The organism is Prauserella flavalba, from assembly GCF_003202235.1.
GTDB classification, from domain to species: domain Bacteria; phylum Actinomycetota; class Actinomycetes; order Mycobacteriales; family Pseudonocardiaceae; genus Prauserella_A; species Prauserella_A flavalba.
In genome coordinates this window covers 338809-381286 of the sequence record NZ_MASU01000007.1, presented here as the reverse complement: position 1 = coordinate 381286, position 42478 = coordinate 338809, and the positions used below count along the sequence as shown (strand labels likewise).

General features: G+C 70.4%; 44 protein-coding genes and 1 pseudogene (1 of these 45 cut by a window edge). 22 read left to right on the top strand and 23 right to left on the bottom strand.

Going from position 1 to position 42478, the window contains the following annotated elements:
* The first annotated feature begins 44 nt into the window (after positions 1–44).
* Positions 45–1178 carry an IS701 family transposase gene (locus BA062_RS20335; protein ID WP_110337431.1) on the top strand — a complete coding sequence of 378 codons (1134 nt, stop codon included), beginning with the start codon at positions 45–47 and terminating at the stop codon, positions 1176–1178.
* Positions 1179–1353: 175 nt separating this feature from the next.
* Here the strand turns inward: BA062_RS20335 and BA062_RS20330 are convergent, their stop codons facing one another.
* The 8 genes from BA062_RS20330 to BA062_RS20300 form a co-directional block, all read right to left on the bottom strand.
* Complete coding sequence (locus BA062_RS20330) at positions 1354–1743, bottom strand: VOC family protein (RefSeq protein WP_110339022.1); 390 nt, start codon at positions 1741–1743, stop codon at positions 1354–1356.
* Positions 1744–1808: 65 nt separating this feature from the next.
* Positions 1809–2180: a VOC family protein gene (locus tag BA062_RS20325; RefSeq protein ID WP_110339020.1), complete on the bottom strand. Its 372-nt coding sequence runs from the start codon at positions 2178–2180 to the stop codon at positions 1809–1811.
* Between the two features lie 75 nt (positions 2181–2255).
* A complete protein-coding gene (locus BA062_RS41190; RefSeq protein ID WP_342768935.1) occupies positions 2256–3275 on the bottom strand; it encodes a DNA/RNA helicase domain-containing protein in 1020 nt (339 codons plus the stop codon).
* A complete protein-coding gene (locus tag BA062_RS41185; protein WP_342768934.1) occupies positions 3272–4144 on the bottom strand; it encodes a hypothetical protein in 873 nt (290 codons plus the stop codon). The genes BA062_RS41190 and BA062_RS41185 overlap by 4 nt, the downstream gene beginning before the upstream one ends.
* A 159-nt stretch (positions 4145–4303) precedes the next feature.
* Complete coding sequence (locus tag BA062_RS20315) at positions 4304–4930, bottom strand: dihydrofolate reductase family protein (RefSeq protein WP_110339018.1); 627 nt, start codon at positions 4928–4930, stop codon at positions 4304–4306.
* Complete coding sequence (locus BA062_RS20310; protein ID WP_110339016.1) at positions 4927–5397, bottom strand: SRPBCC domain-containing protein; 471 nt, start codon at positions 5395–5397, stop codon at positions 4927–4929. Before BA062_RS20310 ends, BA062_RS20315 begins: the two co-directional genes overlap by 4 nt.
* The gene (locus BA062_RS20305) at positions 5394–5732 is read right to left on the bottom strand and encodes an ArsR/SmtB family transcription factor (RefSeq protein ID WP_110339014.1); all 339 of its coding nucleotides are present in this window, start codon (positions 5730–5732) and stop codon (positions 5394–5396) included. The genes BA062_RS20310 and BA062_RS20305 overlap by 4 nt, the downstream gene beginning before the upstream one ends.
* Positions 5733–5784: 52 nt before the next feature.
* Positions 5785–6423 (bottom strand): TetR/AcrR family transcriptional regulator, encoded by a 639-nt coding sequence (locus BA062_RS20300; protein WP_110339012.1) that lies wholly within the window; start codon positions 6421–6423, stop codon positions 5785–5787.
* 124 nt (positions 6424–6547) lie between these two features.
* Here BA062_RS20300 and BA062_RS20295 point away from each other — a divergent pair, with 124 nt between their 5' ends.
* Genes BA062_RS20295 through BA062_RS20270 form a run of 6 tightly spaced genes read left to right on the top strand, consistent with a single transcriptional unit; the run spans position 6548 to position 12804 of the window.
* On the top strand, positions 6548–7348 hold the full coding sequence (locus BA062_RS20295; RefSeq protein WP_110339110.1) for an enoyl-CoA hydratase-related protein: 801 nt from the start codon (positions 6548–6550) through the stop codon (positions 7346–7348).
* Positions 7349–7350: 2 nt separating this feature from the next.
* On the top strand, positions 7351–8496 hold the full coding sequence (locus BA062_RS20290) for an acyl-CoA dehydrogenase family protein (RefSeq protein ID WP_110339010.1): 1146 nt from the start codon (positions 7351–7353) through the stop codon (positions 8494–8496).
* Positions 8497–8506: 10 nt separating this feature from the next.
* A complete protein-coding gene (locus tag BA062_RS20285) occupies positions 8507–9253 on the top strand; it encodes an SDR family NAD(P)-dependent oxidoreductase (RefSeq protein WP_110339008.1) in 747 nt (248 codons plus the stop codon).
* Between the two features lie 12 nt (positions 9254–9265).
* Complete coding sequence (locus tag BA062_RS20280; protein ID WP_110339006.1) at positions 9266–10879, top strand: AMP-binding protein; 1614 nt, start codon at positions 9266–9268, stop codon at positions 10877–10879.
* Positions 10876–11643 carry an enoyl-CoA hydratase/isomerase family protein gene (locus BA062_RS20275; protein WP_110339004.1) on the top strand — a complete coding sequence of 256 codons (768 nt, stop codon included), beginning with the start codon at positions 10876–10878 and terminating at the stop codon, positions 11641–11643. The genes BA062_RS20280 and BA062_RS20275 overlap by 4 nt, the downstream gene beginning before the upstream one ends.
* A gap of 9 nt (positions 11644–11652) precedes the next feature.
* Complete coding sequence (locus BA062_RS20270; RefSeq protein ID WP_110339002.1) at positions 11653–12804, top strand: acyl-CoA dehydrogenase family protein; 1152 nt, start codon at positions 11653–11655, stop codon at positions 12802–12804.
* A gap of 75 nt (positions 12805–12879) precedes the next feature.
* Here BA062_RS20270 and BA062_RS20265 read toward each other — a convergent pair whose 3' ends face one another.
* On the bottom strand, positions 12880–13293 hold the full coding sequence (locus BA062_RS20265) for a MarR family winged helix-turn-helix transcriptional regulator (RefSeq protein ID WP_110339000.1): 414 nt from the start codon (positions 13291–13293) through the stop codon (positions 12880–12882).
* A 51-nt stretch (positions 13294–13344) separates the two neighbouring features.
* Here BA062_RS20265 and BA062_RS20260 point away from each other — a divergent pair, with 51 nt between their 5' ends.
* Positions 13345–13755 (top strand): SRPBCC family protein, encoded by a 411-nt coding sequence (locus BA062_RS20260; protein ID WP_110338998.1) that lies wholly within the window; start codon positions 13345–13347, stop codon positions 13753–13755.
* Positions 13756–13897: 142 nt separating this feature from the next.
* On the opposite strand, the gene BA062_RS20255 is transcribed toward BA062_RS20260, so the two are convergent.
* The 3 genes from BA062_RS20255 to BA062_RS20245 are packed head-to-tail and all read right to left on the bottom strand — an operon-like array spanning position 13898 to position 16974.
* Complete coding sequence (locus BA062_RS20255) at positions 13898–14944, bottom strand: FecCD family ABC transporter permease (RefSeq protein WP_110338996.1); 1047 nt, start codon at positions 14942–14944, stop codon at positions 13898–13900.
* Positions 14945–15988 carry a FecCD family ABC transporter permease gene (locus BA062_RS20250; RefSeq protein WP_110338994.1) on the bottom strand — a complete coding sequence of 348 codons (1044 nt, stop codon included), beginning with the start codon at positions 15986–15988 and terminating at the stop codon, positions 14945–14947. It lies immediately after the preceding gene.
* A complete protein-coding gene (locus BA062_RS20245) occupies positions 15985–16974 on the bottom strand; it encodes an ABC transporter substrate-binding protein (RefSeq protein ID WP_110338992.1) in 990 nt (329 codons plus the stop codon). Before BA062_RS20245 ends, BA062_RS20250 begins: the two co-directional genes overlap by 4 nt.
* A gap of 188 nt (positions 16975–17162) precedes the next feature.
* On the opposite strand from BA062_RS20245, the pseudogene BA062_RS41345 reads away from it, so the two are divergent.
* Positions 17163–17252 (top strand): annotated as a pseudogene (locus BA062_RS41345) (hypothetical protein); the annotation flags it as partial.
* Between the two features lie 17 nt (positions 17253–17269).
* On the opposite strand, the gene BA062_RS20235 reads toward BA062_RS41345, so the two are convergent.
* Both BA062_RS20235 and BA062_RS20230 read right to left on the bottom strand, forming a co-directional pair.
* Positions 17270–17623: a DoxX family protein gene (locus BA062_RS20235; protein ID WP_110338988.1), complete on the bottom strand. Its 354-nt coding sequence runs from the start codon at positions 17621–17623 to the stop codon at positions 17270–17272.
* Positions 17624–17630: 7 nt separating this feature from the next.
* Positions 17631–17933, bottom strand: coding sequence for a hypothetical protein (locus BA062_RS20230; RefSeq protein WP_110338986.1), 303 nt, complete (start codon positions 17931–17933; stop codon positions 17631–17633).
* 79 nt (positions 17934–18012) lie between these two features.
* Here BA062_RS20230 and BA062_RS20225 point away from each other — a divergent pair, with 79 nt between their 5' ends.
* Entirely contained in the window at positions 18013–18888 is an 876-nt protein-coding gene (locus BA062_RS20225; RefSeq protein WP_110339108.1) for a sigma-70 family RNA polymerase sigma factor, read from the top strand.
* A 30-nt stretch (positions 18889–18918) separates the two neighbouring features.
* Here the strand turns inward: BA062_RS20225 and BA062_RS20220 are convergent, their stop codons facing one another.
* Positions 18919–19746, bottom strand: coding sequence for a mycofactocin-coupled SDR family oxidoreductase (locus BA062_RS20220; protein ID WP_110338984.1), 828 nt, complete (start codon positions 19744–19746; stop codon positions 18919–18921).
* A gap of 106 nt (positions 19747–19852) precedes the next feature.
* Between BA062_RS20220 and BA062_RS20215 the strand changes: the two genes are divergently transcribed.
* Both BA062_RS20215 and BA062_RS20210 read left to right on the top strand, forming a co-directional pair.
* On the top strand, positions 19853–20461 hold the full coding sequence (locus BA062_RS20215) for an acyl-CoA-like ligand-binding transcription factor (RefSeq protein WP_210406933.1): 609 nt from the start codon (positions 19853–19855) through the stop codon (positions 20459–20461).
* 103 nt (positions 20462–20564) lie between these two features.
* Positions 20565–21212, top strand: a complete 648-nt coding sequence (locus BA062_RS20210) for a hypothetical protein (protein WP_110338980.1) — start codon at positions 20565–20567, stop codon at positions 21210–21212.
* A 93-nt stretch (positions 21213–21305) separates the two neighbouring features.
* On the opposite strand, the gene BA062_RS20205 is transcribed toward BA062_RS20210, so the two are convergent.
* The 5 genes from BA062_RS20205 to BA062_RS20185 form a co-directional block, all read right to left on the bottom strand.
* Positions 21306–23438 carry a PQQ-dependent sugar dehydrogenase gene (locus BA062_RS20205; protein WP_110338978.1) on the bottom strand — a complete coding sequence of 711 codons (2133 nt, stop codon included), beginning with the start codon at positions 23436–23438 and terminating at the stop codon, positions 21306–21308.
* Between the two features lie 418 nt (positions 23439–23856).
* Positions 23857–25059, bottom strand: a complete 1203-nt coding sequence (locus tag BA062_RS20200; protein WP_168214033.1) for a cytochrome P450 — start codon at positions 25057–25059, stop codon at positions 23857–23859.
* 28 nt (positions 25060–25087) lie between these two features.
* The gene (locus tag BA062_RS20195) at positions 25088–25285 is read right to left on the bottom strand and encodes a ferredoxin (protein ID WP_110339106.1); all 198 of its coding nucleotides are present in this window, start codon (positions 25283–25285) and stop codon (positions 25088–25090) included.
* 35 nt (positions 25286–25320) lie between these two features.
* Positions 25321–25968 (bottom strand): TetR/AcrR family transcriptional regulator, encoded by a 648-nt coding sequence (locus BA062_RS20190; RefSeq protein ID WP_110338974.1) that lies wholly within the window; start codon positions 25966–25968, stop codon positions 25321–25323.
* A gap of 2 nt (positions 25969–25970) precedes the next feature.
* Positions 25971–27191: a cytochrome P450 gene (locus tag BA062_RS20185; protein ID WP_245959914.1), complete on the bottom strand. Its 1221-nt coding sequence runs from the start codon at positions 27189–27191 to the stop codon at positions 25971–25973.
* A gap of 124 nt (positions 27192–27315) precedes the next feature.
* Here BA062_RS20185 and BA062_RS20180 point away from each other — a divergent pair, with 124 nt between their 5' ends.
* From BA062_RS20180 to BA062_RS20165, 4 genes are all read left to right on the top strand, one after another.
* The gene (locus BA062_RS20180; RefSeq protein ID WP_110338970.1) at positions 27316–28746 is read left to right on the top strand and encodes an MFS transporter; all 1431 of its coding nucleotides are present in this window, start codon (positions 27316–27318) and stop codon (positions 28744–28746) included.
* Positions 28747–28964: 218 nt separating this feature from the next.
* Entirely contained in the window at positions 28965–30593 is a 1629-nt protein-coding gene (locus BA062_RS20175; protein ID WP_110338968.1) for a flavin-containing monooxygenase, read from the top strand.
* Complete coding sequence (locus BA062_RS20170) at positions 30590–31030, top strand: nuclear transport factor 2 family protein (protein WP_110338966.1); 441 nt, start codon at positions 30590–30592, stop codon at positions 31028–31030. Before BA062_RS20175 ends, BA062_RS20170 begins: the two co-directional genes overlap by 4 nt.
* Positions 31027–32700, top strand: coding sequence for an FAD-dependent oxidoreductase (locus BA062_RS20165; protein ID WP_110338964.1), 1674 nt, complete (start codon positions 31027–31029; stop codon positions 32698–32700). The genes BA062_RS20170 and BA062_RS20165 overlap by 4 nt, the downstream gene beginning before the upstream one ends.
* A 47-nt stretch (positions 32701–32747) precedes the next feature.
* Here the strand turns inward: BA062_RS20165 and BA062_RS20160 are convergent, their stop codons facing one another.
* Positions 32748–33311 (bottom strand): nuclear transport factor 2 family protein, encoded by a 564-nt coding sequence (locus tag BA062_RS20160; RefSeq protein ID WP_110338962.1) that lies wholly within the window; start codon positions 33309–33311, stop codon positions 32748–32750.
* Between the two features lie 85 nt (positions 33312–33396).
* Between BA062_RS20160 and BA062_RS20155 the strand changes: the two genes are divergently transcribed.
* The 5 genes from BA062_RS20155 (at position 33397) to BA062_RS20135 (ending at position 39502) form a co-directional block, all read left to right on the top strand.
* Entirely contained in the window at positions 33397–34962 is a 1566-nt protein-coding gene (locus BA062_RS20155) for an AMP-binding protein (RefSeq protein WP_110338960.1), read from the top strand.
* A complete protein-coding gene (locus tag BA062_RS20150) occupies positions 34952–35716 on the top strand; it encodes an enoyl-CoA hydratase/isomerase family protein (RefSeq protein WP_110338958.1) in 765 nt (254 codons plus the stop codon). The genes BA062_RS20155 and BA062_RS20150 overlap by 11 nt, the downstream gene beginning before the upstream one ends.
* Positions 35717–35791: 75 nt before the next feature.
* Complete coding sequence (locus tag BA062_RS20145; RefSeq protein ID WP_245959913.1) at positions 35792–36727, top strand: AraC-like ligand-binding domain-containing protein; 936 nt, start codon at positions 35792–35794, stop codon at positions 36725–36727.
* A 165-nt stretch (positions 36728–36892) separates the two neighbouring features.
* Positions 36893–38347, top strand: a complete 1455-nt coding sequence (gene styD / locus BA062_RS20140; protein WP_110338954.1) for a phenylacetaldehyde dehydrogenase StyD — start codon at positions 36893–36895, stop codon at positions 38345–38347.
* Positions 38348–38377: 30 nt separating this feature from the next.
* Positions 38378–39502 (top strand): NDMA-dependent alcohol dehydrogenase, encoded by a 1125-nt coding sequence (locus tag BA062_RS20135; protein WP_110338952.1) that lies wholly within the window; start codon positions 38378–38380, stop codon positions 39500–39502.
* A 127-nt stretch (positions 39503–39629) separates the two neighbouring features.
* Here the strand turns inward: BA062_RS20135 and BA062_RS20130 are convergent, their stop codons facing one another.
* Positions 39630–40247, bottom strand: coding sequence for a TetR/AcrR family transcriptional regulator (locus BA062_RS20130; protein WP_110338950.1), 618 nt, complete (start codon positions 40245–40247; stop codon positions 39630–39632).
* 22 nt (positions 40248–40269) lie between these two features.
* Entirely contained in the window at positions 40270–41616 is a 1347-nt protein-coding gene (paaK, locus tag BA062_RS20125) for a phenylacetate--CoA ligase PaaK (protein ID WP_110338948.1), read from the bottom strand.
* Positions 41617–41751: 135 nt separating this feature from the next.
* Here paaK and BA062_RS20120 point away from each other — a divergent pair, with 135 nt between their 5' ends.
* A protein-coding gene (locus BA062_RS20120; protein ID WP_110338946.1) for a thiolase family protein crosses the window boundary here: on the top strand, positions 41752–42478 show its 5' portion. Its footprint extends 494 nt past the window's final position; the window shows 727 of its 1221 coding nt (coding positions 1–727); it begins with the start codon at positions 41752–41754; its stop codon lies beyond the right edge, outside the window.

The following is a 42478-nucleotide window of genomic DNA, read 5'->3' as shown; positions in this document are numbered from 1 at the left end:
TAGTACTGCAACGGCAGTTGGCGGTGTTGTGGTAGATCATCCCGGTGGTGGTCGATGTGGTGATGGATCAGCTGGACCGGGTGCACGAGCGGATCGCGGGCCGGTTCGGACGGTCTGAACCGCGGAATCGGGCTAGGGAGTACGTATCGGGCCTGGTCGCAGGGTTGGAGCGGAAGAACGGCTGGACGCTGGCCGAGCAGGCCGGGGAGGTGTCCCCGGATGGGATGCAGCGGCTGCTGCGCTGGGCGGACTGGGACATCGACGGGGTCCGGGACGACGTTCGCGACTATGTCATCGAGCACCTCGGCGAGCCCGGTGGCGTGCTGATCGTGGACGACACCGGGTTCCTGAAGAAGGGCACGCGCTCGGCCGGGGTGCAGCGGCAGTACTCGGGAACAGCCGGTCGGATCGAGAACTGCCAGATCGGCACGTTTCTTGCCTATGCCTCGTCTCGTGGGCATGCGCTGATCGACCGGGAGCTGTATCTGCCCGAGCCGTGGATCGCCGACCAGGACCGGTGCCGGCGGGCAGCGATCCCGGAGGGCACCGAGTTCGAGACCAAGCCGCGTCAAGCCATGGCGATGCTGGCGCGGGCGTTCGCCGCGAAGGTGCCGTTCGCGTGGATCACTGCTGATGAGGCGTATGGGCAGGTCAAGTACCTGCGGTTGTGGCTGGAAGCCCACGATGCCGCGCACGTGCTGGCCACCAAGGTCAACGACACCCTGGTCACCACCGGCGGTGGCGAGGCCCGAGCCGATGAGCTGATCGCGGAGTTGCCCGCTCGGGCGTGGCGGCGGTTGTCGGTCGGGGCCGGGGCACACGGGCCACGAGAGTATGACTGGGCGCGGGTGCCGATCCGGATCGGCTGGCAGGCCGGGCGCGGGCACTGGCTGCTCGCCCGCCGCTCGCTCTCGGACCCGACCGAGATCGCCTACTACGTCTGCTACGGACCCCGCCGCTCCACCCTGCTGGATCTGGCCTGGATCGCCGGAGCTCGCTGGCGGATCGAGGAGTGCTTCCAGCAAGCCAAGAACGAAGCTGGACTCGATCAATATCAGGTCCGGTCCTGGCGAGCGTGGTATGCCCACATCACCCTGTCGATGCTCGCCCACGCCTGGCTCGCCGTCTCCCGATCCCTCGCCACAAAAGGGGAGCTGACGTCGCTGAGCCGGGCATGATCGGGTTCACGCTACCGGAGATCCGGCGCCTGCTCACCAAGTTGGTCTTGCGTGTCACCGACACCGCTCACCACGTCTGGGCCTGGTCCCGCTGGCGCCGCCGACGACAACACCAAGCCCGGCTCAGCCACTACAAACGCCGCGGCCACCCACTCACCTAACTGCCGTTGCAGTACTAGCGCTGGGGGAGGCTCTCCCACAGGCCCACGACGTTGCCCTCGGTGTCGGTGAAGTACGCGTAGAAACCCATCTGCGGGATTTCGGTGCGACCGACCAGCTTCGAGCCACCGAGCTGCTCGACCTTCTCCAGTGCCGTGTCGATGCTCGCCACGTCGACCGTGATCACCGGGCTCTTCGGCGCGGCGTCGGCGCGGTTGAACATGCCGCCGTTGATGAACCCGGGCTCGGTGGGCATGCCCTGCTCCGAGGTCGGTCCTGTGGTCACGCCCGTGTAGCCCATGTCGGGCATCTCCGTGAGGCTCCAGCCGAACACCTCGCGGTAGAAGCCGCGGGCCCGCTCGCCGTCGTCGTAGGGGATCTCGAAGTGAACGATCCTGCCGCTCATCGTCGCCTCCTGCCTTTGTCCGAGGCACCGACGTTAGGGCCGGCCTTCGGCGGCGACCAGAGCACTTAGTCCCCATCGACCCCCGGAGCCGGAGCGCCGGCGGGCAGGCCGCCGAAGCCGATCTCGTTGCCGTCCGGATCACGGTAGATCACCTTGCGAACGCCGTTGCCGTACGTCTCGGTCGTGGTGGCCTCGATTCCCCTGCCCGCGATGCCCTCGACCCGCGCATCGAGATCGTCGACGAAGACGGTCTGCACGGCGCTGCCCGCGCGCTCCGGAAGCACGTCGATGTAGAAGTACCGGTGCTCGGCGAGCTCCCACACCGCCTCGGTGTCGTCCGGCAGGAAAGCGGGTTCGGAGCCGAGCAGCCGCTCGTACCAGGCGAGCGCACGCCGGTAGTCGCTCACCGGGATACCGGCGAAAAGGTCGACTGTCATGCGCTCACGTTAGCCTGCCTCGGAGCACTGTCGTGCGCGTCAGCTCCGGCGGGCCGTGGACCCGATCCGTCGGTGCTAACGCGTCATGGACTCGAGGAACTCTTGCGTTTCCGGGTCGGTGGAGTACACGCACACGCCCTGCATCCCGCGGGTGAGCAACACCTTGTAGGTGTTGCGGATCAGCGCGGCGAACTGCCGGTCGTCGGCGCGCTTCACCTGTGGGTCGCGCGATTCGGACTTGACGGCGACCCAGCGGTCGGTACGCCACACGAAGTCGGGTCCGAAGATCACTCCCGCCCAGTCGTATTCGAAGCCCTGTGCGGTGTACACGCACCCGACCTGCCCGAAGCCGCGCTCGTCGGAGGCCCAGTAGTGCGATTCTGGCGCGTCCGGAACGCGTTGTTGCGGCTTGGCGTTCCATGGACGCGCCCAGTCACCGATGTGGACATCGGGGACCAGCGTCCTGCCGTGCTCGGTTCGTACCGGGTCACTCCACGGCCAGCAGTACCCGGCTGCCAGCCGGGCCGTGCCACCGTGCTCGGCGCGCTGGTGCAGCAGCCACGACTCCAGCTCCCTCGGGCCGGCGGCACTGCTGACCCGGAAGTCGTCGTCAAGGCCGGCCGAGATCTCGCCCCACGACACCGGCGGCTGTTCGGCGATGCCGAGGAGCCGTGCGACCCATTCGTCGTAGGCGGCCGAGCCGCCACACCGGAACTGTCCGGCGAGGTGCACCACCTCCACCTCGCAGCCCATGCCACGGGCGGCCGCGGTGATCTCTTCCTCGGAGCCCAGCTCACCGGGGCGCACCGTCTGGTTTTCGTCGAGCAGGAACACCGGCGTCCACGCGACCTCGATCAGTTCGTCGACCTGTGGTCGTGCGCGCTCCCTGCGTTCGCGTTTCGTGTACCGGTTCACGCTCTGCTCGCGGATCCGGTGTGCCTCGTCGCAGACGAGCACGTCGAGTTCGCGTGGCTCGGCGTCGAGGTAGTTGTGGAAGAACTTGAACAGCGCCTGCACCCTGCTGTTCCGGCTGCCCGCGATCTTGCGCAGTGTGCGCGTGAACGAGCCCGACCCCGTCGCGTGGTGGACCTTCAGCCCGCGCCGGGCGAGATCTCCGAGCAGGCTGAGCGCGATGACGCTCTTGCCGGAGCCGGGCCGCCGATCACGATCACGACGGTGCGGGTGTTGGCCCGGCGGGCCTCGTCCACGGCGTTGAGCACCGTGCGGTACGCGACCTGTTGTTCGTCGAGCAGCACGAACTGCTCGCGTTCACGGATCTCTCTCGCCGCAAGGTCCAGCAGTGGCTTGGCCGGTGCGTGCCGGAAGTTCAGGAACGCCTCGGCCGCCTCGCGGGCGGCATCGCGCTCGCCGTCGGGGTCGAGCACCGCGCGCAGGTGCTCGACCAGCGCGGCTCTGTCGTCGAGCGTGAAGAGCCTGCCGAACGGGGTGGGCTCGTATCGCAGCAACGTCGTGATGCCGGAGTTGCGCGCGTTGTGCAGGTACGCCACCCCGTGCACGCTGTGCGGCCGATCGGCCAGGGCCGGCGTCTCGTCCACCAGGTACTCGCAGTAGCGCCGCACCTGTTCGACCGGGTGCAACACGGGCTGACCGTAGCCGGCCAGGTACACCAGGTCCGCCGTTTCCAGTTCCGCCCGCGACCATTGCTTCAGCTCGACGAGCACGTAGGTCGCCTCGCCGGTACTGGGATGGGTGCCGCACAGTACCGCGTCGACCCGCTTCGGGCTGTGTGGGAGCTTGTGCTCGAGCAGGACCTCCACCTGCCCGAGGTCGGCGTCGGCGAGATCGTTGAGGAGGACCGGAAGGCTCCGCGCCCACGAGGTCAGTTCACCGTGCCCCACCCGGTGCTCCAACTGGAACCTGGCCTGTTCGTGCAGACGCTGGTGCAGTTGTCCGGCCTGAGCTTCCACGAGCAGGTCGGAGACCTTCCCCCGGATGAGCGCCACTTAAGTCTTCCCCCAACAGGCACGCAGGTATCCACGTGCGGATTGGGGGCAGCGACGAAGTGTTGCTTCGGTGCCCGTCGGACCGCGAAGACCAGATTAGTGGATCACACCGGCACGCTCGGGCCGCGGTGGCCGCGTGTCGAGGGAAGAGTGAACCGCCTACCGCAGCTCCGCGACCCCCGCGTAGTCGGCCGTGCGGACCTCGCTCGTGGTCTCGTACTCGAGCAGCAGCAGACCCTCCTGCGTGGCTTCGTGCCGGGTGAGGCGGAAACCCGTCGCCGTCGCGGGATGCGTGAACAGGCGCCGTCCCGTTCCGAGCACGACCGGTGCCACGGCGAGGCGCAGGGTGTCGACCAGGCCCGCGGAGAGCAGCGCATGGCCGAGCCGGGCGCTGCCGTGGATCTGCAGCTCGCCGCCCGGAGCCTCCTTCAGTTCGCGTACGGTCCGCGTGGCGTCGCCACGGAGTACCGTGGTCGGCCGCCAGTCGCCCGCCGTGAGCGTGTTCGTGACGACGTACTTCGGCAGCGAGTTCATTCGCTTCGTGAACGGGTCCGCGGGATCGGTGATGCGGGGCCAGTCGCGTGCGAACGCCTCGTACGTTTGGCGCCCCAGCAGCAGGCCGTCGGCGAGGTCGAGGCAGGCGGACGTGCGCTCGACGAACGTCTTGTCCAGGAAGGGAACGAGCCAGCCGCCGCTGCCGAACCCGTCGCTCGGGTCCTCGGCGGCGGCGCCCGGGCCCTGGCTCACGCCGTCCAGGGTGACGAACTCCGTCAGGGCGATTTTCACGGGACACGCTCCACGAACCGGGCGAGCTGGCCCGCGACGGTGCCCCAGCCGTCGGCGAAGCCGAGTTCGGCATGGCGCTCCCTGGCGGCCGGGTCGCCGTGCCGCACGACGATCCGGTAGTCCGTGCCGTCGGCGTGGTCGCCCAGCGTGATCTCGGCGGTCATCGCGACGGGCGCGGGGTCCGCGGGCCGCCACGCACTGTCCACGGCATTGGTGAACACGATGCGCTCGAACTCGTCCACCTGCAGGAAGCACGCGTCGAGGTGGGGGTCGAACGTGTCGCCGTCGTCGCTGATCCGCGTGACGAACGCGCCGCCGGGGCGGACCTCCAGCCGGTCCACCCGGCACAGGGTCGGGGCGGGCACCCACCATTGCGCCAGGCTGCCGGGGTCGGTCCACGCGTCCCAGACGACCTTGCGGGGTGCGCGGATGATCCGTTCGATGGTGAGGTCGAGCTCGGGGTTCATGATGTCTGCTCCTTGGAATCGGTGACGAACTGTTCCAGCCGGTCGGTGCGCTCCGCCCAGAGGCGCCGCTGCCGCGCCAGCCAGTCCTCGACGACCGTGAACCGCTCCCGGTTGAGCGTGCAGGTGCGCACGCGACCCGACTTCTCCGTGTGGATCAGCTCGTTCGTCTCCAGCACCCGCACGTGCTTCATGAACGAGGGGAGCGTCATCGTCGCCTCGCGCGCCAGCTCGCCCACACTCGCCGGACCGCGTCCGAGCCGGTGGATCACGGCGCGCCTGGTCGGGTCGGCGAGTGCGAGGAAGAGGCCGTCGAGGTCGGCCAAACACTGTGCCATGAGGCTAAGTATCCGGACCCGCGATACTTAGCGCAAGGGCTAAGTGTCGGGATCAGTCGGGGTGGACGCCGACCAGCATCATGAGCGTGTCGGTGAGCTCGTCGATCGCGGCCCGCTGCGCGCGACCGGACAACTCGGCGCACCACGCCGGCGCCTGGCTCATCGAGGCGTGCAGGCACTGCAGCACCGTGTCCACGCCCGTGACGGTGAACTCGCCCGCCGCGATGCCCTCCTCGATCAGGTCGCGGAAGAGCTGGTTGTGCCGCGTCCGCAGTTCCTTGATGCGCTCCCGCTGTGCCGCGGGCCAGTTGCGCGGGACCAGGAACACGCGCAGGGCCGCCGGGTAGTCGCGCACGGCGATCGTCACGTGCTCGTGGATGAGCGCGCGCAACCGCTGCGCGGGCGAGCCGTCCGCCCGCTCGAGCAGCTTCTCCAGCCGGTCGGTCCACTCGTCGCCGAGGGTCTGGATGGCCGCGGTGCCGAGCTCCTCCTTGCTGGAGAAGTAGTAGTACAGCGAGCCCTTGGTGACGTCGAGCCGCTCGGCCACGTCCTCCAGGTTCACCGCGTCGTACCCGCGCTCGCCGAACAGCTCGGCCGCGACGGTGACGATCTCCTGGATCCGCTTGCCGCGTTTGCGCTGCACCCTGGCCGACACGGGCCGCGCTTCGTCGACCGCCTGCTGCGCGCCCATCCCGCTCCTCTCGCCTGTCTGCCGCCACAGCCTACTAGTTTGACTGCGAAGTCAACTCTTGACTAAAAAGTCAAAATTCGTCATCGTGGTCAACCAACCGGCGAATGCGAGGAGGCGACGAGTGGTGACCGGGACGTACGAAGACATCACCTACGAGGTCGAGGGCCCGGCGGCGATCATCACGATCAACCGGCCGGAGCGGTACAACGCCTTCCGGGGCAGGACGGTCGAGGAGCTGATCAAGGCGTTCCGCGCCGCGTGGGCCGACCGGCAGGTGCAGGCCGTGATCCTCACCGGAGCGGGCGAGAAGGCGTTCTGCACCGGCGGCGACGTCAAGCAGCGCGCCGAGACCGGCGACTACGGGCCCACCGAGAGCGGCATGTTCGAGATCGGCTACCTGCACAAGCTCATCCGTGACATCCCGAAGCCCGTGATCGCCGCCGTGAACGGGGTCGCCGTCGGCGGGGGACACGTGCTGCACGTGCTGTGCGACGTCTCCATCGCCAGCGAGACCGCGCGCTTCGGCCAGGCGGGACCGAAGGTCGGCTCGTTCGACGCCGGGTTCGGCACCGCCTACCTCGCTCGCGTGGTCGGCGAGAAAAAGGCCCGCGAGATCTGGTTCTGGTGCCGCATCTACGACGCCGCCGAGGCCGAGCGCATGGGCCTGGTCAACGCAGTCGTGCCCCCGGGTGAGCTGCTGAAGACCGCGAAGGCGTGGGCGGAGGAGGTCGCCGAGAAGAGCCCGACGGCGATCCGGTTCTGCAAGCAGTCGTTCAACGCCGACACCGACCACCAGGCGGGACTGTCGAACCTCGCCATGTCGGCACTCGACCTGTTCACCGCGTCGCCCGAGGGGCTCGAGGGCGCGAACGCCTTCGCCGAGAAGCGCACGCCCGACTTCAACCGCCACGTGAACTGGCACTGATCATGGACTTCACGTTCTCCGAGGACGAAGACGCCTACCGGCAGGAGCTGCGCCGCTTCGCCACCAGGGTGCTCGCGCCGCACTACCAGTCCGACGACAAGGCGGCGAAGCTGCGCCCCGGACTGGTCGCCGACCTGGCGGGCATGGGTCTGACCGGCCTGCGCATCCCCGAGCGGCATGGCGGCCAGGAGGCCAGCGCGGTGATCGCGGGACTGGCCGCCGAGGAGGTCGCGCGCGGCGACTTCAACGCGACCTACCTGATCATCGTCAGCGCGCTGGTGAGCGACATCCTCACCCGTAACGCCACCGAGGAGCAGCAGGCCGCGTGGCTGCCGAGGATCGCATCCGGCGAGGTCGTGCCCGCGTTCTGCATCACCGAGCCGGAGCACGGCACCGACGCCGCGAAGCTGGAGACGAGGGCCGAGCGTGACGGGGAAGGCTGGCGGATCACGGGGGAGAAGACCTCGATCACCCTGGGCATGGCCGCCGACAAGGCGCTCGTGCTCGCCCGCACCGGCGGCCCCGGAGCTCACGGAGTCAGCGCGTTCTACGTCGACCTCGACGAGCGCTACGTCTCCCGTTCCGCGTTCGACGATCTGGGCAGCCGTGCGATCGGCCGTGCCTCGCTGCACTTCGACGGCCTCCCGGTCGGCCCCGAGCAGCTCGTCGGCGACGAAGGCGGCGGGTTCGTCTCCGTCATGCAGGGCTTCGACTACTCCCGCGCGATCATCGGACTGGCCTGTCTCGGCGCCGCCGCGGTCTCGCTCGACGAGGCGCTGCAGTGGGCACGCGACCGCGACGCGTTCGGCGTCCCGATCGGCACGTTCCAGGGCGTGTCGTTCCCGCTCGCCGAGTACGCCACGTACCTCAAGGGCGCCCGGCACGTCTGCTACGAGGCCTTGTGGCGCAAGGACAACGACCTCGAGCACAGCAGCGAGGCCGCCATGGCGAAGTTCTGGGCGCCCAAGCTCGCCGCCGAGGCCATCCACCAGTGCCTGCTGACGTTCGGACACCTCGGCTACTCCAGCGAAAGCCCGGTCGGGCAGCGGCTTCGCGACGTCATCGGCCTCGAGATCGGCGACGGCACGGCCCAGGTCTCCAAGCTCGTCGTCGCCCGCAACCTGCTGGGCCGTACCTACGCACCCTGAAAGGCACATCATGGGCAAGCTCCAGGACAAGATCAGCATCGTGACGGGCGCGGGCCAGGGCATCGGCCGTGGCATCGCGGAGAAGCTCGCCGCCGAGGGGGCGACGGTGATCGTCACCGACATCAACGAGACCACGGCGAAGGAGACCGCGGACGCGATCGGTGGCGGTGCCGTCGGCATCCGCACCGACGTCACGTCGCGGGAGTCCGTCGGCGCGACGGTCGAGCAGGTGACGAGCCGGTTCGGCCGCATCGACGTGCTGGTCAACAATGCCGGCTGGGACAAGGCGGGCCCGTTCGTGGAGTCCGATCCGGACGACTGGGACCGGGTGGTGCGGATCAACCTCTACGGCGTGCTGAACACCTGCCGTGCGGTGCTGCCGATCCTGGCCGCGCAGGGCCACGGCTCGGTGGTCAACATCGCCTCAGACGCCGGCCGTGTCGGCTCCTCCGGCGAGGCCGTGTACTCCGCGGCCAAGGGCGGCGTCATCGCGTTCACCAAGTCGATCGCCAGGGAGCTGGCGCGCAGCCAGGTCAACGCGAACGCGGTCTGCCCCGGCCCGGCCGACACCGCGCTGTTCGCCTCGATCGGCGGCGACAACCCCAAGCTGCGGGAGGCGCTGACCAAGGCGATCCCGTTCCGTCGGCTCGCGCAGCCGAGCGACCTCGCGGGCGTGGTCGCCTTCCTGGCCTCCGACGAGGCGAACTACGTCACCGGGCAGACCGTCAGCGTCAGCGGCGGCCTCACCATGAGCTGAGCCGGAGCCAGCATGTCCTTCGACACGATCCTCGACGACGAGCAGATCGACCGCTACACCCGTGCCGGGTTCTGGGTGGACCGCACGATCACCGACCACCTGGACGAGGTGGCGGAGGCGAGCCCGGACAAGACCGCCTTCGTCGACTCCCGCCGCTCCATCGCCTACGGAGAGCTGAAACGCGAGGTCGACCGGTGCGCGCTGGGCCTGCTTGAGCTCGGTGTCCGGCCAGGCGACGTGGTCTCCTTCCAGCTCCCCAACTGGATCGAGTGGATCGTCGTGCACTTTGCGGCCTCCCGAGTCGGCGCGATCAGCAACCCGCTCATCCCGATCTACCGCGAGCGCGAGGTCGGCTTCATGGTCGGCCTCGCCAGGTCCAAGGTGCTCGTGGTGCCGGAGACCTTCCGCGGTTTCGACTACCCGGCGATGGTCGGTAAGCTCCGTCCACAGTGGCCGGAACTGGAGCACGTGCTCGTGGTGGGCTCGTCGTGGGACGACTTCGCCGCGACCCCGTGGGAGCAGCGCCGCGACCCCGCCGAGCTGGCGACGCTGCGGCCCGACCCGAACGACGTCACGCTGCTGATCTTCACCTCGGGCACGACGGGCGAGCCCAAGGGCGTGATGCACACCCACAACACGGCGATCGCGGCCAACAACCCGCTGCCGCGGCGGCTCGGCATCACGCGGGACAGCGTGATCCACATGGCCTCGACGCTCGCGCACCTCACCGGATTCCTCTACGGTGCGCGGCTGCCCGTGCAGAACGGCGCGACGTGCGTGCTGCAGGACGTCTGGGACGCAAGCCGGTTCGTCGAGCTGGTCGCCGAGCACGGCATCACCTACACCTCGGCGGCCACGCCGTTCCTGCACGACCTGCTCTCCGCGCCGAACCTCGCCGAGCACGATTTGTCGTCGCTGCAAAGGTTCTGCTGCATGGGCGCGCCGATCCCGAGGGCGCTCGTGCGCGAGGCCCGCAGGAAGCTGCCAGGGCTCGTGGTGCTCGGCGGCTGGGGGCAGAGCGAGGACGCACTCGTCACGCTCGGCATCCCCGGTGACCCCGACGAGAAGATCGTCGACACCGACGGCTACCCGTGGCCGGGAATGCGGGTGCGGGTGGTGGACGGCGAGGGCGCGGAGCTGCCGCCGGGCACCGAGGGCAGGCTCCAGGTGACCGGGCCGTTCCTGTTCGTCGGCTACGCCGAGCGCCTGGAGCAGACCCGCGCCGCCTTCGACGGCGAGTGGTTCGACACCGGCGACCTCGCCGTGCTCGACGCCGACGGCTACCTGCGCATCGCGGGCCGCACCAAGGACGTGATCATCCGGGGTGGCGAGAACCTCCCGGTGGTCTACGTCGAGAACGCGTTGTACGAGCACCCGGACGTCGAGGCGGTCGCCGTGGTGGGCGTGCCCGACCCCCGGCTGCAGGAACGCGCGTGCGCGTGCGTCGTGCTCAAGCCGGGCGCGGGGGAGCTGGACCTGGAGAAGCTGCGGGCCTTCCTGGCCGAGAAGGGGGTCGCCAAGCAGTACTGGCCCGAGCTGCTGCACGTGCTGCCCGAGCTGCCGCGCACCGCCAGCGGCAAGATCCAGAAGTTCCAGCTGCGCGCCCGGTTCGGAGGTCAGGCATGACCAGTACGGTGCTCGTGGAGATCGCCGACGGCGTCGCGGTGCTGACGCTCAACCGGCCCGACGTGCGCAACGCCCTCAACGCGCGGGTGCTGGCCGAGCTGCGTTCCGCGCTGGAGTCGCTGCGCGCCGACGACGGCGTGGGCGCGGTCGTGTTCACCGGCGCGGGCGGCCGCGCGTTCGCCGCGGGCGCCGACATCGCGCAGCTGCGGGACTACACCGTCCACACCGGACTCGCCGCGGACATGCAACGGCTCTACGACGAGATCGAGGCCTTCGAGAAGCCCACGATCGCCGCGATCAACGGCTACGCACTCGGCGGAGGCTGTGAGCTGGCGATGGCCTGCGACATTCGCGTCGCCTGTCCCGCGGCGAAACTGGGGCTGCCCGAGACGATGCTGTCCGTGCTGCCCGGCGCGGGCGGCACGCAGCGGCTCGCGCGGCTGGCCGGGGTCGGCCGCGCGATCGAGCTGATCCTCACCGGCCGGCTCGTCTCCGCGGAGGAGGCGCGGGAGATCGGCCTGGTCACCGCCGTCGCCGACGACCCCGTCGGCGCGGCGCACGACACCGCGAGGCGGATCCTGGCCAGGGGACCGCTCGCGGTGCGGCTCGCGAAGCTGGTCGTGCGCACCGGCATCGACACCGACCAGCGCACCGGCCTCGTCGTGGAGCGGCTGGCCCAGGCGCTGCTCTACACCAGCGACGACAAACGCGAAGGTGCCGAGGCGTTCCTCGCCAAGCGCCCGGCCACGTTCACCGGCAACTGAGGAGCCGTCATGGACCTGACCCTGACCGACGAACAGCAGAAGTTCCGGGAGTACGCGCGGGAATTCCTCGACGCCGAGGTCGTGGCCCACCGCATCGAGTGGGACCGCGCCGAGTCCGTCGACACCGCGATCATCCCCAAGCTCGGTGAGATGGGCTTCTTCGGGCTGACGATCCCCGAGGAGTACGGCGGTCTCGGCGGCGACTACGTCACCTACTGCATCGGCATGGAGGAGCTCGGCCGCGCCGACTCGGCGGTGCGCGGCATCGTGTCCGTGTCGATGGGCCTGGTGGGCAAGGTGATCCTCTCGCACGGCACCGAGGAGCAGAAGCGGCAGTGGCTGCCGCGCATCGCGACGGGGGAGGTGCTCGCGTGCTTCGGGCTCACCGAGCCGGACACGGGCTCCGACGCGGGCAACCTCAAGACCCGCGCGGTGCGGCGGGGTGACGACTACGTCCTCAATGGACAGAAGATGTTCATCACCAACGCCACCTGGGCCGACGTCTGCCTGGTGTTCGCGCGCACGGGCGGTGCGGGTCCCAAAGGTGTGTCGGCGTTCCTCGTGCCGACGGACACTCCGGGCTTCGAGGCCCGCGAGATCAAGGGCAAGCTGGGCCTGCGGGGCCAGGCCACCGGCGAGGTGTACCTGAGCGACGTGCGCGTGCCCGCCTCGGCCCGGCTGGGCGAGGAGGGGCAGGGCTTCTCGATCGCCATGCACTCGCTCGACAAGGGCCGCGTGTCGGTCGGCGCGGGGTGTGCAGGCATCATCATGGGCTGCCTGGAGACCGCCGTGGACTACGCGACGGAGCGGCGGCAGTTCGGCCGGCCGCTCGCGTCGTTCCAGCTGATCCAGGACATGATCGCCGACATGTCGGTGGACCTCGACGCGGCGCGGCTGCTCGTGTGGCGCGCCGCGGACCTGATCGAGCGCGGCGAGGCGTTCGGCGTCACGGCGTCGAAGGCGAAGTACTTCGCCAGTGAGGCCGCCGTGCGCGCCGCGAACAGCGCGATCCAAATCTTCGGCGGCTACGGCTACGTCGACGAGTACCCGGTGCAGAAGTACCTGCGTGATGCCCGCGTGATGACCCTTTACGAGGGCACCAGCCAGATCCAGAAACTCCTCATCGGGCGAGCCGAAACAGGCGTGAGCGCCTTCCTCTGAGCCCGGTTCCGACGGCCCCCAAGGCCACCTTTGTTGCGTTCAACGCAACAAAGGTGGCCTTGGGGGCAGGTCGCGTTACTCCGGGTGGGCGAGCTTGGTCAGGAGCGTGCGGAGGGTGCGTTGCTCGTCGCGGGGGAGGCCGGCCAGCAGCTCGTTCTCCATCTTCCGGATGTCGGCCTTCGCGGCGGCGTGCCGGGCTTCGCCCGCCGGGGTCAGCCTGACGGTCTGTGCGCGGCGGTCGGCCGGGTCCCGCTCGCGGACGATCAGGCCGTCGTGCTCCAGCTCGTCGAGCAGTGCGATCAGGCGGGTCTTGTCGTAGCCGATCGCCTTGGCTAGCACGAGCTGGGAGGTCGCGGGCCGTTCGGCGAGGCTCGTCAGAACGGTGTAGGCCCACATGGAGAGCCCGTGCGCGCGCAGCAGTGGCTGCTCCGCGTCCATCAGCCGCCGCATGAGGCGCGCGAGCAGCGCACCGAGATCCTCGTCTTCCACAACGGGGATCGTAGAGTGACAAAACGATACGCATGTGCGTACGATACGCACATGCCTACTATTTCTTCCCGCGCCGAGACCGCGACCGTCTCGATCAATGCCCCGACGACGACCGTTCTCGATCTCGTCTCCGACCCAGGACAGCTGCCACGCTGGGCTCCCGGCGTCGCGAAGACCGTCCGCCCCGACGGCGACGACTGGGTGCTCGTCAACGGGGACACCGAGTTCCGGATCACCGTCCGCGTGTCGCGGGAGCACGGCACCGTGGACCTGCTTTCCGCGCAGGACCCCCGGCAAGGCGTCTTCACCCGCGTGCTGCCCAACGGGGAGGGCTCCGAGTACCAGTTCACGATGCTCTTCCCCGCCGGCGCACCGGACACGGCGGTCGCCGAGCAGATGTCGGTCGTCCGCGAGGAGCTGCGGACCGTGCGCGCGCTCTGTGAGGAGGGGGCGGGCGGATAACCGGACCGGCACGGCCGCCGGTCGCCGGGGCAGGTTCCGCGATCACCTCGTCGATCCCGTCTCCAGCGTGACGGCGATGCCGGGGCGGACGATGCCGGTCCGTGGCACGGCGATCGCGCCCTGAGACCGTCGGCTGACCCGGCTAGCCGCCCCGGCCGACGCGGTTGGTGACCGCGAGCAGCCACAGCAGGTACGGCGCACCGACGATCGCGGTGATCACGCCAACCGGGAACTGCACGGACGCGAACGCGTGCTGGGCGACGAGGTCGGAGACCGTCATCACCAGCGCGCCCACCAGCGCGGACGGCACGAGCGCGATGCCGGGTCCGCCCGCGAGCCTGCGCGCGATCGGGCCGGACACGAACGCCACGAACGCGACCGGGCCCACGGCTGCGGTGGCCGCGGCCGCGAGGGCGACCGCCGCGACGATCAGGCCCATCCTGGCCCGTTCGAGCGGGACACCCAGCGCCTGCGCGGTGTCGTCGCCGAGCTCCAGCGGCAGCAGCCAGCGCCCGGCGAGCAGCGCGAGCGGCACGATCAGCGCGAGGCTCAGCCCGAGGATCTGCACGGTCGACCACGTCTTGGCGTTGAGGCTGCCCGTGAGCCACACCAGCGCCTCGCGGGCGTCGTACACGTCGGCCCTCGTCAGGCAGTAGGACACGATGCTCGTCAGCATGGCGCCCATCGCCACGCCCACCAGCACCAGCCGGTAGCCGGTGACGCCCTTGCGCCACGTGAGCACGTAGATCGCCGCGGCCGTCGCGAGCGCGCCCGCGAACGCGGCCAGCGACACCGGGAAACCACGCAGGCCGATCAGCAGCAGGGCCACCACCGCGGCCGCGCTCGCGCCGCCGGTGATGCCGATGATGTCGGGACTCGCCAGCGGGTTGCGGACGAGGGACTGGAAGATCGCGCCGGAAAGGCCGAGCGCCGCGCCTGCCAGCACCGCGACCAGCGCCCTCGGCAACCGCAGCTCCGTCACGATGTAGGACATGCCGTCCGCGTCGTCGCCGAACAGGGCGCGCACCACATCGGGCAGCGGGATGGTGACCTCGCCGAGCGACACCGACACGCAGAGGGCGAGAAACCCCGCCGCGGTGAGGACGAGCGACACGACGGTGCTGCGCGAACGCTTGCGCCCGCGGGTGCGGGCGACCGTCGGCGGCCGGGTGTCGAGGGACGTGGGCATCTAGAGCTCCGACAGCTTGCGGTAGCGGACGAGCAGGATCAGAAACGGTGAGCCGAGCAGGGACAGCACGATGCCCACCTGCAGCTCGCCGGGCTGGGCGATGACCCGGCCGAGCACGTCGGCCGCGAGCACGAGCACGGGCCCGAGCAGCAGCGAATAGGGCAGTATCCAGCGATAGTCGGGGCCGGTCACCAGCCGTGCGAGATGCGCCACGAACAGGCCCACGAACCAGATCGGGCCCGCGATCGCCGTGGCCGAACCACAGAGCACCACCGCCACCACGGCCGTCACCGCACGCGCCAGGCCCACCCGCTGGCCAAGCCCGCTCGCGACGTCGTCGCCGAGGGAGAGCGCGTTGAGCGCCCGGCCGAGGAACAGCGCGGCGACCACGCCTGCGACGACGAACGGCGCGAGCGGGGCGACCAGGTCCCAGTCCCGGCCGGCGAGGGAGCCGACGGTCCAGAACCGGTGCTGGTCGAACGTGACCGAGTCGGTGAGCAGGACCGCGGTGGTCAGTGCCACCAGCGCGGCGCTGACCGCGGCACCGGCGAGTGCGACCTTCACGGGGGTCGCACCGCCGCGGCCGAGCGAGCCGACCACGTACACGACGACCGCCACGAACAGCGCGCCCGCGAACGCGAACCACACGTAGCCGAGCGCGGTGGTGACGCCGAACAGCGCGATCGCGCACACCACCGCGAACGCGGCGCCGGCGTTGATCCCGAGCAGCCCGGGGTCCGCGAGCGGATTGCGCGTGATGCCCTGCATGAGGACGCCCGCGAGACCGAGTGCCGCTCCCACGAGCAGGCCAGCGAGTGTCCGCACGGCCCGGTCCGCGATCACCTGGTGCTCGGCGATCCCCGGGTCGTAGGCGCGAAGGGCGTCGAGCGCGACGGAGAGCTCGATGGGCCGCGCGCCGATCACGACGCCCAGCACCGAGACCAGCAGCACCAGCACGGCGAGCCCCGCGAGGCCGGCCGTGAGCCGGTACGTGGCGGGTGCCCTCCGGCGTTGCCCGGAGGGCACCCCCGTCCGTTCCGTCACGTGCCCGACTGGCCCGCGGCGTCGCGCAGGTGCGGACGCAGCTGGTCGAGTGCGTACGGGATCGACAGTGGCGTGGGCGTGTTCAGCCCCACCACGGTCGGGTAGTCGAGCACCGCGACCGTGCCCGGCAGCTGGTCGAAGCCGGGGATGTCGGCGAGGTCGCTCTCGTCGCCCCCGTTCACCAGGAACGCCAGCAGGTCGGAGCGCAGCAGATCGGCTCGCTCGGTGCTCACGTTGAGCCGGCTTTGTCCCGTGCGTGTGCCCTCGTCGCGCACCGGCGGGTACAGCTTCATGCCCAGTTGCTGGAAGAAGACGCTCGAGCCGTCTTTTTCGTTGGAGACAATGTACATCGAGTCGCCCACGATGTACTGCGCGAGCGCGAACGTCTTGCCCTCGAGCCCGGGGAACTCCTTCGCCGTGGCCGACACCGTGTCGTTGACCGAGGTGACGAGTCGTTCGGCTTCGCCGGGCTTGTCGAGGATCTTGCCGGCGGTGCGCACCAGGTCCTGCCACGGCGTCACCTCGTCGGCCTTCGGCGGGCCCGCGATCGTCGGCACGCGGTCCGACAGCAGCCGGTAGGTCTCCTCGTCGCTGATCGAGAACGAGCCGACGACCAGGTCCGGGTCCAGCGCCAGGATCTGCTCCACGGGCACGCCGTCCGTGAGGGAGAGCGCCTTGCCGTTGGCGGGCGGCTTCTGCCACGGCACGCCCGACTTCGGCATCAGGTCGTCGACCGTGTAGCCGACGGGCTCGACGCCCATCGCCAGCATGGTGTCGGTCCACTGCAGGTCGATGGTGACGATCCGCTCGGGTACCGTGTCGATCGTGGTCGACCCGAACCGGTGCTCGACCGTCACCGGATTGGCGAGGGCGCGGCCGTTCTCCTCGGTGCCGCCCTCGCCGGAACCGCAGCCCGCGATGGTCGCGGCCGCGAGTGCCCCGGCCAGCACGGCTACGGAGCGTGACAGACGTCCTGAGAATTTCATTAGGGCAGGGTAACCTAAGTCGCTCGGTTGACCGAGAGATCTTGTCCTGTCCGTAACCCAGAGCCAGGCCCCCCGGCCGCGAGTCGTGCACTCAGGACCGCGAGTCGTGCGTTCAGGACCGCGAGTCGTGCACTCAGGACCGCGAGTCGTGCGCTCAGGACCGCGAGTCGTGCGCTCAGGACGCCGAGTTGTGCGTTCGCCGCGACGGGAACGCCCAACTCGCGATCGGGAACGCACAACTCGCGAGCGGGAGCGCACGACTCGCGAGCGGGAGCGCACGACTCGCGCGGGTGGGTCAGGCCGAGAGGCCGAGCGCCAGCGAGGCCGCGGCGACCAGCAGGAAGGCGAGAGGGAAGCCGAGCGAGGCCGAACGGTCACCCGCTCGCAGATGGGTGAGCACCGCCCCGACGTAGAAGAGCACGAGCCCCGCCGCGGCCAGCAGACCGATCACCTGGACGCCGAGGAGTCCCAGCAGGAGCCCGACCGCCCCGGCGCCCTTCAGCAGCGCGAGACCCGGGAGCCACGACTCGGGCACGCCGACGGCGGCCGAGTTCTGGAGCACGAACCGCGCGCGGGTGAGGTCGGCCACGACGATGAAGGCGTTGGCGGCGATGGCGAGCACTGTCACGGCGAGGTAGGCGACGAGCATGGCGACCTCAGCCGAACAGCTCGTAGGAGCCGAGGACCGTGACGGGTTGCGGTCCCGAGGGCTCCAGCGCCCACTCCGGGATCCGCTGCTGGTACGCGCGGCACTCCGGGATGCCCGGCAACGGGTTGTCCACGCCCTCGTCCAGCTCCAGCAGGTTGACGAACGTGACGCCGTCGGCCAGCTTGCACGCGGCGAAGCGGGTGCCGTGCGGCCGCGCTCGCCGCAGCGCGGCGAGCATCGTCTCCGTCGCCTGCTCGACGGCGGGTGCGTCCGCCTCGCGGGTGGTGAACCGGACCAGCTGAACCGGCATGGTGTCCTCCTGGGTGTCCCGTCGCGGGGTTGGATCTCGTCATCCCCTATGACGAGAGGTGCACGAGGAAGGGGACACGATGCCCGACTGGGACGCGCTCGCCGAGGTGTTCGCGGGCCGGCGGGACCACCTGTGGGCGGTGGCCTACCGGATCCTGGGCTCGGCCACCGACGCGGAGGACGCCGTTCAGGAGACCTGGCTGCGGCTCCAGCGCGGGGACACCCGCGAGGTCGGCAACCTGCCGGGCTGGCTCACCACCGTGGTCACGCGGATCTGCCTCGACCTGCTGCGCTCGCCCCGCAGGCGCCGGGAGACGCCCGCCGACCCGGAACTGCCCGACCGGCCGGGTGACGCCGCCGATCCCGCACGGGAGGCAGTGCAGGCCGACTCGGTCAGCAGGGCTCTGTTCACGGTGCTGGAAACGTTGAGCCCCGCGGAGCGCGTGGCGTTCGTGCTGCATGACGTGTTCGCGGTCCCGTTCGCCGAGATCGCCCCGATCCTCGAGCGGACCCCGCAGGCCACGAAGAGGCTCGCGAGCCGGGCCCGTCAGCGGGTGCGCGCGGGCGCCGGGCAGGAGCCGGTGGCCGACCTCGCCGGGCACCGGCTCCTCGTCGACGCCTTCCTCGCCGCGATCCGGGCCGGTGATACCGAGGCGCTGCTCGCCGTGCTGGCGCCCGACGTCGTCCGGCGCGTCGACCCGGCGTTGCTGCCCGACGGTGTGCCCGCCGAGGTCAGGGGAGCCACCACCGTGGCGGCGGAGGCACGCACGATGTCCGCACCGGCGCGGACCGCACGGCCCGCGCTGGTGGACGGTGCGCCGGGCGCGGTCGTGGTCCGCGACGGGCACGTGCGGCTCGCGCTCACGTTCCGGATCGTGGACGGCCTGGTCGCCGAGTTCGCCGTGATCGCCGACCCCGCACGGCTTTCCCGGCTGACCATCACCGAAGTGGGCTGACCAGAGTGTCCGTTGTGGATTGTCCGGTCGTTACAGTGCGCCGCCCGCGTCGATGACCTGCGTGGTGCCGGTGATGTACTTGCCGGTGTCGGTGACGAGGTGGAGGACGGTGTTGGTGATGTCCTCGGGTTCGAGTGCGGCGACGGGCAGGCGGTTGAGGCCGAGGGCCGCCTGCTCGAAGTCGGCGCGGGTGGGGTTGTTGATGTCGGGCCGGAAGAGCCGGTAGGTGGCGTCGTTGAGGATCATGTCGGTGGCGACCGTCGTCGGGTGGATGGTGTTGACGCGGATGCTGTGCGGGGCGAGCTCCTTGGCCATCACCTTCATCAGCATCACGAGTCCGGCCTTGGCTGCGGAGTAGTGCGCGGTGTTCTCGTTGGCGTGGATCGCGGCGAGGGAGCTGGTGATGACCACGGAGCCGCCGCGGCCGCCCTCGATGATGTGCGGGACGGAAGCCTTGAGCGACTTCCACACGCCGGTGAGGTTGATGTCGATCATGTCCTGCCAGGTCTCGTCGCTCATCTCGAGCGTCGGGGCGGGACTGGAGATTCCGGCGTTGGCGAGGACGATGTCGAGCCTGCCGAACCGCTCGACGCCCGCGGCGACCGCCTTGGCCAGCGCCGCGGAGTCCCGGACGTCGGCGTCGCGGGCGACGATGCTCCGCCCGGTGGCCTCGACCAGTCGCACGGTCTCGCTCAGCTCCCCCGCGGAGGCCAGCGGATAGGGGACTGTGTCGACCTTGGCGGTGGTGTCGATGGCGATGATGTCGGCGCCTTCCCTGGCGAGACCGAGCGCGTGGCTTCGGCCCTGGCCCCGTGCCGCTCCGGTGACGAACGCGACCTTGCCGTCCAGTTTGCCCATGGCTGCTCCGTGTCCACTCTGACGACGGTTGACCAGGTGAGGTTATGGCACACTGTGCCAGAAGTCGAGACCGATTCGGGTACGGCCGATGTGGGATCATGCCGGGGTGTCCGGTTCCGGTGAGCGCGGTGCGGTGGCCGACCGCGGTGGCCGTCCCGCGCTGACGAGCGCCCGCGAACTGGCCGAGGTGGCCCAGGAACTGTTCCTGGAGCGCGGTTTCGAGAACGTGTCGGTGGACGACATCGCCGCGGCCGCCGGGGTCAGCCGTCGCACGTTCTTCCGGTACTTCTCGACCAAAGCCGACGTGCTGTGGGTGGAGTCGCCCGCCGAGCTGGCGCGTTTCCGGGAGCTGCTCGCGGCCGCCCCGCCGGAGGAGCCCTACGCCGACGTGCTCTGCCGTGCGGCGCCGAGGGCGCTGAGTCATCCGCCGGAGCGCAGGACCTGGGCGCTGCACCGCGCCGAGCTACTGCTCACGGTGCCCGCGGTGCTGGAGAAGGCCACTGTGCGGCACACGGAATGGCGGCGCATCGCCACCGAGTTCGTGGCGGCGCGCAGGGGGAGCGGGCCGGATGACCTCGTTGCCATCGCGGTGGGTCATGCGGTGCTGGCCGCGACCGTGGCCGCGCACGAGTACTGGCTGGCCCACCCGGACCAGGAGCTGCCGGACATCATGGCGCGCTTCCTGCATCTGCTCGTCCCCGCCGGAACCGGCTAGCGCGGGCCACTGCTCTGTTCCGGTGACGTCCGGCCGAATGGCTGCGCCCGGTCTGGCGTGACCGGATCATCATGGCCGGAAGCGGACATGGGGGACGAAGCGTATGGGAAAGCCGGATCAGCCGCGCGGGCCCGACGGCAAATGGCGGAAACGATCGGGGGTCGCGGTCGCGGCGGCGCTGGCGGCCACCGTGGCCTATGGACAGGTCGGCGTGACCGGAGGCGGCACGGCGTCGGTCGAGTCGTCGATCAGCCAGGCGTTGCGCACCAAGCTCGACAAGGGCAAGCGGAATGCAGCGAAGGGCCGGCCCGGCGCGGCGTGGAAGGACCTGAGTCTCAAGCGGACCGGACAGCGACTGTTCCGTGGAGCCCGCTGTGCGGTCAACTCCTACGGTGACGTCCAACGGTTTCTGTTCCGGACACCGTGCCGCTCGCTCGACCGGATGCTGTACGCCCTCGACGACGAACAGTGGAACCGGATCGTCGTGTCGGTCGCGTGGGTCGACATGCGTAACGCCGTGTCCGCGCGCGAACTACGCGCGCTGGCCGACGTACACGGCACGGGGAACATCGCTCCGTTGCCCGGATCGTTCGTCGGCGTGGGCGACATCCGCTGGACCGGTCGGAACTACGACTCGAGACGCTCGAACCGGCTCGTGGTCATCGCTGAGGTCGAGCCGGTGAGCGGTGCACCGTCACCCGGCTATCTCGACGGCATCGCCGATGTCGCCGCCGAGTTCCCGCGGCCGTGAACGGGCACCCTTCCCGCGGCCCGGACGCGCCCAAGGGCACTGTGGTCGCGTTCAACGCAACCACAGTGCCCTTGGGGGCAGAAGAGGTGGTGCCTAGTGGGTCGGCGTCAGTGCGACTTCGGCCGTACCGGTCAGCGGGGGCACGCCCTCGGCGCCGGGATCGGTGTAGGTCGCGTTGAACACGCCGGCCAGTTCGTCGTTCTCGGGGTCGTGACCGTCCGGCACCGTCGTCAGGAAGGACCCGGTGCAGCCGGTCGCCGACGAGATCGGGTGACCGTGGCCGTCGTGGCCGAGGATGTAGGTCACCTGCACCCGCGAGCAGTCCACCGGCTGGTCGTCGGTGACGGCGACCTCGTACTGGACGACGTCACCGAACTCGAAGGGCTGGCCCTCCACGGGGCTGACGAAGGTGACCACGGGCTCCTCGTTGCCGACCACGATGTCGACCTCGGCCGACGCGGAACGGCCCCGGTGCTTGCCGCCGACGTCGGTCACCTTCAGCGTCGCGGTGTAGCCACCGTTCTCCGTGTAGGTGTGCGTGGGGTTGAGCTGCCGGGAGTCCACCACACCGTCGGAGTCGAAGTCCCACTCGTAGCGCAGCCGGTCGCCGTCCGCGTCCTGGGTTCCCGCGCTGGAGAAGTTCACCGTGAGCGGCGTCTGTCCATTGTCGACGTCAGCCGCCACCATCGGCACCGGGGTGTGGTTGCCGCCGGTGCCGATGTAGTCGATCCTGGCGAGCTGCGCTTCCGGGTTCTCCGCGAAGTAGCCCTTGCCGTAGTCGAGTACGTACAGCGCTCCGTCGGGCCCGAACTCCATGTCGATCGGCCCGGACACGGGGATCGACGGCACGACGTCCTCAATGGACTTCAGCTCGCCGGAACGGTCGAGGCGGAATCCCTTGATGTAGTCGCGGGTCCACTCGTAGAACAGTGGCATGCCGTCGTAGTACTTGGGCCACGCGACCGGGGTGCGCCCCTGCTGGTCGCGCGGGTCGTAGTCGTACGCGGGCCCGGCCATCGGGCCGATGCCGCCGGTCGCGCCGAGCTCCGGGAACTCCTCGGACTCGGAGTAGGTGTACCAGACATCGGGCTGCTCCACCGGCGGCAGCTCGGTGAGGCCGGTGTTGTGCGGTGAGTTGTTCACGGGCGCCGCGCAGTCGAACGGCTCACCGGACTGCTCCGTGGCGAAGTCGTAGTCGACGTACGGCATGTCGGGCGCGACGCAGTAGGGCCAGCCGTAGTTGCCGGCCTCCCTCGTCATGAGCCACCGGCCGTGCCCGGCAGGTCCGCGCGCGGGGTCGGCCTCGGCGGCGTCCGGCGAGTAGTCGGCGACGTAGAGGTCGCCGCGGTCGTTGACCTCGATCCGGAACGGGTTGCGCAGGCCCATCAGGTAGATCTCGGGCCGGGTCTGGGGAGTTCCGGGTTCGAAGAGGTTGCCGTCAGGGATCGTGTATGAGCCGTCGCGCTGCACGCGGATCCGCAGCACCTTGCCGCGCAGGTCGTTGGTGTTCGCCGACGTGCGCTGGGCGTCGAAGGCGGGGTTGCGGTCGGCTCGCTCGTCGATCGGCGTGTACCCGTCGGACTCGAACGGGTTGGTGTCGTCGCCCGTCGACAGGTAGAGGTTTCCCTTGCCGTCGAACACGATGTCGCCACCGACGTGGCAGCAGATGCCCCGGTCTTCGTCGACCTCGAGGATCTGCTGCTCGGTGGACAGGTCCAGCTCGTTGCCCACCAGCTGGAAGCGCGACAACCGCTGCACGCCCTCGAACGGCTCGAAGTCCGCCGGTGTCCCGGTGAACGGCGCGTCGCCCTCGTTCACGTCCGGTGTGGACGGATCGTCGACCGGGGTGTCCATCGGCGGCGCGTAGTACAGGTACACCCACCGGTTGCTCTTGCCGTTGAAGCCGGGGTCGACGGCGACGCTCTGGAGTCCCTCCTCGTCGTGGGTGTAGACGTCCAGCTCCGCCGCGAGCGTGTTGAGGCGCGTGTCGGGGTCGTGCAGCCACAGCTCACCGGCGCGGGTGGTGTGCAGCACCCGCCCGTCCGGCAGCACCGCGAGGTCGACCGGCTCGCCGGGGGAGTCGTTGAGGGTCACCTTCTGGAAGGCCGAATCGGGCGGCGGCGCGGGTTGTCTCCCTGACGCCGTCGAGGCCGCCGAGATCGCCGGCGCGACGGCGAGAGCCGTGCCCGCCGCGGCGGCCAGTGCCACCATGCGCGATATTCGCATGGGTACCTACCTCTCGTCACAGAACTCGGTGGGGATGGGGAAGTGGCGCATGCCGGAGAAGGCGTGACGCGGGAAAACCATCGAGCTCACGTGCGAGAGGGACGAGCGACGGTGCCGGTGACGCTGTCGGATCCGCCCCGATCCTGCTCACGCGGTGACCCCTACCTTCTTCGGCTCGGTAGTGCTCAGGGCGGGGCCTACGCGAGCGCCCCACACCGGGTGTCTTCGCCGTTTCGAACAGTAAGGGGACTTTTGGTTGTCGTCAACATAAACATGTTCAGACCATGCTGAAGATCGTTTGTGCTGTTCTAATGAGAGGCGCGTTTCAGCTCAGGCAGCCGCAGTGAAGGCCACCTTCACTGCGTTGAACGCAGGGAAGGTGGCCTTCACTGCAGTTGGGACCCGCGGGGAGGTCAGGTCACCACGTCACGGGCAGTTCGTAGACGCCGTACACGGAACCGTCGTGCTTGAACGGGATCCGGGCCAGGTCGCTCGCCAGCCTCAGGGTCGGGATGCGCCGGTAGAGCGTGCCGTAGACGATCTCCAGCTCGAGCCGGGCGAGCGACTGCCCGAGGCACTGGTGCACCCCGAAGCCGAAAGCGACGTGCTTGCGCGCATCGCGGCCCAGGTCGAGCCGGTCGGGATCGGGGAACACGTCGGGATCCCGGTTGGCGATGTCGTTGGCGAGGATGATGCCCTCGCCAGCCTTGATCGTCCGCCCGGCGATCTCGATGTCCTCGGTCGCCACCCGGCGGCGGCCGTTGTGCGTGATGTTGAGGTAGCGCAACAGCTCCTCGACCGCGGACTCGACGAGCCGGGGGTCGTCGGCGTCCCGCAACCGGGCCAGCTGATCGGGATGCTCCAGCAGTGCCAGTGTGCCGAGCGCGATCATGTTCGCGGTGGTCTCGTGCCCCGCGATGAGCAGCAGGACGCCCATCTGCGCGGCCTCGGAACGGGTCAGCTCGCCCGCCTCGACCCGGCCGGCGAGGCCGGACAGCAGGTCGTCGCGCGGCTTCGCGAGCTTCGCGCCCATCAGCTCGTCGAGGTAGGCCGCGAGCTTGCCCAGCGCCGCGGTGCGCTCCTCGGGCTCGGCGTCCCTCCTGATCATGATCTTGCTGTTGTCCTGGAAGAAGTCGTGGTCGGAGTACGGGACCCCGAGTAGCTCACAGATCACCAGCGAGGGCACCGGCAGGGCGAACGCCTCCACGAGATCCACCGGCTTCGGTCCGGCGAGCAGCTCGTCGATCAGGTCGTCGACGATCTTCTGCACGGCGGGGCGCATCGCCCTGACCCGGCGCACCGCGAACGGCGCGGTGACCATGCGGCGCAGGCGCGCGTGCTCCGGATCGTCCATGAGGATGAAGCTGATCTTCGAGCCCTCGCCGGTGGTCGGCGCGGGACTCGGGTACCCGGGCCGGCTGACGTCCGCGCTCACGCGGGGATCGGCCAGCAGGGCCCGCTGCTCCGCGTAGCGGGTCACCAGCCACGGGGTGCTGCCGTCCCACAGGCGCACCCGCACGAGCGGGCCCTCCCGCTGCTTCGCCCTCGCGGCGGGCGGGGGATCGAACGGGCAGCCCGAGGTCCTGGCCATCGGGAACTCGGGGACGTCCGTGGTGTGCATGGTGGTGGTCACCAGGAAGCCTCCCGGGTCAGGCGCCGTGCAGCGCGATGGCACCGGCGGGGCAGCTGTCGGCGGCCTCGCGGACGCCGCGGTGCACCTGCTCCGGCGGCTCCGCGTCGAGCAGCACCACGACCCCGTCGTCCTCGCGCTGGTCGAACACCTCCGGTGCGGTCAGCACACAGGAACCCGCGCCGCAGCACCTGTCCTGGTCGACCTGGACCTTCATGTCGTGCGTTCCCTCTTCGGTCGTGCGGGTTTCGGTCATTGCGGCGTGACAGGGGCGTGCCACAGGCCGACGATCGCGTCGATCAGGCCGGTTGCGGCGGCGTGCCACGTGTTCCTGGGGGTGGGGGAGCCCTCGGCGAGAGCGCGCTCGCGCTCGGCGACCGTGTGCACCATGAGCTGGCGAACCATGTCGCCGCGTTCCATGCGCACCTCCACCGGCATCTCGGGGATGCACCGGTTGAGCCCGTCGATGGCCCGGACCAGTGTGGGGGAGGTGAGCGACTCCTCGGACGTGATGTCGCGCAGGGAGGGCTCGGTCATGATCTGCGCGGCGAACCGCCCGTACCACGTGGGCGAGCCCAGCTCGGCGAGATGCTCGATGGGCGGGCGCACGAGGCAGGCCACCCAGTCCCTCGTCTCGGTGGAGTCGCCGAGTCCGGACACCATCCGCTCGCGTAGCCGCTCGGTCTGCTCGTGGTGCTTGCGCACGATCGCCCTGACGAGATCGGTCTTGGTGCCGAAGTGGTAGTTGACCGCCGCGTTGTTGCCCTGCCCGGCGGCCTCGCTGATCTGGCGGTTGGACACCGCGAAGACCCCGCGCTCGGCGTACAGCCGCTCGGCCACCGTGAGGATCGCCTCCCTGGTGGCGCTGACGCGGTCGGCGCGCGCGGTTCCGTTCGGCATCGTCACCACCGCACCGGGACTTCGCGCAGGCCGCCGACCACGAGGCCCTCCACGCGGCGCAGGTCCTCGGCGGGCACGGCGAGCTCCAGTGTCGGCAGCTTGCGCAGCAGGACCTCCAGCACCACCTGCAGTTCGGTGCGCGCGAGCGCCTGGCCGAGGCACGAGTGCGCCCCGCTGCCGAAGGCGAGGTGCGGATTGGGTGTGCGGCCGAGATCCAGCTCGTCCGCGCGGTCGAACGCCGTCTCGTCGCGGTTCGCGGCGGCCATGCTGCACAGCACGGTGGTGCCGCGCGGCAGTACGGTGTCGCCGACCTCGACGTCCCCGTCGAGGTAGCGCACCATGCCGAGCCCGGGGTTGGCGTCGAAGCGCAGCGCCTCCTCGACGGCCGTGCGTACCGCCGACGGGTCGGCGAGCAACCGCTCCCAGTGCCGCCGGTCGGCCAGCAGCATGGCGATCATCTTCCCGATCATGTTCGCCGTCGTCTCGTGCCCTGCGATCAGCAGGCCGAGGCCGGTGGCGACGAGCATCGTGTCGGACAGGCGCTCACCGGTGCTGTCGGTGGCGGTGATGAGCTCGCTGAGCAGGTCGTCGCCCGGCTGGTCGCGTTTGGCGGCGATATGGCCCGCCAGGTAGGCGAAGAACTCCTCCTGCGCGGCGTTGACCTCGTCCTCGGTGTAGCGGGTCAGGTTCAGCAGGGAGTCGGACCAGTGGGCGAACCGGTCGCGGTCGCTGTCGGGTACGCCGAGCAGGTCGCAGATGACCCACACCGGGAGCGGGAACCCGACGCTCGCCTTGAGGTCGGCGGGCGAGCCCGACTTGACCATGTCGTCGACGAGCCGCTCGGCCATCGCCGCGATGCCGGGCCGCAGCGCCGCCATCCGCTTGGCGGTGAACCACCTGTTGACCATGCGGCGCCACCGCTGGTGGGCCTCGCCACTCTGGGGGAGCGTCGTCGCCATCTCGCTGTTGAACAGCCCGCCCGATTCGGTGTCGGAGATGCGCGCCGCGTCGGGGGCGTCGAGGAGCCTGCCGAACCTGGGGTCCGCGAGCACCTGCTTCACGTCGTCGTAGCGCGTGAGCAGGGATGCCTCGTCGCCGCTCGGCAACGTCACCCGCGCGACGGGGCACTGCCGCCGCAGTTTCTCCCATTCCCCGGGCGGCTCCAGCGCCGCAGGACCGGTGAAGGGATAGCTCGGCGCCTTCTCGGTTCCGGCATGGCCCACGGTGGATTCTCCTCGAAGTAGCCGTCGAGTACGTGGCCAGTCAACCGCCCCCCGCTCGCCTTCGTCAAGCGTCTGATTTAAACTTGCAACGCACAAGCATCTTTTCCGAAGACGGAGACTTCCCATGACGCATGCCCCTGCCGTGGCGCGCCCGAACGTCGTCGTGGCGGTGCTGGCGCTCTCGGGGATCGTGGTCTCGCTGACGCAGACCATGGTGATCCCGCTGGTGCCGAAGCTCCCCGACCTGCTGGGGGCGTCGGCCTCCGACACGGCGTGGGCCATCACCGCCACGCTGCTCGCCGCCGCCGTCGCGACCCCCACCGTGGGACGGCTCGGCGACATGTACGGCAAGCGCCGCATGCTGCTGTTCAGCCTCGGGATGCTGGCGGCCGGCTCCGCCGTCGTCGCGCTGTCGGACAGCCTCGCGCCCGCAGTGGTCGGACGAGCCTTGCAGGGCCTCTCCGCCGGAGTGATCCCGCTGGGCATCAGCATCATGCGGGACGAGCTGCCGGCCGAGCGGGTCGGCTCGGCGATCGCGTTGATGAGCGGGTCGCTGGGCGTCGGTGGTGCGCTGGGCCTGCCCGCCGCGGCGTTCCTCGCCGAGCACGCGGACTGGCACCTGCTGTTCTGGAGCTCCGCGGGCCTCGGCATCCTCGGCGCGGCGCTCGTGCTCTCGTTCGTGCCGGAGTCGTCGGTGCGCTCCGGTGGCCGCTTCGACGTGCCCGGCGCGGCCGGGCTGTCCGTGGCCTTGCTGTGCCTGCTGCTGGCGATCTCCAAGGGTGCCGACTGGGGCTGGGGGAGCGGTCTCACCACCGGGCTCTTCGGCGCGGCGGTGGTCGTGCTGCTGCTGTGGGGATGGTGGGAGCTGCGCACGGCCGAGCCGCTGGTCGACCTGCGTACCACGGCCCGCCGTCAGGTGCTGCTCACCAACCTGGCCTCGGTGGCGTTCGGCTTCTCGATGTTCGCGATGTCGCTCGTGCTGCCGCAGCTGCTGCAACTGCCGGAGGCGACCGGGTACGGCCTTGGGCAGTCGATGGTCGCGGTCGGCCTCGTGATGGCACCCAACGGGCTCGTGATGATGGCGATGGCACCGGTGTCGGCGCGGATCTCGCGCAACCTCGGCCCCAAGGTGACGCTCATGACCGGCGCGGCCGTGGTCGCGATCGGTTACGGGCTGAGCATCGTGCTGATGTCGGAGATCTGGGAGCTGGTGTTCGTCTCCAGTGTCATCGGTGCCGGGATCGGGCTCGCGTACGGCGCCATGCCCGCGCTGGTGATGGCGGCCGTGCCGGTGTCGGAGACGGCCGCGGCCAACAGCCTCAACACCCTGATGCGCTCCATCGGCACGTCGGTCTCCAGCGCCGTCGCCGGGGTGGTGCTCGCGCACCTGACGGTGTCGCTCGGTCCCGTCTCGGTTCCCGCGGAGAACGGCTTCCGCGTGGTGATGGCGATCGGCGCGGCCGCCGCCGTGGTCGCGTTCGTCATCGCGGTCTTCCTGCCCGGCCGCACACCGGCCAGGGAGGAGGAGACGGAGCCGGTCGCGGCGGCCCACTAGCCCCGGCCCAGCCGCAGTGAAGGCCACCTTGCCTGCGTTCAACGCAGTGAAGGTGGCCTTCACTGCGTTCGGTGGGGGTTCCGCTGATCGGGCGACTCCGGGCTAATTACTTACTATCAATATAAGAGACAGTCTTGACTTGACTTCGGCGTCGGGTCACAGTGGCTGTGCGCCGGCCATGCGGACGATCCTCCCGACGACAGTGAGGAACGATTGCCATGTCATCGAGCAGCACCGTGCCCACCGAACTCGACGCCGTCGTGGTCGGTGCCGGATTCTCCGGGCTGTATATGCTCTACCGCCTTCGCGAGCTGGGCATGTCGGCCAGAGTCTTCGAAGCGGGCGACGACGTCGGCGGAACCTGGTACTGGAACCGGTATCCGGGCGCACGCTGTGATGTGGAGAGCATGCACTACTCCTTCTCGTTCGACCCTGAGCTCGAACAGGAATGGGAGTGGACCGAGAAGTACCCGAGCCAGCCCGAGATCCTCGCCTACATCCGGCACGTCGCCGAGCGCCACGACCTGCGCCGCGACGTCGTGCTCTCCACCCGTGTGACGGCGGCGCACTTCGACGAGGGCTCGCGGCGCTGGACCGTGCGCACCGACCGGGGACACGTGGTGTCGGCGCGCTACTGCGTCCTCGCCGTCGGCTGCCTGTCCGTCCCCAAGGCGCCCGAGGTTCCCGGGCTCGAGAACTTCCGAGGCTCCTGGTACCACACGTCGCAGTGGCCGGAGGACGACGTCGACTTCAGCGGGCAGCGCGTGGCGGTGATCGGCACCGGATCGTCGGGGATCCAGGCGATCCCGATCCTCGCCGAGCGCGCGGCCGAGCTCACGGTCTTCCAGCGCACGGCCAACTTCTGCCTGCCGACGTTCAACGGTCCCATCGACCGGGAGATGGTCTCCGAGATCAAGGCGACCTACCCGGAGGTGCGGGAGGCGGGCCGCAACTCCGGGTTCGGCATCGCGATCGAGGCGCCAACGCGGTCGGCGCTGGAGGTGAGCGAGGACGAACGGCTGCGGACCTATGAGGAACGCTGGAACCGCGGCAACCTCACCGGGGTCCTGCAGGCCTACACCGACCTGCTCACCGACCAGGCCGCCAACGACACCGCCGCGGACTTCGTGCGGGACCGGATCCGCGAGACCGTGACCGATCCGGCGACGGCGGAGAAGCTCCTGCCAAGGGGGCACGCGTTCGGCACCAAGCGGCCGTGTCTCGGTACCGGCTACTACGAGACGTTCAACCGCGACGACGTGCACCTGGTCGACCTGCGCGAGACCCCGCTCGTGGAGATCACGGAACGCGGGCTGCGCACGAGCGAGCGCGAGTACGAGTTCGACAGCATCGTGCTCGCCACCGGGTTCGACGCCATGACTGGCGCGTTCCTGGCAATCGACATCAGGGGCCGCGACGGGCTGACCCTGCGGGAGAAGTGGAGCCAGGGGCCGGTCGGTTACCTGGGGCTCGGCGTCGCCGGCTTCCCGAACCTGTTCACCATCACCGGGCCCGGCAGCCCGTCCGTGCTCAGCAACATGATCGTGTCGATCGAGCAGCATGTCGACTGGATCGCCGGTCTGCTGTCCCATCTGGATGCCAACGGGTTGTCCACAGTGGAGGCCAGCGAGGCGGCGGAGAAGGAATGGGGCGAGCACGTCCGCGAGTGCGGTGAGGCCACGCTCTACCCGAAGACGGACTCCTGGTACATGGGCGCCAACGTACCCGGGAAACCGCGCGTGTTCATGGCCTACATCGGCGGCGTCGGCGTCTACCGGGAGAAGTGCCGAGAGGTGGCCGGCAACGGCTACGAGGGTTTCGTGCTGCAGGGGAGCGTGGCCGGATGAGCGTCGCCGAGGGCAAGGCCCTCATCACGTCCTATCTGGATGCCGTGGGCACGCTCGACGTCGCGGCCGTCGCACCGCTGTTCCACGAGGACGGCGTGCTGGACATCCCCTACGCGCCGAGCGGTATCCCTCGCACACTGGCGGGCAGGGCGGCGATCGACGAGTTCTACCGCGCGCTGCCGGAACTGGTGACCCCCATGAACTTCGCCGGCTACCGCATCAGCGCGCTGGAGGAGGACGGCGAGTTCGTCGCCGAGTACACATCGGACTCATCGATGAAGCAGACGGGCGTGCCGTATCGCAACACCTACGTGGCGCGGGTGACGGTCCGCGACGGCAAGATCGCGCGGTTCGCGGAGTTCTTCGATCCCATCCCGCTCGTCGAGGCGCTGGGTGGGCGGGTCATCGCGGCCGGCAACGGAAAGGAATCCGCATGACGGAACCGGTCATCGTCGTGGGCGCCGGGCTCTCCGGCCTGGCGACCGCGCTGGGCGCGGCCCTGCGCGGGCGCAGGGTGGTGGTGTTGGAGGCGGCGGAGCTGGTCGGGGGCGCCGCGGCCTACTCGGGCGGCCAGGTGTGGTGCGGTGCCAACCACGTGGCGCGCAGGGACGGCATCGAGGACTCGCTCGAGCTCACCGAGACGTACGTACGGGCGATCGCCCACCGGGACCCGGAGCTGCTCGATGAGCGGGCCATGCGGCGGTGGATCACCACAGCGCCGGAGGCGATGCGGTACTGGGAGGACATCGGCGCGATCCGCTGGAAGGTGATCCCCGGGCTCGCCGACTACCACAACGAGGCTGACGGTGCGCTGCCGATGGGTCGCTACCTCACCAACGAGGTGATCGACGGCGGTGTGCTCGGCCCGTGGCGGCGGCTGCTGCGCGTGAGCCCGTACTTCCCGGTGGGCACCACCTACGACGACCTGCTCACCAGGGGCCGCCGAGCGGCCTATGTGGACAATCCAGGGGAGGAGGAGCCCGCGACCGAGCACGCCGGGGTGCCCGCGTTCGGCATCGCCGACGGCCGCGACCGGTCGGGACAGCCGCGGGGCGACGACCCGCTGACGTTCGGCACCGGGGTGGTGGCGAGCTTCCTGGCGCGGGCGCTGCGCGAGGAGAACATCGAGATCCGCACGTCCCATCCGGTGACCGGCCTGCTCTCCGAGGGCGGCCGCGTGGTGGGCGTGCGGGCCGACGGTCCGGGCGGGCCGGTGGAGCTGCGCGGCCCGGTGGTGCTCGCGACGAGCACCTACGACTGGGACCCCGATCTCGTGCGGGAACTGGTGGGCCTCGAACCGGAGGACTTCGGCAGCGTCGCGCCGGAGAGCCTGCGCGGCGACGGGATCAGGCTCGCCAGGGATGTCGGCGCGGCCGTCGCGAAGATCCCGGCGACGAGTGTGCCGATGCTGCCCGGCTGGCGGTCGCAGGTCGGCACCGGCTACGGCTACGGGCCGGAGTACGCGATGCCGCACAGCATGATCGTCGACAGCACGGGCAGGCGGTTCTGCAACGACTCCTACTGGGTGGACATCGTCGCCAAGACGCTGAACCCCGCCGACCGGCACCTGCCGTTCTTCCTCGTGTGGGACGACCAGCACCGGCAGAAGTACGGGCTCGCCGGTACCCCGCCCGGCGGTGACTATCCGGAAGGCTGGGTCACCTCGGCGCCCACGGTGCGCGCGCTCGGCGAGGCGCTCGGCATCGACGCCGAGCGGTTCGAGGTCACGGTGGCGCGGTTCAACGAGCACGCCGCCCGGGGAGAGGATCCGGACTTCGGGCGCGGCACGGTCACCTACGTCAACCGCTTCGCGGGCGACCCTGAGCAGAAGCCGTGCCCGGTGCTCGGCGAGCTGGTGAAGCCGCCGTTCCACGGGCTGCGGCTGAAGTTCGTGGGCACCGGCATCGGTTCCAGCGGTGTGCACATCGACGGAGACGGGCACGTGCTCGACGAGCGCGGCGCGCCGATCGGCGGGCTGTACGCGGTCGGCTCGTGTGCGGCGCTGACCACGGTCGGCACCGGGTACAACAGCGGGTTCGCGCTCGGCAGGGGCGTCACGCTGGCCTACCTGGTCGCTCACGAGCTGGGCGGCCTACCCGTTCCCTAGCCTCATGGCCTGAGGGGTCCGGTGCGTCCACACCGGACCCTTCAGCGTCAGCGAAGGTAGTCGTGCAGCCAGTCGGCACCGCCGCCGTTCAGCACCTCGGGCCAGTCGGCGGGCCGCCGGTCGCCGTAGGCCCGCACCCGCAGCGCGTCACCGAGGGCGTCGGCGTATTCGCGCACGTCGACGTAGTACATGTAGGACATCAGCCGGTCGGCGAACCGCCAGCCCTCCGGTGTCCTGCGATAGCGGTCGCGGTAGCGCAGCGCGACGACCATCGGCTTGCCGTCGCGCACCACCTCGGCGTGCGAGGCCAGCAAGCCGTGCGCGGAGCCGGGGTCGCCGTCGTCGAAGCGGATCACGTGGCCGTGCGTGAAGTGGTTGGTGGCGCCGAGCGCGGCGAACCGGCCCTGGTACACGCGCACGATCTCGTCGATCCCGCTGGCGGCGAACACCCCGTCGGCCGAGCGCAACGTCGCGTCCTCGCAGAAGATCCGGCGGATCCCGGGGATGTCGCGCTCGTCCATGACGTAGCCGTAGAGCACGGCGAGGTCGGTGATCTCCGTGCGGTCCTCGATCCTGGTGAGCCGTTGTTCGAGGGTGAGTGCGGTGGTCACGAGGTTCCTCCTTGGACACGATTGACGCCCACAAATCCATTGCTATGGTAATCATTAATAGCGTCGGATAAAGGGGTCCGGGAACGTGACGACAGCGCAGGCGCTCGGCGACTGGCTGGGGCAGGCCGCCGCGCGGGCCCCGGAACACGCGACGGCACTGGTGGACGGGCGGCGGATCGGTTACCGCGAGCTGGACGCCGCCACCGACCGGGCCGCCGCCGGGTTCGCCGCGCTGGGACTGAGGCCGGGCGAGCGCGTGTGCGTGGTGATGCGCAGCGGCACCGAGACGCTGCGGGTGTGGTTCGGCCTGGCGAAGGCGGGGCTCGTCGAGGTGCCCATCACCCCGGCCGCCGGGGCCTACCTGATGCGCTACTACCTCGAACACGCGGGCGCGTCGGCGGTGGTGTGCGACGCGGAGTTCGAACCGCTCGTGCGTGACTGCGCCGAGGGCATCGCGTCGCTGCGGCACCTGATCGTCCACGGCGAGGGCGCCCAGGCGTCACCGGGGGGCCTCGCGCTGCACCGGCTCGCCGACGTCCTCGCCCATCCGGCCGGTGCGCTGCCGCCCGTGGACCCCGCGAGCGCGGCGGTGATCCTCTACACCTCCGGCACCACGGGTCCGCCGAAGGGCGTACTGCTGAGCCATCGCGCCAACGTCAACCTCGCGCGGCACACCGTGAACCTGATGGGCTACACCGCCGCCGACCGGCTCTACAGCGTCTTCCCGCTCTTCCACAGCAACGCGCGGTTCTGCAGCGTCATGGCCTCGATCGAGGCCGGGGCCGACCTCGTGCTGGACCGGCGGTTCTCGGCGAGCCGGTTCTGGGACACCTGCCGCGAGCACGGCATCACGGCGTTCAACTACCAGGGAGCGATGCTCAGCATCCTCCACAAGCGACCACCCCGCGCCGACGACGCCGAGAACCCCGTGCGGGCCGCGTTCGGGGCGCCGTGCCCGCCGGAGATCTTCGAAGCGTTCGAACGGCGCTTCGGGCTCACGCTCACCGAGATCTACGGCAGCACCGAGGTCTCGATCGTCACCGACATGCCGCCGCAGCGGCGCCGGATCTCCACGGCGGGCACCGCGTCGGCCAACTACCAGGTCGCCGTGGTCGACGAGCACGACGAACCCGTGCCCGCGGGCGTGCCAGGCGAGATCGTGGCGCGGCCGGTCAAGCCGGGCTGGATGTTCGACGGCTACCACGCGATGCCCGAGGAGACCGTGCGCAGCTGGCGCAACCTGTGGTTCCACACCGGGGACCGCGGCTACCTCGACGACGACGGCTACCTCGTGTTCCTCGACCGGCTCAAGGACACCATCCGCAGGCGCGGGGAGAACGTCTCGTCGTGGGAGGTGGAGCGCGTGGTGGCCACCCATCCGGCCGTGGCGCAGGTCGCCGCGTACGGGGTGCCGTCCGAACTGTCCGAAGAGGACGTGATGGTCGCGGTGGTGCCTTCGGCGGACGGGTTCGACCCGGCCACGCTCATCACCCACTGCTCCGGCGCGCTGACCGGCTTCGCGCTGCCCCGCTACGTGCGCGTGGTCGCGGAGCTGCCGATGACGCCGAGCCAGCGCGTGGAGAAGTACAAGCTGCGCGCGGAAGGCGTCACGCCGGACACGTGGGACCGGGAGGCCGCCGATGACGCCTGAGCTGAGCCGCTTCACCGCCGAGAAGCCGGAACCCGGCGTACTGCTGCTGACGATGTGCCGCCCGGAGAAGCTCAACGCGATGGACCGCACGTGGTTCGCCGAACTGCGTGCGGTGATGGACGGCCTCGGCGACGCGGACGACGCCAGGGCCGTGGTGCTCACGGGATCGGGCCGGGCCTTCTCCGCGGGCGGCGACATCGACATGTTCGCCGATCTCGACGGCGACGTCCGGCGGACCCGGCCGCACCTGCGCGACGTGTACGCCGCGTTCCATGCCGTCGAGCGGTGCGCCGTTCCGGTGGTCGCGGCGGTGAACGGGCTCGCCTACGGCGGCGGCACCGAGCTGGCGCTCGCGTGCGACATCGTGCTTGCCGGACGGTCCGCCAGGTTCGCGTTCAAGGAGCCGACCGTGGGGCTCATGCCCGGCTACGGCATCGTCCGTGGTCCCGACGTGATCGGCAGGCACTGGACCCGCTACCTCGCGCTCACCGGACGGGATCTCGGCGCGGAGCGTGCCGCACGGGCGGGGCTGGTGCAGGAGGTGCACCCCGACGAGTCGCTGGTGGACGCCGCCGTCGGGCTGGCCGCCGAGATCGCAGCGCACCCGGCACTCGCCGTGCAGGTCGGCAAGGCGTTCGTCAACCGGGATACGGGTGGCGGGTTCAGCGAGTCCGTGGACTCCACGGCCCTGCTGTTCGACACGGTCGAGCACCGCGAGGCCGTCCGCGCGTTCCGCGCCGCCCGGGGCAGGTGACGCGGCCCACCACGTCGTCGTACCATGACACTTCCCGACCACACGGTCAGTAATTGGGCCGGGAAGGAGGCCGACGTGGGCGCGCTCCCCGACGCACCGACGAGCCTGACGGACTGGCGGGAGGCGCTCGCGCGCGCGTTCGTGCCGCTGGACGTCTCGCCACTGGGCGAGGCCACGGCCTTCCGAGGGCGGCTGCACGCCGGGCCGATGGCCGACCTGCAGGTCTCCGTCGTGTCCTCGTCAGGGCAGGTCGTCCGGCGCACGCCGGGCCTGGTGCGCCGCAGCGCCGCCGACCTCTACAAGGTGGGGCTGCAGCTGCGCGGCCGCGGCACCGTGGAGCAGGACGGCAGGTCCGCCCGGCTCGAACCCGGTGACCTGGCCGTCTACGACACCACCCGGCCCTACGAGCTCGTGTTCCAACACGATTTCGAGATGCTCGTCCTCGTGGTGCCCCGGCACCGGCTCGCCGTTCGCGCGCCCGCGCTGGCCGACGCGACCGCGGTGACCATCCCGGGCGCGAGCGGCACGGGCGCGCTGACGTCGTCGCTGCTGCGCGGCCTCGACCCGAGGACCCTTCGTCCCGGCCCCGAGGCCGCGCACCTGAGCGACGCGGCCGTCGACCTGCTCGCGGCCTGCCTCACCGGCTGCGCTGGCGTCCGCCCCGAACCCGCGGCCGACACCGTCGTCACGGCGGCGCAGCGCTACATCGACGAGCACCTCCGCGAGCCCGGCCTGCGGCCTGCCGACGTCGCCGCGGCGGTGCACGTGTCGCTGCGGCACCTCCAGAAGCTGTTCGAACGGCGCGGCACCACGATCACCGGCTGGATCCGCGAGCGCAGGCTCGACCGCTGCTGGCACGACCTCGCCGACCCCCGGCTCGCGCACCGCCCGGTCGCCGCCGTCGCCGCGTCCTGGGGGCTGGTCGACGCCCCGCAGTTCAGCCGTGTGTTCCGCGCCCGCTACGGCCGCACACCACGGGAGCACCGGGCCGAGCTGACCGCCGCGAGCTGACGGATGCAGTGAAGGCCACCTTCACTGCGTTGGGCGCTGACGGGTTCGCCGCATCCGCACAAGAGCCGTGCGCGTACGCACAAGACGTGTGGTCACCGCCGCGCGCATGCTCGGCACCGGCGTCCCGTCCGGGCCGCGGTCAGCGCAGATCGGCAAGGAGAACCCGTGACCAGCACCGACACCCTTCCCCAGCGGTTGTTCGTGGCAGGCGAGTGGCGAGACGGGGGCGGCGGCACGTTCGCCGACCTCAACCCGGCCACCGAGGAGAAGCTCGCCGACGTCGCCGCCGCCTCGGCCGAGGACGTCGACGCCGCGGTCGCCGCCGCCCGCGCCCAGCTCTCCGGCGAGTGGGCCGCGCTGCCCGGTTCGCAGCGGGGCAGGATCCTGCACCGCGTCGCCGAGCTCATCGAGCGCGACGCCGGCACGCTGGCCCGGCTGGAGGCCATGGACGTCGGCAAGCCGCTCGCGCAGCCGTCGATGCTGGACATCCCCAACGCGGCGCGCACGTTCCGCCACTTCGCGGGGTGGGCCGACAAGATCACCGGGCAGGTCGTGCCCACCGACGGCTACCTGGGCAGGCCGACCCACTCCTACACCCGCCGCGAGCCGGTGGGCGTCATCGGCGCGATCATCCCGTGGAACACGCCGCTGATGATCGCCGCGTGGAAGCTCGCGCCCGCGCTGGCGGCGGGCAACACCGTGGTCGTCAAGCCGCCAGAGGACGCGCCGCTGTCGATCCTGCACCTGGCGACACTGCTGCAGGAGGCGGGTCTTCCCGACGGCGTGGTGAGCGTGCTGCCCGGCCTCGGACCCGTCGCGGGTCAGGCGCTGGTGGACCACCCGGGCGTCGACAAGATCAGCTTCACGGGCAGCCCCGAGGTGGGCCGCGCGATCGCGATGGCCGCGGCGTCGTCGTTCAAGCGGATCACGCTGGAGCTGGGCGGCAAGTCGCCGCAGATCATCCTGCCCGACGCCGACCTCGACGCCGCCGTCGCCGGCACCGCGATGGGCCTGTTCTTCAACCAGGGCGAGGTCTGCGCGGCGGGCACGCGTGTGCTGGTGCACCGGTCTCGTTACGCCGACGTGGTGGAGGCGCTGGCGGCCGCCGCCGCGCAGCAGGTGCTCGGCGACCCGCTCGACCCGGCGACCACGATGGGCGCGCTGGTCAACCGCAAGCAGCAGGAGCGCGTACTCGGCTACATCGAGAAGGGCCGCTCGGAGGGCGCCAGGATCGTCGCGGGCGGCGGCCGCCCCGAGGGCGCCGGCTTCTTCGTGCAGCCCACGATCTTCGCCGACGTGGACAACGACATGACGATCGCGCGCGAGGAGATCTTCGGCCCGGTCGGCTCCGTGATCCCCTTCGACGAGCCCGAGGAGGCCATCCGGATCGCCAACGACACCAGCTACGGCCTCGCCGCGACCCTGTGGACCAGGGACGTCGCCGCCGCGCACACGCTCGCCGCCCAGGTGCGCGCCGGTGCGGTCGGCGTCAACGGCTGGGCGCCGATCGACGCCGCCCTGCCCTGGGGCGGCATGAAGACCAGCGGCATCGGCCGCGAGCTCGGCTGGAGCGGCATCCTCGCCAACACCGAGGAAAAGGTCGTCACGGTCGTCCTCTGAGGACCCATTCAGCTCAAGGAGGAGCGAAACATGCCCATCACCACCCGTGTCTCACTGGTGCGCGGAGCGCCCGGCACCTACGAGACCGCCACCGTGGAGCTCGACGACCCGCGCCAGGGCGAGGTCACCGTCAAGCTCGCCGCGTCGGGGCTGTGCCACTCGGACGACCACGTCGCCACCGGTGACGTGCCCGTCGCCGTCTACCCGTACGCCGGCGGCCACGAGGGCGCCGGCGTGATCACGGCCGTCGGCCCGGACACCCCCGGCTACGAGGTCGGCGACCACGTGGTCTTCTCGTTCCTGCCGGCGTGCGGCAAGTGCGAGTTCTGCGCACAGGGGCTGTCCAACCTGTGCGACCTCGGCGCGTCGCTGCTGACCGGTGCCCGCGCGGACGACCCCACCAGTTTCCGGATGACCGAGAACGGCAACCCCGTGGGCCAGCAGTGCGGTATCTCGACCTTCGCGGAGTACACCACCGCGTCGGTCGACTCCGTGGTCAAGATCGGCAAGGACATCCCGCTCAAGGCGGCGGCGCTCGTCGGCTGCGGGGTGCCGACCGGGTGGGGTTCCGCGGTCAACTCGGCGAACATCCGGCCGGGAGCCACCGTGATCGTCATGGGCATCGGCGGCATCGGTGCCAACGCGCTGCAGGGCGCCGTCCACGCCGGAGCGACCACCGTCATCGCAGTGGACCCGGTGCCGTTCAAGCAGGAGCAGGCCAAGCTGTTCGGTGCCACGCACGCCTACGCGACGATCGAGGAGGCCGCCGACTTCGCCCGCTCGCTCACCAACGGCCAGGGCGCCGACGCCACGATCGTGACGATCGGCGTGGTCAAGGGCGAGCACGTCGGCGAGGCGCTCGCGTCGATCCGCAAGGCGGGCACGGTCGTCCTCACCGGACTCGGCGACATCACCGCGGCGGGCGCGCCCATCGCGCTCGGTGACCTGACCCTGATGCAGAAGCGGTTGCAGGGCTCGCTGTTCGGCGAGTCCAACCCGCGGCACGACATCCCGAACCTGCTGCGCATGTACCGGGCGGGGCAGCTGAAGCTCGACGAGCTGGTGACCCGCGAGTACACACTGGACCAGGTGGCGCAGGCGTACGAGGACATGCACGCCGGCCGCAACATCCGCGGCCTGGTCGTCTTCGACTAGCCGACCGCAGTGAAGGCCACCTTGCCTGCGCCCGCCCATCTCCCACCACCACCCAAACGGGGACGCTGCGCGCCGCTGTGTTGATTCAACGCAGTGAAGGTGGCCTTCACTGCGGCTGGGTAGGGGTTCAGGCCTCGGGGCGGACGCGGAGGCCGTCGAAGGCGACCGTGGCCACCATGTCGGCCAGCTCGGGCGCACGCAGGCCACCCCGGGGCCGGTACCACTCGATGAGCGAGTTGACCATGCCGAACAGCAGGCGGGCGGCCGTGGCGGGGTCGACGTCGGCGCGCAGGTCGCCGTCGGCGATGGCCTTGCCCGCCAGGTCGGTGACGATGTGGTCGAACTCGCGCCTGCGCGCGAGCGCGTCACGCTCCACCTTGGTGTTCCCGCGCACGCGCAGCAGCAGCGTGACGAACGGCAGCTGGTCCGCCAGCACCGCCACGCTGCCCCGCACCAGGTGTTCGAGGCGGTCGATCGCCCGCCCCTCCACGGTGTCCAGTTTGTCCACCTCGGCGAACAGGCCGTCCAGCGCACGGTTCACGGCCAGCCGCAGCAGTTCCTGCTTGCTGGGCACGTGGTGGTAGATCGCGGACTTGGTGATGCCGAGCTTGCGGGAGAGGTCCTCCATGCTCGTGCCGTCGTAGCCGCGCTCGTTGAACAGCTTGACCGCCACCGCCAGCAAGGACTCGAGGTCGTAGCCCGGCCTGCCGCGCTTGGCGGGCCGGTTCGGCGAGGTGTCGGTCATGGTCGCATTATCCCAGGTCCGCTCAGGCGGGCGGTCGCTGGTCGACCACCCGGCGCAGTTTGCCCACCGACCGTTCGAGGGTCTCCGGGTCGACCACCTCCACGCCGACGCTCACGCCGACGCCGTCCTTGACCCTGGCCGCGATCTCGCGGGCGGCGTCCGCGCGGCGCTCGCCGGTCGTGTCGCCGTGTGCCTCCACCACGACGGTCAGGTGGTCCATGCGGTCGCGGCGGGTGAGCCGGATCTGGAAGTGCGGCGCGAGCCCCGTCGTGCCGAGCACGATCTCCTCGATCTGGGTCGGGAACACGTTGACACCGCGCAGGATGATCATGTCGTCGCTGCGGCCGGTGACCTTGTCCATGCGCCGGAACGCCGGGCGCGCGGTGCCGGGCCGCAGCGTCGTGAGGTCACGGGTGCGGTAGCGGATGATCGGCAGCGCCTGCTTGGTGAGCGAGGTGAACAGCAGCTCGCCGTTCTGGCCGTCGGGCAGCACGGTGCCGTCGACCGGGTCCACCACCTCGGGGTAGAAGTGGTCTTCCCAGATGTGCAGGCCGTCCTTGGTCTCCGTGCACTCCTGTGCCACGCCGGGACCCATCACTTCGGACAGCCCGTAGATGTCCACGGCGTCGAGGTCCATGCGTTCCTCGATCTCGCGGCGCATCTGCTCGGTCCACGGCTCGGCGCCGAAGATGCCGACACGCAGGGAGCTCGTGCGCGGGTCGATGCCCTGGCGCTCGAACTCGTCCAGCAGCGTGAGCATGTACGACGGCGTCACCATGATGATCTCGGGCCGGAAGTCGGTGATGATCTGCACCTGCCGCGCGGTCATGCCGCCCGACGCGGGAATCGCGGTGCAGCCGAGTTTCTCGACGCCGTAGTGGGCGCCCAGCCCGCCCGTGAACAGCCCGTAGCCGTAGGCCACGTGCACCTTGTGGCCCGGCCGGCCGCCCGCGGCGAAGATCGAGCGGGCCATCACCGTGGCCCAGGTGTCGATGTCGTCCTCGGTGTAGCCGACGACGGTGGGCTTGCCGGTGGTGCCGCTGGAGGCGTGGATGCGCCGCACCCGTTCCTGCGGCACGGCGAACATGCCGAAGGGGTAGTTGTCACGCAGGTCGTGCTTGGTGGTGCAGGGGAACCTCGCGAGGTCGGCCAGCTCCCGGCAGTCGGACGGATGCACACCGGCCTCGTCGAACTTCCTGCGGTAGAACGGCACGTTCTCGTACGCGTGGCGGAGTGTCCACTGCAGACGCTCGAGCTGGGTCGCGCGCAGCTCGTCGACGCTCGTCCGCTCGGCGGGCGACAGGTCGTCGGCGGCGGGGGCCGCGCCCAGTCGCCGGGCGCTCGGCACTTCGCTGTGCGTGGTGGTCATGCTCCGGGAACTCCTCCGCGTGGCGGTGTGACCCCGGACTCCGGTGGCCGCGCCGCCTTGCTAACTGACCGAATGGACGGTTATTAATGTGGCCCAGTAAAAGCCAGCGCGTGAGCGGATGTCAAGAGGAGAGCCATGTCCGAGGTTTTCGTGGTCGACGGAGTCCGTACGGCACAGGGCCGGTACGGCGGCGCGCTCGCCGGGGTGCGGCCCGACGACCTCGCCGGCCGCGTCGTGGGGGAGGCGGTGCGGCGGGCCGGGGTCGACGGCGAGGCCGTTGACGAGGTGATCCTCGGCGCCGCCAACCAGGCCGGGGAGGACAACCGCAACGTCGCCCGCATGGCCGTGCTGCTGGCCGGCCTGCCCGACGAGGTCCCCGGCTACACCGTCAACCGGCTGTGCGCGAGCGGGCTCACCGCCGTGGCCACCGCGGCGGCGACGATCCGCGCGGGTGAGGCCGACGTCGTGGTGGCGGGCGGTGTCGAGTCGATGACGCGCGCGCCGTGGGTGATGGCCAAGCCGGGTACGCCGTGGGCGCGCCCGGGCGAGGTGGCCGACACGTCGCTGGGCTGGCGTTTCACCAACCCGGAGTTCGCCGCCCACGACCGCGCGGTCGCGCCGGGCGCGGGTCCGGACGTGCGGAAGGTGACCCCGCCGATGGGGGAGACGGCCGAGGAGGTCGCCCAGCTCGACGGGCTCACGCGGCAGGAGTGCGACGAGTTCGCCCTGCGCAGCCACCAGCGGGCCGTCGCGGCGATCGACGCCGGCCGCTTCGCGCCCGAGATCGTGCCCGTCCCGGTGCGCGACGGTGAGTTCGCCGTCGACGAGGGCCCCCGGCGCGGGACCACGCTGGAGAAGCTCG

Coding starts and splice junctions, on each gene's coding strand:
- BA062_RS20310 (WP_110339016.1), bottom strand. CDS start 5,397: ATGAACCCCGAGCTCGACCTCACCATCGAACGGATCATCCGCGCACCC.
- BA062_RS20305 (WP_110339014.1), bottom strand. CDS start 5,732: ATGGCACAGTGTTTGGCCGACCTCGACGGCCTCTTCCTCGCACTCGCC.
- BA062_RS20260 (WP_110338998.1), top strand. CDS start 13,345: ATGCCTACTATTTCTTCCCGCGCCGAGACCGCGACCGTCTCGATCAAT.
- BA062_RS20255 (WP_110338996.1), bottom strand. CDS start 14,944: ATGCCCACGTCCCTCGACACCCGGCCGCCGACGGTCGCCCGCACCCGC.
- BA062_RS20275 (WP_110339004.1), top strand. CDS start 10,876: ATGACCAGTACGGTGCTCGTGGAGATCGCCGACGGCGTCGCGGTGCTG.
- BA062_RS20150 (WP_110338958.1), top strand. CDS start 34,952: ATGACGCCTGAGCTGAGCCGCTTCACCGCCGAGAAGCCGGAACCCGGC.
- BA062_RS20230 (WP_110338986.1), bottom strand. CDS start 17,933: ATGCCGGTTCAGCTGGTCCGGTTCACCACCCGCGAGGCGGACGCACCC.
- BA062_RS20280 (WP_110339006.1), top strand. CDS start 9,266: ATGTCCTTCGACACGATCCTCGACGACGAGCAGATCGACCGCTACACC.
- BA062_RS20285 (WP_110339008.1), top strand. CDS start 8,507: ATGGGCAAGCTCCAGGACAAGATCAGCATCGTGACGGGCGCGGGCCAG.
- BA062_RS20235 (WP_110338988.1), bottom strand. CDS start 17,623: ATGCTCGTCGCCTACCTCGCCGTGACAGTGCTCGCCATCGCCGCCAAC.
- BA062_RS20135 (WP_110338952.1), top strand. CDS start 38,378: ATGCCCATCACCACCCGTGTCTCACTGGTGCGCGGAGCGCCCGGCACC.
- BA062_RS20205 (WP_110338978.1), bottom strand. CDS start 23,438: ATGCGAATATCGCGCATGGTGGCACTGGCCGCCGCGGCGGGCACGGCT.
- BA062_RS20325 (WP_110339020.1), bottom strand. CDS start 2,180: ATGACAGTCGACCTTTTCGCCGGTATCCCGGTGAGCGACTACCGGCGT.
- BA062_RS20175 (WP_110338968.1), top strand. CDS start 28,965: ATGTCATCGAGCAGCACCGTGCCCACCGAACTCGACGCCGTCGTGGTC.
- BA062_RS20330 (WP_110339022.1), bottom strand. CDS start 1,743: ATGAGCGGCAGGATCGTTCACTTCGAGATCCCCTACGACGACGGCGAG.
- BA062_RS20180 (WP_110338970.1), top strand. CDS start 27,316: ATGACGCATGCCCCTGCCGTGGCGCGCCCGAACGTCGTCGTGGCGGTG.
- BA062_RS20245 (WP_110338992.1), bottom strand. CDS start 16,974: ATGAAATTCTCAGGACGTCTGTCACGCTCCGTAGCCGTGCTGGCCGGG.
- BA062_RS20195 (WP_110339106.1), bottom strand. CDS start 25,285: ATGAAGGTCCAGGTCGACCAGGACAGGTGCTGCGGCGCGGGTTCCTGT.
- paaK (WP_110338948.1), bottom strand. CDS start 41,616: ATGACCACCACGCACAGCGAAGTGCCGAGCGCCCGGCGACTGGGCGCG.
- BA062_RS20190 (WP_110338974.1), bottom strand. CDS start 25,968: ATGCCGAACGGAACCGCGCGCGCCGACCGCGTCAGCGCCACCAGGGAG.
- BA062_RS20220 (WP_110338984.1), bottom strand. CDS start 19,746: ATGGGCAAACTGGACGGCAAGGTCGCGTTCGTCACCGGAGCGGCACGG.
- BA062_RS20225 (WP_110339108.1), top strand. CDS start 18,013: ATGCCCGACTGGGACGCGCTCGCCGAGGTGTTCGCGGGCCGGCGGGAC.
- BA062_RS20270 (WP_110339002.1), top strand. CDS start 11,653: ATGGACCTGACCCTGACCGACGAACAGCAGAAGTTCCGGGAGTACGCG.
- BA062_RS20130 (WP_110338950.1), bottom strand. CDS start 40,247: ATGACCGACACCTCGCCGAACCGGCCCGCCAAGCGCGGCAGGCCGGGC.
- BA062_RS20290 (WP_110339010.1), top strand. CDS start 7,351: ATGGACTTCACGTTCTCCGAGGACGAAGACGCCTACCGGCAGGAGCTG.
- BA062_RS20165 (WP_110338964.1), top strand. CDS start 31,027: ATGACGGAACCGGTCATCGTCGTGGGCGCCGGGCTCTCCGGCCTGGCG.
- BA062_RS20210 (WP_110338980.1), top strand. CDS start 20,565: ATGGGAAAGCCGGATCAGCCGCGCGGGCCCGACGGCAAATGGCGGAAA.
- BA062_RS20300 (WP_110339012.1), bottom strand. CDS start 6,423: ATGGGCGCGCAGCAGGCGGTCGACGAAGCGCGGCCCGTGTCGGCCAGG.
- BA062_RS20170 (WP_110338966.1), top strand. CDS start 30,590: ATGAGCGTCGCCGAGGGCAAGGCCCTCATCACGTCCTATCTGGATGCC.
- BA062_RS20200 (WP_168214033.1), bottom strand. CDS start 25,059: ATGCACACCACGGACGTCCCCGAGTTCCCGATGGCCAGGACCTCGGGC.